This is a genomic window from Halioxenophilus aromaticivorans (genome assembly GCF_042850945.1).
Taxonomy (GTDB): domain Bacteria; phylum Pseudomonadota; class Gammaproteobacteria; order Pseudomonadales; family Cellvibrionaceae; genus Halioxenophilus; species Halioxenophilus aromaticivorans.
The window spans coordinates 227,957-284,061 of sequence record NZ_AP031496.1; the positions used below are offsets into that span (position 1 = coordinate 227,957).

Here is a 56,105-nt window from a genome sequence, read left to right on the forward strand (position 1 = left end):
CGTTTTAATGGCCCAGTTTGACGTTTACCTTAACCCAAGCCGAAACACCCGCAGCCTTTTTCCTTACATTGTTGATACTCAAAGTCCCATTATTTCGGATATTGCGACAAGAATTGTTGTCCCTCTTGGGAAGCAGCAAAACTTCAAAAGTGAAAGCATGAAAGGCTTAACCCCAGAAATAGAATACGATGGAGAAAAGCTGTTATTGCTCATACCTCAAATTGCATCCATTCCATCTAAAACATTAAACAAACCTATAGGTTCACTTAGCCATTTCCGAGACGAAATTATCGCCGCGTTGGATTTCGCTATCACGGGCATTTAACGACCGCAACAGGGGCAAACTTGGAGCGCCGGCGGAAAGTTTGTCCCTGCCTGGTTGCGCTTGTTATGTTTATCGTAGTTTAGTAGTAATGACATACGGGCATTTTGCGCCATAGAGGGCTTTTATGACTAGTTGATTAATATATTCATCTGTTGCCAAAAACCAAGCCGAGAAATGAGTATCGTCTTCTTTGGCGTTAATGGGTACTACATATTCATTCTTTGGCCCAAGAACTAGAAGTACCTGATAAAAATCACGCCCGTTGTGAACTTTGGGGACTTGGATACTAACAAGTTTCTCGTCCTCTTCTCTCGAATATGAAACCAAGAGAATCCCCTCTCCATCTTTTTCTTTTAGCTCGCCACACGAAACATCTAGTGCATTGCAATTGTATGAAAGGACCAGTGCTACAAATGTGATACAAATCTTTCTCATGGTTTAAACATAACGTCCCAACAAGCGGAGCAACGCGAAACGAGTCCAGCATTAATTGCGTTTTAGGCAATTAATGCGCGCTTGGTTGGTTTGTTATATTCTTGATTGACAGATATAAACATTTGTAAGCGCCAATCGAAGTCCGCGCTAGGCTAGGGTCATATTCCATGGAAGCAACGCTTCTATATCGTCAAGGCCATTCGCGTTCGGTAGATCTGTAAAAACACGTGATAGATAATCGTACACATTCAGGTCGTTCGCTTTAGCAGTCTCGATTAGGCTGTAGAGATTGGCGCTGGCTTTGGCTCCAGCCTGACTTTTGCTAAACAGCCAATTTTTTCTACCGATGGTAAAGGGACGTATTGCACGCTCCGCCGGATTATTATCGATAGGATAAATGCCGTCATCTAAGTAACTAACGAGTCGATGCCACTGGTTATCTAAGTATTTTAATGCCTTACCAAGTACTGAGGTCGGCACTACTGTGACTAGACTTTTGTTTTTCCAGGCTTTGAGCTTTTCTAGGATTGGTGCTGCCTCTCGTTGACGGGCTCTATAACGTTCGTTGGGCGGTTTTTCTTTAATCCGCTTCTCGATGGCGTACAGTTTTTGGATAAATGCTATAGCCTGATCAGCTTTGCCGGTTTTCATTTGCAGTTTCTGTGCTTCTACAAACTTTCTGCGAGCATGAGCCCAACAGCCTAGACGTTTGATATGGTAGGTTTCACAAGCTTTTTGGTACCACTCGTAACCATCGAGCATTACGGCTCCAGTTTGGTTTGTTAGTAGTTCCAGTGGCACAGCTTGCGAACGGCTGTCTCGGTAGTGATAAACAATGGCAGACTGCATATCGAAGGTTGCCATTAGCCATAGGTAACTTTTACTCTGCGCTGTTTTTCCTGGCTCGTCCAGGACTTGCAGAGTGGTTTCATCCATGTGGATTAAGGGCTGCTGCTGGACATGTTCGGTCAGTAAATTAATCAGTGGTTGTATCAGCTCTCCACATTTCACCATCCAGTTAGCGAGATTGGTGCGATCAAGGGTGATACCAGCGCGCTTAGACATTTCGCTTTGCCGGTACAGCGGCAGTGCATCAGCATACTTTTGTACTGCGACAAAGGCGAGCAAACCAGGGCTGGCGATACTTTTTTCAACAGGTTGCTTTGGTTTACTGGCAGTAACCACATGCTGTTCACAGCAAGGGCAAGCGTATTTCAATCGACGATGGAGAAGAACTTTAATCTGCGCAGGGATGATATCAAGCTGTTCGTGATCCTCACTACCAATCACCTTCAGAGCAGCACCGTCTTTGGGGCATATTTTCTCTGATTCAGCTAGATCGTGAATGATCTCCTCACGCGGTAAATCCGTTGGGATACTGACCCGGGGCTTGGCTTTTCTCTGGTGGCTGGCAACAGTGACTGTTTCGTTTGAAGCGCCTAGATCTTCTTCAAGCTCTAGCGCCTCAGCTTCGTTAAATAGACCAAGCTGATCGGGTGAAAGCTTTTCTGAAGAGACGCTAAACCGGCGACTGAGCAGAAGATCTATATGCTCTTGCAACAGCGAGTTTTTGACGCGGATTTGCGCTATCTGCTCCCGCAAGAGTTGGTTTTCTTTTTCGAGCTCATCGACACGGTTCATAGCCCATATTTTACTTGAGCTTAGACAACATCTCGATAGTAAATTGGAGAATGTGAGTTAATTTTGCTGACATCGAACCCTCTGAGCAGCCAACACCACTGTTCGTGGTTGAATGTAATAGTGTCACTGCGGCCCTGGCGTGGCCATTTAAACTTATCTTGCTCTAAGCGCTTTTGCCACAGAGCGAAGCCGGTCTGGTCCCAATACAGCACTTTTAACTGCCGCCGATTCTTATTGCAGAAGACAAATAGGCTAGGCTGGTTGATTGGTAGTGTCATCGACTCCGCAACTATTACCGATAAACCATTAATCGACTTCCTAAAGTCGACGGGTGCTCTATGCAGATAGATTGGGATGTCGCTACGCCATTCGATCATGCCAGTGCTCGAATTACTTCAGCGAGATAGGCTGGGTGAGTAGTCTGCGGCATGGTTATGGTAACCTTGCCCAAGGTGATTTCAACTGTACCGCCAGTTCTCGGTGAAGCCAAAACCACTTCAGTAAATGCCGGCCGATCGACGGCATCGTCCGCAATAAGTTTACTACGCTTTAAGCTGAAGTATTTTGGGTTGATGTCGCGCTGTTTACAAAATTCGGTTTGAGTTTGTCCGCTATTTTCAAATTCTACGATAAGAGCTTGCCACTGCTGGCGAGATAGACGAGCCATGATGAACCTCTGAAGTTGAGTTACTCGGAGGTTAATTGATGTTGGATGCTAACAATAGGGTGTGGTTGGTTAGGCGCTTACAAACATTTTATGGCTTTAGTTTCGGTAAGCCAAAATATTTTTTAAATACGAAAAACCATGGTATTACTAACAAATCGATAACCACACCAACGGAATTTGCAATCATGAGTTCCTCTGCAAAAGCACTTTCGGCACCTGACGACGTAATAGGTAAACCAACAAAAAGTACCCAAGTAGCTTTATAGAGTAACTGTATCAACAGTAATGGGATCATTTGAATTGGATAGGCGATACCAACTAATGCCAATATGGAAGCCACCGCATAGAAAGATATCCCTACACCCGTTAAAGGATCCCATGTTCCATCATGTGAAAACAGTCTTGGCCACCATGTGACTAATGTAATAAATGTGAGGAAGTAAAGTATCCTCATCAAACTAACACGAATTATGTGCAATTCAGACATGTTTAAATATCCTTGTGTTAACTATTACTTAGTCGAATTTTGTGAGAAGTCATAACGCCTTGCTAAACGGCAGCCGAAGCGCAGCGTAGGCTGTCCAGTGGAGGCGCGTTTTTTTGCGCCGGAACGATGTTTGAGCAACTTGTTATATTTTTGTGCTCATTAATTTATTACTACCTGAAAAACCAAACTTCTCATATAAACCATGTGCGTCATCCGTAGCTAGGAATTGAAACTTAGAATTCCAGCGTGGGTCGTTGGCTATAACCCCAAACATCCATTTACCTACACCTTTAGAACGGTGGTCAGGGTGAATAATTAGATCAGCAATATAAGCGACCGAAGCAAAGTCTGTTACTACCCGTGCAAAACCAACTTGACCGCCATTGAAAAAAAGTGAAAAGCAAATACTATTTTCTATGGAGGTTTTCATGGTTTCTAGGCTTCGCTCACTCGCCCAGTATGATGACCTTAGTAGTGACTCTACCATATCTAGTTGAATATCTTCTCGGTCATCACTTATACGATAATCTTCGTTTTCGTAGTACATAGTTTCCTTGAAATATAACGAGACTGTAGAAAAACTAAATCGGCAATCCCTGGTATTTCGTTACTACTTCTCATAGTCTCATCGACCCATTTTTAAACTGTTCTGTCGATATTTTATGTGATATCGCGTTCGTCGACTTGTTGTCGCTACGCCACTAGTTTATCGCCCCGTAGTTGGCGATTTTTTCAATATTATGGACTAAACAATATAGTTGCCATTGTCCCTGCACCTTTTGTTTGCCTCGAAGAGAGAATCGATTTAACCCTTTCTGGGTGCCTATGTTAGCAAACACCGGTTCTACTGTAGACATTCGATGCCCGTAAACTTGTTTTCCGTACCGACTATCCACTCGTCTTTGCATCCAAGCAGTTGGTGATTTTGAAGTGTTCACAGTGAAGGACACTTGTCTACCGTGGCCTTCTCTGGTGTCAGCGGAGGAGGGGTTGCGCATACATTCATGCTTTCTCACGCAGTTGCGGCAATCTGTCAACTTCCCTTCAAATGCGAGTTTCATTTTACCGTAGTCGTCTATCGATTCCGTATGTAACCACATTTGATTCCCTTCAGGGCAAATGCAGGTTTTATTTCGTTTGTTTAATTTAAACTCTGATGCCGGGATAACTTTCTTTACACCTTTTACGCTATCTTGGTGTCGCTTACCGTGATCGCTCTTCTGGCTTTTGAATTTTGGGTCGCGAGATCGGAAGGCGTTGTCTGGTACGTAGGCGTTTATCTCTTCCTCTTTCAGATAGGCATAATTAGCTTCGTTGGCAAACCCGGTATCAGCGGTGACAACGATTTGGTCTTCTATTAGACTACCGAATTCAGCACCAGCGTAACGCTGTTGAATCTTATCCAATACTGGCTTTAGTGTGTGGTGTTCTTGGCCTTCACCGAATGCTTGGGCATCGACAATGATTTGGTGCTTTTTGTCGACGGCAGCGACGCCGTTGTAGCCCTGTATTGTGCCTTTACTGGTAAGCATCTTAGCCGATTCATTGTCGGTGATATTGCTTTTTACTTCCTTTGGCCGTTTACCTTGCCCCATCCTTGGGGCTGCTGTCTTTAGGAATTGGTCGATTTTGCTAAAGTGTTTATCCAGCGTGCCGAGTGTTTTTTCGAGTTGATCCTTCCTATCACCTTCGCCTTTTCTACGCCGATCCAGACTCTTGTGTTCTTTCATGCAAGCTTTAATTTGTTGTTGAATCTTGTCCCGCTTACGCGCAAGCTCATCAAAGGTGCCAGAATGTTCTTTGGCGGCGTTAGAGGAGATCTTGCACCCATCAATAGCAATCAGTTCGTGGCCGATTAAACCTTCCTCATCGCACACCATCAGAATCTGAGTGAAGATATCTTCAATCGCGTCGGGATGGCTGCTAATGAAGCTGGCGATACTTGTAAAATGAGGAGTAGTGTCGCACGTGAGTGCCTTAAACATGATATTGTTTTGGCATTCCCACTCGATGTCTCGACTGGAGCGAACTCCTTTGTAGTAGGCGTAGAGTATAATTTTCAACAAAATAGAAGGGTTGTAAGCGGAGCGACCGCCAGTGTCGTTTTTATATTTACCGTAAAAGGCTGAGAGATCGAGCTTGTCTTCTATGAGGTGATGCAGGACAAACTCAAACGTACCAGGCCGAATCTGCTCTTCAAAATTGACTACAACCATGGTGTCTTGGTTGTAGTTAGGGGTTTTGAAATTAGGCATACAATAACTCCCTTTGGTGATACCCCATTTTAGCGAAAAACGACTGGTTTTTGGAGTTTTTCTACAGTCTCAACGCCCACAACAGGGGCCAAACGTAGTGGAGCCAATTTGCGGTAAAGTGAGCAAAGCGAACCGCAAATTGGCGGAGCGAAGTTTGGTCCCTTGCTTGTGCTTGTTAGCTGACGGGTTCAAGTTGAAGCGCTTCCTGATATTGAAGTTCAGGTATTTCTTTTACTGCAATATTGCCATTTGCAAATTTCTTTAATTTAGCGTCGTGGCTATACAATACTTCCGCATTACGTGTAATTGCGGTTGCAACAATCATACAATCTGCTTTCAATTCCTGTCTTGTTGCTTGCATTTCTTTTTGCAACTTCGCAACAAGACCGGATTCTTGTTTTTCTCGCCACAGGCGAGCAAACAATGCAGCAGCCTTCGCATCATATGATGGCAAATCAAAGCCGCTCTCCAACAGGTTAACCACCATAGCATGATGCATAGGTTCAATTGCTGTGAGAAGTTCACCGACAACAATTGATGGCACCATTATTGTGGTTTTATTAGACCTACACCATTCAATGAATGCTTTGGTTCGATGAATCATAACTTCTTGACCGTCTTCGGCACGCTCCCTAATGCCCCATATGAGTATATGAGTATCAACACAAACCAACTTCATTACTCATCACCTCCACCATTACGGAGATCGGTTACGAAGGCAGAAACATCCTTTATGCCAAAAAATGCATCTCCAACCATGTCCGAAAGCTCACCTAGAACTTTTGTTGGGTCAATGTTTGGAAATTCTTTTACGGTGTGAATTTTGAACTCGTCAAGCTCTAACGTTTTTGACTCCCACTTTGCAGTACCTTCAAATTTTGCCAACGAATACAGCTTGTGGCCCAATTCTTTAGCAATATCTTCTGGCACTTCACAATACAGCGTGCTGCCATCCATTAGCTCTATCATCGCTTTTGGCGTTTTACCACCAACACGAATAACCTTGCCCAAAATTTCGGTTTGCCCATAAATATACGTAGGGCTAGGTATTACCGTATTTGGTGAAATTATCGTGACTTCTTTGTTGCTACCAGAGCCTATAATTGCATCGCACGAATGGCGCTTAGAGAATGATGAAACTACCTTTAAGGAGTTCAAGCTCTGGGGTGTAAGCGATTCAAAATCACCGCGCTCTACTGCCTCAGCTGCTATCACGAAAGCTGATACGACCGCAGCCGCAAATGTGGTTTTGAATTTTAGACCGATGCTTTCATCTTCAATGGCATAGAATCCAACTATTATGTCTTCCTTCGAAAGTTCAGGGTTATGTTTTAACGCTTCAGCTATCGCCATCTCCTCAACAGACTCGAGGATCTCCGCAATTTCTCTTGACCTTATGAGCCCAGGCTTTATGCCTTCACCCCTCAATCTTATTTTTAATTCTTCGTCCATAATGAATCTCGATGATGGTATTCAGCTAACGCTACCAGCACAGGCCGGAGCTGTGTTGATTGGTTTGTGCCAGCGTAGCGATAAGGCACAAACCGAGCAACATAGCGGAGGTCCAGCCAGCTTGCTGGCGAGTGTGGCTGGAATTGTATGGTTGGAATAACACGATTTCCCTTCCTGTTATCTAAGCGATAAAGTGTGGCCCATGTCTGCGGCAACAGACATTCAGCACGGTAGCTCGATGGCTGAAAGGCACCGGTATTACCGAGTCCGTTAACAAGCCGGAGCGCCGTGCTGACCCTACTTTTAACTCGAACAGTCGAAGGGGCCACGAGCCCGAATGTAGCAAGGGTGAGTTATGAACACAACCTCTAGAGCGAACATCAAACAAGAACGAAATATTGGTATCGATGTGGGTAAAACTTTTCTCGATATTCACATTTTGGAGTGTGATCGTTATTGGCAAATTCACAACACAGAAAGTGACATTAAAAATCTTATTAAAACTTTACGGCGTTATAACTTAACCCGAATCGTTGTTGAGGCCACAGGTGGATATGAGCGATCGCTCGTTGAAGCTTTGGCAGACGCAGACATGCCGGTTGTCGTTGTTCAACCTATGAATATTCGGCAGTTCGCGAAGGCTCAAGGAGTGATGGCTAAAACGGATAAGATTGATGCTCGAATCATTGCTCAATTCAGTGCGATTATGAAGCCTGAGGTTAGAGCAATAAGTAGCAAAAAGGTACGGTACGTCAAGGACTTACTGGCGAGAAAGCGACAGTTGATCGAAGCTAGAACCCAAGAGCTTAATCGGCTTCACAAGTCAGTAAACAGATTAGAGAGATCGCACGCTAGACTAATTAAAGTTCTGGACAAAGAAATAGATTGGGTCAACGTTCGACTTACGAAAGCTGTGGCTGAGGTGACGGAATGGCAATCTACCTATGATCTCTTGTTGAGCGTTCCTGGTGTAGGTCCGGCGGTAGCGCATACGCTCTTAGGAGAGCTACCAGAACTTGGTTCATTGAGTAGCCGACAAGTCGGCGCGCTTTGCGGGTTAGCGCCCTACAATCGAGATAGTGGGAGCATGCGAGGCAAACGAAGAATCAAAGGTGGCCGAGCACCAATTAGAACCGTTTTGTATATGGCAATGATGAGTGCGATTCAATGTAATCCAATCATGAAAAACTTCTTCAACAAGTTGGTTGCATCAGGAAAGCACAAGAAGGTAGCGCTCACCGCCTGCATGCGAAAAATGATGACCATATTAAACGCCATGGTGCGTGATGGAAGTCGGTGGCAAGAGGCCTAATAAAGTAAGAATTGCTTGCGGTAGACTTGACTTGGAACCACAGTCGCTTGTTATATGTGGTGGCCAAGTTGCGCTACCTGCTGTTTAGTTTATGTGTAGCACAGCCAAAAGGTGCGGGCCACGGTTTTGAAATTTAGTGCGTCGTTTCGCGGGCTGCTGAGAACGAACGGGAAGAGGGTGTTGATTTGGTGCTTTACCTTCCGTTGGTGCCACGTAGCTGCCTTGCGATTTCTGCTTTGGTGCCTAGCCTAAGTTTACCACCCTGGATGGGTATTGCTACTTTGTTTGTGCAGTGCTGACCGCGCTAGGGGACTAAGGTGTCGCACGGATACTTTGCTGTGAATCACTGTGATGGTTCAGCTCATAACCCCCACAACCACCGTAGACTTATAACGCCTAGCTCACCGGAAAAATACGAGCAAAGCGAGTATTTTATCCGGTGCAGCTATTTGTTAGCTGTTTTTTTGTTGAATTTGATGACGGCATTTTCGTGCGCCTCGGCTATTAAAGGAAGTAAATCTTCAAACATGGATACGCTTGGGTTTAACACCTGAACCCAGGACATCCATCCGTAGATTGGGTGGGGCATGAGTTTATTTAACGCCGTGAAATCATGACCAGTATCAATGATGCCACCCTTAGGCGGTCTTTTAGGTTTACTGCCAAAGTGCTTTTCATAAGACTGTTTTGCGATCCCGATACTTAACCTAAATACACCATCACGATCTAGCTCGGATGCCTTGTCGTTATCACCGTTCTTTTCTTTCAGGGTGCAGAAGTATACGCCATTAGGTAGTGCCATACCGGGGTTGTAAAAGAATGAGGTTTCCCCCCAGCTTGCCTTGGGAACGACACCTTCAAAATCAGTTTTGATTCTTGCGACAATATCTTTTACTTGCACGAAATTTCCTCAAAACTGCTAACGCCAAACGACAGCGGCCGACCGGAGCAGAGCATTTTTTGTGGTAAAAGGAGCGAAGCGATACCACAAAAAAAGCGGAGCGTAGAGAGGTCCACGATTGCGACAGCAATCGGTGCTGATCGTGTTTGTTAAGTGTTGTAGGTATAAAAGTGCCACGTACTTTTGTTCGTATCAAGTGAATCGTAGAGTTTCTGTGCTTGCTCATTAGCTGGAGCGGTTACCCACTGCAATCTAAAGGCACCGCTTTCAGCAGCGAATTCACGGCAGCGTTCTATGAGCATTCTTGCAATACCAGTTCGGCGATGGGTCGGCAACGTGTACAAGTCGTTTAAAACGGCAACCTTGCTCGTAATAGTCGTTGCATGCGAGAAGTATACTGTAGCGAATCCGACTACATCACTATCTTTCCTGAAGAGAAATTGGCAACCTGAAGGACTGTGTTCACCGAATTGTGAAAGGAATTCAAAGTTCTTATCGTCGCTAATATTCGTTACTTTATAGAATTCCTGATACGCTCGAATTAACGGGAGTACCTCTGACAAGTTTTTTTTCGATACTGATTCTATCATTGGGACTATGAAGCCTCGTGACACTTAACGCTACCAGCACAGGCCGGAGCTGTGTTGATTGGTTTGTGCAAGCGTAGCGGTAAAGCACAAACCGAGCAACGCAGCGGAGGTCCAGCCAGCTTGCTGGCGAGTGTGCCTGGTATTGTTATATGTGGTGGCCAAGTTGCACTACCTGCTATTTTAAATATGCGTGGCACGTACAAAAGTGTGGGCCACGGTTGTACAGTTTGGTTTGCTGTTTCGCGGGCTGCTGAGAACGAACGGGAGGAGGGGGTGTGTTGCTGCTTTACCTTCCGTTGGTGCCACGTTGCTGCCTTCCGATTTCTGTTTTGATGCTGAGCCTAAGTTTACCACCCTTGTGATGTATTGCTACTTTAGCTTTACGCTGTAGGTGGTGCTGCGGAGCTTCTGCATTGCACTGATACTTTGTTGGGGTTCACTACAATGGTTCAGATTGCTTGCCTTAAAACCACCGTAGACTTATAACGCTACCAGCACAGGCCGGAGCTGTGTTGATTGGTTTGTGCCAGCGTAGCGTTAAGGCACAAACCGAGCAACGCAGCGAAGGTCCAGCCAGCTTGCTGGCGATTGTGCCTGGTATTGTTATTCGTCACATTCCATGCTCCGTAAAAAACGTGTCTATCTGACTCTGTATCGAGGCTGCAAGCTCTTCCGAGGGTGTTAGAAAATACAGGTCGGGGGCGTAAGGATCGTCCTTGAAGACCTGATATCTGAGAGGAATTTCAGAACCCTGATAATTTACCCGAAGATCTTTCCAGGCTTCCTGATCATAGGGTAGATTCTCCGAAAACTGATCTAGAGCAATGGCATCCAAGTTCAGGCCCAGCTCGTCATTTAGTTGCTGCAGGAACGGTAAAACGAGCTCGGAGTCGAATCCTGCAGAGGCTTCATGCATCTGTTGCGCGCTGGTGTTGCCAATTCCAAATATCGCGAAAACTGTTACCAAAAACTTCTTCATATTGCTCCTTAATTGAACGCTAGTGTGACGCATAACGCCGCCAACACAGGCGAGCAACTTGTTGCGAGTCCAGCGCCAGCTTGCTGGCGCGATTGTGGTTGGCATTGTTATTTGCCATTTGCCTAAATATTTTTTTGCATATTATGACCACTTACTCGATAACCAGCGCTCTCGTATAAAGCTCTAGCGGCTGAATTATGGCTAAAAACGTGGAGGCCCAAACTTTTTGCTCCCAATGTTGATACATATTTTTCGATAGCTTGAAGAGCAGATTTGCCATATCCCTTTCTACGATAGTTTTCATAAATTTCGACATTGTATATAAATGCTGGTTTAGTAGGCACAGCTTCTTCGACTTTTACCCATATATGACCGACTTTTTCATTACTTATGGTTTCTTTGATAATGAATATATAGTTCTCTTGGGTTTCTATTCCCTGAGGCAATAAAGAGTTATAGGAATTTCTTGCCCTCTCCAACGCATCAGACACATCCCAACGCCCAGAATCAATATTGGCTTGTGCATAGGCTGGTATAGCCATTTCAATGAAAGCTAAATACTCGTAATGATTCATTGACACTAATGATACTTGCATTTTTTCCGGGATCTCACCTATGACTTATAACGCCCGCATCAGTGGGCAACCGTAGTGGAGCCCGATTTGTGCAAAAATGACCGCAGGGAATGCACAAAACGGGCGGAGCGTAGGTTGCTCCACTGCATGCGATTGTTATATGATTGATGCCTATACACCATGCGCATTCCTTACCAGCAAGTATGTAGATAGGGGCAAGATCATGCAACAACTTTATAATTCCCAGGCCACTAAAAAGCCAACTAATGTTAGTATAAACAGTGACTTACTATCAAAAGCCAAGGCACTAAAAATCAACTTATCCGCTACTCTTGAATCCGCCCTAATTGAACTAGTTAGTAAGAAGCAGCGAGAGTTATGGCGCGAAGAGAACCGAGACACCATTGCTTCGTACAATCAGTTGGTAGAAGAACATGGCGCCTTCAGTGATGATCTGAGATCCTTTTAATGGCTCAATTCATCGCCTACAAAAATCCCAACAGCAGAACGAAAAAGCTCTACCCATTATTACTAGATATTCAGTCAAACCTTCTCGATGAGCTGAAAACCACTATAGTGATTCCCTTGAGCCCTTCTTCAATCTCTGGTTCGTCAGCTATTACCAAGCTTTGTCCACAAATTGATATTGAAGGGAAGCCTTACATTGCGATGACTCAGCAAATTGCCGGAGTTGAGAGATCAGTGCTTGGCAAAGAAGTTTATGACCTTTCAGGCTACCGCTCCGAAATTATCGCTGCTTTGGACTTCGTCATTTCGGGCATATAACGAGACCGTAGAAAAACTAAATCGGCAATCCCTGGTATTTCGTTACTACTTCTCATAGTCTCATCGACCCATTTTTAAACTGTTCTGTCGATATTTTATGTGATATCGCGTTCGTCGACTTGTTGTCGGTACAGCACTAGTTTATCGCCCCGTAGTTGGCGATTTTTTCAATATTATGGACTAAACAATACAGTTGCCATTGGCCCTGCACCTTTCGTTTCCCTCGAAGTGAGAAACGATCTAACCCCTTCTGGGTGCCTATGTTAGCAAATACCGGTTCTACTGTAGACATTCGATGCCCGTAAACTTGTTTTCCGTACCGGCTATCTACTCGCTTTTGCATCCAAGCAGTTGGTGATTTTGAAGTGTTCACAGTGAAGGACACTTGTCTACCGTGGCCTTCTCTGGTGTCAGCGGAGGAGGGGTTGCGCATACATTCATGCTTTCTCGCGCAAATTCGGCAGTCCGTCAGTTTTCCTTCAAAGAAGAGCTTCACTTTTCCAACGTCGTCTGTTGTTTCGTTGCGCAACCACATTTCGTTACCTTCAGGGCAAATGCAGGTTTTATTTCGTTTGTTTAATTTAAACTCTGATGCCGGGATAACTTTCTTTACACCTTTTACGCTATCTTGGTGTCGCTTACCGTGATCGCTCTTCTGGCTTTTGAATTTTGGGTCGCGAGATCGGAAGGCGTTGTCTGGTACGTAGGCGTTTATCTCTTCCTCTTTCAGATAGGCATAATTAGCTTCGTTGGCAAACCCGGTATCAGCGGTGACAACGATTTGGTCTTCTATTAGACTACCGAATTCAGCACCAGCGTAACGCTGTTGAATCTTATCCAATACTGGCTTTAGTGTGTGGTGTTCTTGGCCTTCACCGAATGCTTGGGCATCGACAATGATTTGGTGCTTTTTGTCGACGGCAGCGACGCCGTTGTAGCCCTGTATTGTGCCTTTACTGGTAAGCATCTTAGCCGATTCATTGTCGGTGATATTGCTTTTTACTTCCTTTGGCCGTTTACCTTGCCCCATCCTTGGGGCTGCTGTCTTTAGGAATTGGTCGATTTTGCTAAAGTGTTTATCCAGCGTGCCGAGTGTTTTTTCGAGTTGATCCTTCCTATCACCTTCGCCTTTTCTACGCCGATCCAGACTCTTGTGTTCTTTCATGCAAGCTTTAATTTGTTGTTGAATCTTGTCCCGCTTACGCGCAAGCTCATCAAAGGTGCCAGAATGTTCTTTGGCGGCGTTAGAGGAGATCTTGCACCCATCAATAGCAATCAGTTCGTGGCCGATTAAACCTTCCTCATCGCACACCATCAGAATCTGAGTGAAGATATCTTCAATCGCGTCGGGATGGCTGCTAATGAAGCTGGCGATACTTGTAAAATGAGGAGTAGTGTCGCACGTGAGTGCCTTAAACATGATATTGTTTTGGCATTCCCACTCGATGTCTCGACTGGAGCGAACTCCTTTGTAATAGGCGTAGAGTATAATTTTCAACAAAATAGAAGGGTTGTAAGCGGAGCGACCGCCAGTGTCGTTTTTATATTTGTCGTAAAAGGCTGAGAGATCGAGCTTGTCTTCTATGAGGTGATGCAGGACAAACTCAAACGTACCAGGCCGAATCTGCTCTTCAAAATTGACTACAACCATGGTGTCTTGGTTGTAGTTAGGGGTTTTGAAATTAGGCATACAATAACTCCCTTTGGTGATACCCCATTTTAGCGAAAAACGACTGGTTTTTGGAGTTTTTCTACAGTCTCAACGCCCAAAGCAGCGGCGGCGAAGCCGTCCAGCCACGGAGTGGCGCTGTTGCCTTTGTTTGTTAAGCATTTATTTCTGCCTGAGCTTTCTTGGATAGACTTGCAACTGCCTTACTAAAAGACCAACTTACCAACTCTTTAAGATACACAGAATCTATTGTATTTACATCTACGACAGTGACCCAATGGAACCTACGCATATACCTTGCCGGTTTTATTCCAGGCTGATCCGTTAGCTCGAGAAACCTGTCCGGAGTTACTCGAAAACTAAAGCGCCACTGTTCTGGCTCGCTAGTTTTGAAGTATGCGAAGTTTTTCCCTCTTATTTTATAAGAAAGTACATTTGCGGGATGACCGCTCTCCATTTCCATGGCTTCGGGAAAGGATCTACAATATTCTTTAACTTGTTCTACATCCATTACTAGTATTGCTTAACGCCAAGCTCACCTGTAGTTTTTGCGGAGAGAAATTGTGTAAAATGGAGCGCAGCGACATACACAATTGAGCGTAGCAAAAAATGTCAGGTGCAGCTTTTTGTTAGATTTTTCTTCGACAACGAACATTGACACCTTGCCCTGTTATGCGAAAGTCATAGTATTTGATTTCACATACCCCTGATTTAAGTAGTACATAGCCTTTAAAGGCTAAGGTACTACACCATGTTTTATCGAAGGATTCATAAGCTTTCGGCGTATTGCTTTCATCTTCTGGCATGAGCCATAAATTGCCTTCAAGAAGATACTTATTAAGCCCAACATTTTTCCGCTTTAAAACCTCTGCGCCATCACACCACATTTTATCGGTGTACTTCATTCCATTGATATGGAATGTCATAAAATATTCAATGTCAAAATCCAAAGTATTGCGGTCATCTAAAAGCCGCCAACCATATTGGTTTATTCCTCTTAAGTTTTCGGCAAGTCGTTTCTCTTCAGCTAGCAGCCTACTTAACCTGTTTCTGTCAATTCTATACATACTTGTGATGGCTACTGCCATAAATCTAACGCCAACAACACGGGACCAGCGCAGTGGAGCCAATTTGCGGTAGAGTGAACGAAGTGAACCGCAAATTGGAGGAGCGTAGCTGGTTCCCGTGCTTGTTTTTGTTATACGATTTGACTGACATCTTCTAGATCTACTTGTCGTGCTAGTTCTCGCTTATAGGTGATTAGTTCATCTTTTTCCATTACTCTGAGTTGACGGCCATAGAGCGAAACCAATTGGTACTTTTTAAAGTCGAGCTTCTTTTGGTACCATGAATTGGAAATTGAATCATATATTTTACATTCTTTATCACTACCTATTTCAACTATCTGATCTATATAGTTAAATTGCACATAGGTGAGATCCCACCTTTCACCGATATGGTGTGCAGGACCAAAAGTGACGTAGTCCTTCCCCATATCTGAAATTTGATTAATGAATTGATCTGGTACATACAGATCAATATCGGCTAACTGCCGTGTTGATCCATATGCTTGAGCTGCGAGACCGCCGCATATTAAATACGGGATATTACCTTTATCCAGGTAATCAATTATCCAGTCTAGAGCAGGTATTCTATGCATCGAAGTTCAAATATAGGTTTCGTATAACGCCGCCAACACAGGCGAGAAACTTGTTGTGAGTCCAGCACCAGCTTGCTGGTGCGATTGTGGTTGGCTTTGTTAGTGTTCTTGGTCAACATTAAGAGCAAGGATCTCAATTGCATTATTTACCTTAAATTTATCAGCTTTGCTAAGTTGACTGAATTTTTGACTGACGCCCACTGTATTAAAGTTTTGAGCTTTTGACTTGTTGCGTATGCCCAAGACTACCCAGTCAGCAGTGACTCCAAGCTCGCGTATCAAATTAGCTAAAACGTCCATATTTGGTTCGCGAGTTCCGTTTAAATAGTTTGAAATAGCCCCCTGGGTGATGCCCAACAGCTCAGCCATATCTTTTTGTGTTAGGTCAAGCTCTTTCATCCGCTCTCGGACTCTATCGTTCCAATTTTTGATGGCACAATCTCCTGAGAACACTAACGCCGCCATTATTTGCGGCTGCACAGCAGCCGTCAAATAGATGGCTTTGTTAGCTTTTTATTGAATACCTTAAAAATTCCGCTCTTAATTAAATTATTCTCTATTGAATAAATACAAAGCATTTCAACGCTACCAAGTCCCTCAGGAAAGTTACGTATAATTAATTCATGGTCTATGACTGTATCGTCGTATACTCTCCGCTCTATTATGCTTGCGTTTAAATCTGGTTCTAAGAAACGAGCTGCGATATTCTTTTGAATTTCTGCTCGGCCATTTGCCAAAATTTCGCCATCAATAGAGCGCTGCACTGCTTCGACGGCGTAGGTCGACGCCCATTCAGCGGCATCTTTCCTGTTGTATGCGGCTAGTTGCCTATCTACAACTTCGATTATTTTGTCGTTCACTTCTACCTCAGCTTTATTAAGCTAACGCTACCAGCACAGGCCGGAGCTGTGTTGATTGGTTTGTGCTAGCGTAGCGTTAAGGCACAAACCGAGCAACATAGCGGAGGTCCAGCCAGCTTGCTGGCGAGTGTGGCTGGAATTGTATGGTTGGAATAACACGATTTCCCTTCCTGTTATCTAAGCGATAAAGTGTGGCCCATGTCTGCGGCAACAGACATTCAGCACGGTAGCTCGATGGCTGAAAGGCACCGGTATTACCGAGTCCGTTAACAAGCCGGAGCGCCGTGCTGACCCTACTTTTAACTCGAACAGTCGAAGGGGCCACGAGCCCGAATGTAGCAAGGGTGAGTTATGAACACAACCTCTAGAGCGAACATCAAACAAGAACGAAATATTGGTATCGATGTGGGTAAAACTTTTCTCGATATTCACATTTTGGAGTGTGATCGTTATTGGCAAATTCACAACACAGAAAGTGACATTAAAAATCTTATTAAAACTTTACGGCGTTATAACTTAACCCGAATCGTTGTTGAGGCCACAGGTGGATATGAGCGATCGCTCGTTGAAGCTTTGGCAGACGCAGACATGCCGGTTGTCGTTGTTCAACCTATGAATATTCGGCAGTTCGCGAAGGCTCAAGGAGTGATGGCTAAAACGGATAAGATTGATGCTCGAATCATTGCTCAATTCAGTGCGATTATGAAGCCTGAGGTTAGAGCAATAAGTAGCAAAAAGGTACGGTACGTCAAGGACTTACTGGCGAGAAAGCGACAGTTGATCGAAGCTAGAACCCAAGAGCTTAATCGGCTTCACAAGTCAGTAAACAGATTAGAGAGATCGCACGCTAGACTAATTAAAGTTCTGGACAAAGAAATAGATTGGGTCAACGTTCGACTTACGAAAGCTGTGGCTGAGGTGACGGAATGGCAATCTACCTATGATCTCTTGTTGAGCGTTCCTGGTGTAGGTCCGGCGGTAGCGCATACGCTCTTAGGAGAGCTACCAGAACTTGGTTCATTGAGTAGCCGACAAGTCGGCGCGCTTTGCGGGTTAGCGCCCTACAATCGAGATAGTGGGAGCATGCGAGGCAAACGAAGAATCAAAGGTGGCCGAGCACCAATTAGAACCGTTTTGTATATGGCAATGATGAGTGCGATTCAATGTAATCCAATCATGAAAAACTTCTTCAACAAGTTGGTTGCATCAGGAAAGCACAAGAAGGTAGCGCTCACCGCCTGCATGCGAAAAATGATGACCATATTAAACGCCATGGTGCGTGATGGAAGTCGGTGGCAAGAGGCCTAATAAAGTAAGAATTGCTTGCGGTAGACTTGACTTGGAACCACAGTCGCTTGTTATATGTGGTGGCCATGTTGCTACTTGGTTTTTTGTTTATGTGTGGCACGGCCAAAAAATGTGGGCCACGGTTTTGAAAATTGGTGCTTTGTTTCGCGGGCTGCTGAGAACGAACGGGAGGAGGGTGTGTATTTACTGCTTTACCTTCCGTTGGTGCCGCGTTGCTGCCTTGCGATTTTTGTTTTGGCTCTGAGCCTAAGTTTACCACTATAGAGCTATATTGCTACTTTAGCTTTACGCTGTAGGTGGTGCTACTGAGCTACTGGATTGCGCTGATACTTAGGCGTGAATCACTGGGATGGTTCAGTTCGCTACTCCCAAACCACCGAAGACTTATAACGCCCGCAACATGGGCCGAGTGAAGCGAAGCGTAAGGAGGTCCAGCGCCACGAAGTGGTGCGACCATGGTTGCGATTGTTATACAAGCCACTTGTACAATACATAAGCGTCTACGAGCCCTTTTTTACTGTGATTGAAAGCGCATGGTAATGTACCTACAATTTGAAAATCTAGTTTTTCCCATAGCTGTAATGAGGGCAGATTGGTGCACACCACCAAATTAAATTGCATTGCTTTGTATCCAAGCTCAACAGCATATTTTAAAGAATGCGTTGCTAACCTGAAACCGACACCGCTACCCCTGGCGAATGGACTTACAACGTAGCCTGCGTTCGCGACGTGTGAGCCTAGCCCCATCTGGTTATTTTTGAGGTGGTAGCTTCCGATAACTTTACCATCATTAAGTGCTACGAACGTATGTGCGGGTTTCTCTATCCAGTAACAGCGAGCTTCTTCTTCACTCGTGTCAACATGATTGGGGAAGGTGTCACCTTCTTTGAAGACGCTTCGAAGTATTCCCCACACTTCATCCCAATCAGATTTCCGGTATTCTCTAATTTCCACTCTATTTGCTCTTAGGGGGTATAACGCCGCAAGCAAAGGCAAGCGTTAGCGAGTCCAGCACCGAAGGTGCGATTTTGCCTTGCTTTGTTACACGTTAACTTTGTACTTGAGATCATTGGCCTCATCACCTGTGATGCCCCTGAAGCCCCATTGATGTGGGGCTTGTTCCTTAATGGTTATTTCAACATCGATTGGGGACAACAAAAGCTGGTTTTCAAGTTGTTGAAAAAGAGACTTGATAAGTGCTTTTTGTGTCTCAGGTTTACGGCCGGCCATCATGTTTATTTCTATAACAGTGTATGCATCAGTTCTACCACCTGGGAAATAAAAGTCTTCTCTATCCAGTGGCACAAATCTGTGGGCACGTTTGTCTTCTGGCATGCCGAGAACAGACTGCATGCAGCCGTGAATTACATCAGAGAGTTTTGCCTTGATAGGATTTAGGTTTTCTTTGATCCCGTATACTACGATCATACTTGTTCCTTCATAGACGTGTAACGCCGCCATTTGCGGCAAATTTGGAGTGGAACGTTTTGCGCTAGCGTAGCTTTTAAGCGTAAAACGAGCCACGGAAAATTTGTCCAGCCAGCTTGCTGGCGATGCAAGATGGCCTTGTTATGCATGTTTGTTTACCCTCCATGGTGGGTTTAGACGATTTTCACCCGCCCAATACAATATGATTTTATTTCCTGCAGGATCGTGAAGGATTGCCTCACGCCAAAGATACTGCATATCCGTAGGGTCTTGATAAAATTTAAACCCTTTTTCTTTTAGAGAGGAAACCAATTTGTCAAGATTTTCATCTTCAAAGTATATGGCGCCACCGTTAGTAAATTTCTCAGTTTCCAGCGATAGAGAAAATGTGGCCCCTCCTTCAGGGCAGACGAATCGAGCGTAATGTGGAGTATCGACAATTTGCAAAAATCCCATTCTTCTGTAGAAATCCACTGATTCTTCCATCTCTGAGACAGGTAATGTCACTTGATTCATGTTCATTACTGAATCCTAGAGTTTGCATAACGCCCAAAGCAGCGGCGGCGAAGCCGTCCAGCCCGTAGGGCGATGCTGCCTTTGTTTGTTATGTGCTTAATCAATAGGATACAGCTCAAAATCGACGAACTGCTCCCATTTTTTAAACCAAACATAAAATAGAGACTCATCATTCGATTCCATCAACTGAAAGCAGATATTTTTTTCTGTGTTTACCCACGAGTTCAAATAGTACAAACCGTCTGGGAATTGACGACCCTTAGCGTTGTACACCTCGTAATTCTCTTCCATTAGACCAGGTTTGAAATTCTCAACAACCATGTACTTCTTCAAAACTTCTCCTTAGTAGCGCATAACGCCGGAGTTAAGTGGCGGCGCGTAGCGCCGTCCACTTGAACGACTTGTTAGCCCGGCTACTTATTGAAGAAATTGCCTCATTTTCCTGCCGCCAACCGGAACCAACCCGTTTTGTTTATAAAATGCCAACGTCCTTTCGAATTCAGGCAGAGGTGGCGTGCATAACTCGATGCACGACCATCCATTACTTAGGCCATACTCCCTAACCTTAGAAATCAAACTTTCGCCAACACCAAAAGACCTAAAATCAGGATCGACATAAAATTCAGGGATGATTCCTACTTTACCACCAGCATATAGAGCATATGATTCTGTGAAAGTGGACACAGCAATTGCCTTTGAAGATGAATAACCAATGATTGCGCCATATTTGCAATTATGGATCAACTCCCTACATCTCTTTATAGTCTCATTAACATCTATATTAAAATGTTTTGAATTAGTTCTTTTACTAATTTCTTCGGTCAACTTTATCACCATGATAGCCACATTATCAGCATCACTTTCATCCGCAATTTTAAATTTAATATCCATATCAGTTTCTTGTTAAGGCTAACGAGACTGTAGAAAAACTAAATCGGCAATCCCTGGTATTTCGTTACTACTTCTCATAGTCTCATCGACCCATTTTTAAACTGTTCTGTCGATATTTTATGTGATATCGCGTTCGTCGACTTGTTGTCGCTACGCCACTAGTTTATCGCCCCGTAGTTGGCGATTTTTTCAATATTATGGACTAAACAATATAGTTGCCATTGTCCCTGCACCTTTTGTTTGCCTCGAAGAGAGAATCGATTTAACCCTTTCTGGGTGCCTATGTTAGCAAACACCGGTTCTACTGTAGACATTCGATGCCCGTAAACTTGTTTTCCGTACCGACTATCCACTCGTCTTTGCATCCAAGCAGTTGGTGATTTTGAAGTGTTCACAGTGAAGGACACTTGTCTACCGTGGCCTTCTCTGGTGTCAGCGGAGGAGGGGTTGCGCATACATTCATGCTTTCTCACGCAGTTGCGGCAATCTGTCAACTTCCCTTCAAATGCGAGTTTCATTTTACCGTAGTCGTCTATCGATTCCGTATGTAACCACATTTGATTCCCTTCAGGGCAAATGCAGGTTTTATTTCGTTTGTTTAATTTAAACTCTGATGCCGGGATAACTTTCTTTACACCTTTTACGCTATCTTGGTGTCGCTTACCGTGATCGCTCTTCTGGCTTTTGAATTTTGGGTCGCGAGATCGGAAGGCGTTGTCTGGTACGTAGGCGTTTATCTCTTCCTCTTTCAGATAGGCATAATTAGCTTCGTTGGCAAACCCGGTATCAGCGGTGACAACGATTTGGTCTTCTATTAGACTACCGAATTCAGCACCAGCGTAACGCTGTTGAATCTTATCCAATACTGGCTTTAGTGTGTGGTGTTCTTGGCCTTCACCGAATGCTTGGGCATCGACAATGATTTGGTGCTTTTTGTCGACGGCAGCGACGCCGTTGTAGCCCTGTATTGTGCCTTTACTGGTAAGCATCTTAGCCGATTCATTGTCGGTGATATTGCTTTTTACTTCCTTTGGCCGTTTACCTTGCCCCATCCTTGGGGCTGCTGTCTTTAGGAATTGGTCGATTTTGCTAAAGTGTTTATCCAGCGTGCCGAGTGTTTTTTCGAGTTGATCCTTCCTATCACCTTCGCCTTTTCTACGCCGATCCAGACTCTTGTGTTCTTTCATGCAAGCTTTAATTTGTTGTTGAATCTTGTCCCGCTTACGCGCAAGCTCATCAAAGGTGCCAGAATGTTCTTTGGCGGCGTTAGAGGAGATCTTGCACCCATCAATAGCAATCAGTTCGTGGCCGATTAAACCTTCCTCATCGCACACCATCAGAATCTGAGTGAAGATATCTTCAATCGCGTCGGGATGGCTGCTAATGAAGCTGGCGATACTTGTAAAATGAGGAGTAGTGTCGCACGTGAGTGCCTTAAACATGATATTGTTTTGGCATTCCCACTCGATGTCTCGACTGGAGCGAACTCCTTTGTAGTAGGCGTAGAGTATAATTTTCAACAAAATAGAAGGGTTGTAAGCGGAGCGACCGCCAGTGTCGTTTTTATATTTACCGTAAAAGGCTGAGAGATCGAGCTTGTCTTCTATGAGGTGATGCAGGACAAACTCAAACGTACCAGGCCGAATCTGCTCTTCAAAATTGACTACAACCATGGTGTCTTGGTTGTAGTTAGGGGTTTTGAAATTAGGCATACAATAACTCCCTTTGGTGATACCCCATTTTAGCGAAAAACGACTGGTTTTTGGAGTTTTTCTACAGTCTCAACGCCGCCCACAGGGGCCGTAATGTAGGTGCTTGTTTTGTGCTAGCATAGCGAAAAAGCACAAAGCAAGCACCGGAATGGAGGTCCAGCCCGCATGCGGGCGAGCCTGATGGGCCTTGTTAGGCACCTGTATTCGATCCCAATACCATGTTATCGATAAAGAATTGGAGCTTTGGTGGAATAGTTACCCCACCCTTTGTAGATAAGTGAGGCGTCCAAGCCATGTTCATACCCATAACTACGCTTTCTCCTATGTACATGCCCCTGATTAAATGCTGCACTCCGAATTTGCGATTATTAAACAGATAGGCCGCACATCTAAACTCAATGTTTGAGATAGCTAGTTTGAACTTTTCTAGCTCTATAACGTTATTGTCAACATTGAAGAGGCGGGAAAAGTATTCTGCTTCCCCGTGCTCATACTCAAAGTATTCATCTGGAGACGGATAGCTTAGGTCAAACCCAAAACTTGCACCATTGTTAAAGTCCATGACCCCGAAAAGCACTCCATCTTCACCATCATGTGCGTGTGGGATTAGATTCCACACGTTGGAGTTGTAAGAAATAGATATCGGATGAAACCGAGATGACCACTGATTGTTTGCAAGTGTTCTCATTATTTTTTATGCCTAACGCCGCTATAAATTGCGGCTTTGGAGTTGATTGTTTTGTGGTAGCGCAGCGCTAAACCACAAAACAAGCGACGGAAAAGGCGTCAATTTGATAGCTTTGTTATATGCGATTTTGGATATGAATTTCAAGCTGTGCATTTGACCACGACTCTAATTCAAGAACAGCATTATAAGGGTCGCCTTCCAGTGCCAGAACCTCACTAATTGCTGGCTCTGTTTTTAGCCCGCTACGCTTGAGCTTACGAATTTGTTGTTTGAAAGACTCGCCACCTAACCGAGCTAAACGCTGCATTACCTGATAATGACGGAATGCTAATTGTTGCGTGACTGGAATAGGTGCTCCATAAATCTCAAAAAGAAAGCCTGAGACTTTAAACTGACCAATGACACACTCAGCATATACACTCAGGCTGTAAGAGTCATGATTCTGGAAGCTACTTGAAATTAGCGATGCAAAAGCGTTCTGTTGTTGATATTCGCAGACCACATCAATATCACTTTGGTCAGTATCGAATTCCACGAAAATAGTGCTAACTATATTCGGTGAATACGCCTCAAATACTTCTTTCACTCGAGATTGCAAAATCGCTTTTTCGGCTTTTTCTATTTTACTGGTCACGATGAGCCTCAAAGCATATAACGCCTGCCACAACGGCTTGGGTGAATTGGCGGCGTTTTTGCGTCTTTTTGCAAAAACGATGACAGTTTACCCAAGTCCGATTGATGGCACTTGTTAGGCTTAATTTCTTAGCCAAATATACCAATGATTGCCCCCATTAAAGCGAGCTCTACAACGCTATGCGCTGAATTTATTAAAGTTAATTTTGAAGGTGTACGTGCAAAACCATTGTAATAACCCAATGAGGTTACTGTAATTACAGTTGCAATGAACACACCAAATAATGCACCACTTAGAACACCAGATATGTCTAATGCGGAAATGAGCAAAGCAATAAGAATAGTTTTTGCCAGCCCAGAAACTAAGGATATGACAAATGCACCGCCAAGGCCTTCAGTATTATCTGCTTGCTCTTTAGTGAAACCTAAAGAATTAGCCCACGCTTTACCAAAAACTGCCCAATGGTACCAAACAAAGCCCAGTACATAACTTGTTATCGTAGCGATTGCTACTGCTATGTAGTTTATGTTCTGTAATCCTTCTAGAATATTCATATATTTCCCTATCTTGATTTTGATTGCCTAACGCTACCAGCACAGGCCGGAGCTGTGTTGATTGGTTTGTGCCAGCGTAGCGATTAGGCACAAACCGAGCAACGCAGCGGAGGTCCAGCCAGCTTGCTGGCGATTGTGCCTGGTTTTGTTATATGTGGTGGCCATATTGCTACCTGGTATTTTGTGTATGTGTGGCACGGATGAAAGGTGCGGGCCACGATTTTGCAATTTTGTGCTTTGTTTCGCGGGCTGCTGAGAGCGAACGGGAGGAGGGTGTGTCGTTGGTGCTTACCTTCCGTTGGTGCCACTTAGCCGCCTTGCGATTTTTCCTTTGGCGCTGAGGTTAAGTTTACCACTCTGGTGGGCTATTGCTACTTTGCTTGTGCAGCGCTGACCGCGCCAAGTGGCTAAGGTTTTGCACAGATACTTTGTTGGGATTCACTGCGATTATTCAGTTTGCCAGCCCTAAGACCACCGAAGACTTATAACGCTGCCATTTGCGGCAAATTTGGAGTGGAGCGGTTTGCGCTAGCGTAGCTTGAAAGCGCAAAACGAACCACGGAAAATTTGTCCAGCCAGCTTGCTGGCGATGCAAGATGGCTTTGTTATGTTTTACCATGACTTTGATTTGTTGGTCCTTTTTCTGGCCAAAGCAAAGCAACCAAGAGCCATTAGGATGCCGAAGCCAGTTTTTGGTTGGCCATTGTATGCACCTGCAACAGAAACTATAGCGATAAGTGCTCCGATAACGTAAGTCGTGGACGGCGAAAAGACGCCAGTTCCATTCTTCGTTTTGCCGAATAGTAAGGACAGCCCAGCTATACCAATAGGTACGCCTGCAACAGAACTAAGAATGACTACAACCAGTTCGCCGGTGAGCCATGCACTGAAAGCAAGAGCTATCGCAATAAGTACGCAGGTCAATCCGACTACTTTTCTCGAAGTTGGAGACACTTCTTCCGTTAAGTTATTAGGGCTCAGCATCTCGCTCCAGAAACATAACGCCCGGCACAGAGGCAGTTTTGGAGTGGAGCGGTTTGCGCGAATATGGCGAAGCCATGCGTAAACCGAGCCACGGAAAAGCTGTCCGCCTGCTGCCGCTTGTTACATTTATTTTTGACTATTTAGGTGAGAACTAATGAATGCTTGCATTTCTTTTTGTAGCATAGGTGTCAATGCCGCATTCGAAGCCTGCATTACTGCTTGCTGGCGTGCTAAAAGTAGCTGGTATGCAGGATCTTTTAGCAATTCGTATATCTGCATCAATTCCTCAGCTGTGTAGTGTTCTTTATATGCATCGACTTTAGCTTTCTTGTATTCAGGCGAGCTATACACCTTTTCAAGTAAAGCCAAAACATCTTTTTCAGGAATGTCTGCGCCCGGGATGACTCTTTTCAAGCTGGAGACTATGTTTTTTACTCGAGCTTGATAGTCTTGCTTCAGTGTGAAGTCCACAATCTTCTCTGCGAATTCAGTGTGGCTATCTGCAGATGTAATAGGACTTATGAGAAATATCACTAGTAATAGGTAAAGCCGCATTAAATCACTCCTTTAAAATGTAACGCTACCAGCACAGGCCGGAGCTGTGTTGATTGGTTTGTGCCAGCGTAGCGTTAAGGCACAAACCGAGCAACATAGCGGAGGTCCAGCCAGCTTGCTGGCGAGTGTGGCTGGAATTGTATGGTTGGAATAACACGATTTCCCTTCCTGTTATCTAAGCGATAAAGTGTGGCCCATGTCTGCGGCAACAGACATTCAGCACGGTAGCTCGATGGCTGAAAGGCACCGGTATTACCGAGTCCGTTAACAAGCCGGAGCGCCGTGCTGACCCTACTTTTAACTCGAACAGTCGAAGGGGCCACGAGCCCGAATGTAGCAAGGGTGAGTTATGAACACAACCTCTAGAGCGAACATCAAACAAGAACGAAATATTGGTATCGATGTGGGTAAAACTTTTCTCGATATTCACATTTTGGAGTGTGATCGTTATTGGCAAATTCACAACACAGAAAGTGACATTAAAAATCTTATTAAAACTTTACGGCGTTATAACTTAACCCGAATCGTTGTTGAGGCCACAGGTGGATATGAGCGATCGCTCGTTGAAGCTTTGGCAGACGCAGACATGCCGGTTGTCGTTGTTCAACCTATGAATATTCGGCAGTTCGCGAAGGCTCAAGGAGTGATGGCTAAAACGGATAAGATTGATGCTCGAATCATTGCTCAATTCAGTGCGATTATGAAGCCTGAGGTTAGAGCAATAAGTAGCAAAAAGGTACGGTACGTCAAGGACTTACTGGCGAGAAAGCGACAGTTGATCGAAGCTAGAACCCAAGAGCTTAATCGGCTTCACAAGTCAGTAAACAGATTAGAGAGATCGCACGCTAGACTAATTAAAGTTCTGGACAAAGAAATAGATTGGGTCAACGTTCGACTTACGAAAGCTGTGGCTGAGGTGACGGAATGGCAATCTACCTATGATCTCTTGTTGAGCGTTCCTGGTGTAGGTCCGGCGGTAGCGCATACGCTCTTAGGAGAGCTACCAGAACTTGGTTCATTGAGTAGCCGACAAGTCGGCGCGCTTTGCGGGTTAGCGCCCTACAATCGAGATAGTGGGAGCATGCGAGGCAAACGAAGAATCAAAGGTGGCCGAGCACCAATTAGAACCGTTTTGTATATGGCAATGATGAGTGCGATTCAATGTAATCCAATCATGAAAAACTTCTTCAACAAGTTGGTTGCATCAGGAAAGCACAAGAAGGTAGCGCTCACCGCCTGCATGCGAAAAATGATGACCATATTAAACGCCATGGTGCGTGATGGAAGTCGGTGGCAAGAGGCCTAATAAAGTAAGAATTGCTTGCGGTAGACTTGACTTGGAACCACAGTCGCTTGTTATATGTGGTGGCCATGTTGCTACCTGGTTTTTTGTTTATGTGTGGCACGGCCAAAAAATGCGGGCCACAGTTTTGAAAATTGGTGCTTTGTTTCGCGGGCTGCTGAGAACGAACGGGAGGAGGGTGTGTATTTGCCGCTTTACCTTCCGTTGGTGCCACGTTGCTGCCTTGCGATTTGTCTTTTGGCGTTGAGCTTAAGTTTACCATTGTGGCGGTGTATTACTACTTTGATTGTGCAGTGTTGACCGAGCCACGGGGTTGAAGTGTTGCACGGATACTTTGCTGAGTTTCACTGCGATGGTTCAGATTGCCAGCCTGAAAACCACCGTGGACTTATAACGCTCGCATTTGCGGCTGGTTTGGAGCGAAGCGGAAAACCAGTCCGACAAGATGCGCTTGTTAAATTTAGAAACCCTCTGGATGCGACGATAACCATTCACGGTGCTGCTTCTTTAATAGATCTCTTTCCTGTGGTGATGGCAAAACGATGTCTGCGCCACCATCATAGGGATGAAAAACGATGCGTTTACTGGGACAGATAATCATAATATTACCCACCTCATCGTTTGCCACCATACGAAAGAGGCTATTCAGCTCACTACCAGTAAACTCGACCTCTGACACATGAAGATGCCAATAGGATTCGTAATCGTCGTCATCTTCGTGTTGCACTAGCGTACACCATGGCTCACTGCCTGAAAATAGCTTTAAGGTTTCTGGTTGAGGCTGCGACGGTACGCTTTTCTCAGAGTACTCTGGTAATACAACGAAAACTTTTTTTCTATTACCGCACAACTCTTTCAGAACGATATTGTGCCTACGCAAGACCTCTAAATACTCATCTTCATTTTCTGGGTATCGCTTCGACTCAGGTAAAGAATGAAAGCGTACCCATCGGCTTTTAAACTCATGTTTGAGGTTATGAGCTTCAGGAGCGAAATTATCGAATTCACTATTCCAGAATCTGGCAAGTTCTTCAATCATGGTGAAATTTAACGCTACCAGCACAGGCCGGAGCTGTGTTGGTTGGTTTGTGCCAGCGTAGCGTTAAGGCACAAACCGAGCAACGCAGCGGAGGTCCAGCCAGCTTGCTGGCGAGTGTGCCTGGTATTGTTATATGTGGTGGCCATATTGCTACCTGCTGTTTTGTTTGACGTGGCACGGACAAAAAGCGCGGGCCACGGTTTTGCTGTTTTGTGCTTTGTTTCGCGGGCTGCCGAGAGCGAACGGGAGGAGGGTGTGATTGCTGCTTTACCTTCCGTTGGTGCCACTTTGCTGCCTTGCGATTTGTCCTTTGGCGCTGAGCCTAAGTTTACCACCCTGGTGGAGTATTGCTACTTTGGTTGTACAGTGTTGACCAGCGCTTCTGGGCTAGGGTATTGCACGGATGCTTTGCTGGGATTTACTGCGATAGTTCAGCCTACAATCCCAAAAACCACCGAAGACTTATAACGCTACCAGCACAGGCCGGAGCTGTGTTGATTGGTTTGTGCCAGCGTAGCGGTAGGGCACAAACCAAGCAACGCAGCGGAGGTCCAGCCAGCTTGCTGGCGATTGTGCCTGGTTTTGTTATATGTGGTGGCCATATTGCTACCTGGTATTTTGTGTATGTGTGGCACGGATAAAAGGTGCGGGCCACAGTATTACAGTTTGGTTTGCTGCTTCGCGGGCTGCTGAGAGCGAACGGGAGGGGTGTGTATTTACTGCTTTACCTTCCGTTGGTACCACTTAGCTGCCTTGCGATTCGTCCTCTGGCGTTGAGCCTAAGTTTACCACCCTAGACGCCTATTGCTACTTTGGCTGTGCGGTGTTGGCAGTGCTACAGAGCTACGGCATTGCACTGATGCTTAGCTATGAATCATTGCGATGGTTCAGTAAACCAACCCGAAAACCACCGTAGACTTATAACGCTACCAGCACAGGCCGGAGCTGTGTTGTTTGGTTTGTGCCAGCGTAGCGATTAGGCACAAACCGAGCAACGCAGCGGAGGTCCAGCCAGCTTGCTGGCGATTGTGCCTGGTTTTGTTATATGTGGTGGCCATATTGCTACCTGGTATTTTGTGTATGTGTGGCACGGATGAAAGGTGCGGGCCACGGTTTTGCAATTTTGTGCTTTGTTTCGCGGGCTGCTGAGAGTGAACGGGAGGAGGGTGTGTCGTTGGTGCTTACCTTCCGTTGGTGCCGCTTAGCCGCCTTGCGATTTTTCCTTTGGCGCTGAGGTTAAGTTTACCACTCTGGTGGGCTATTGCTACTTTGCTTGTGCAGCGCTGACCGCGCCAAGTGGCTAAGGTTTTGCACAGATACTTTGTTGGGATTCACTGCGATTATTCAGTTTGCCAGCCCTAAGACCACCGTAGACTTATAACGCTACCAGCACAGGCCGGAGCTGTGTTGGTTGGTTTGTGCCAGCGTAGCGTAAAGGCACAAACCGAGCAACGCAGCGGAGGTCCAGCCAGCTTGCTGGCGAATGTGCCTGGTATTGTTATATGTGGTGCCCAAGTTGCGTTACCTGCAGTTTAGTTTATGCCTGGCACGTACAAAAGTGCGAGCCACGGTTTTAAAGTTTGGATTGCTGTTTCGCGGGCTGCTGAGAACGAACGGGAGGAGGGCGTGTGTTTGATGCTTTACCTTCCGTTGGTGCCACGATGCTGCCTTGCGATTTTTGTTTTGGCTCTGAGCCTAAGTTTACCACTATAGAGCTATATTGCTACTTTGGCTGTGCATTGTTGACCGCGCCAAGGGGCTCAGGTATTGCACGGATACTTAGCTGTGAATCACTGCGATGGTTCAGATTGCCAACCCTAAAACCACCGTAGACTTATAACGCCGCCATTTGCGGCAAATTTGGAGTGGAACGTTTTGCGCTAGCGTAGCGTGAAAGCGCTAAACGAGCCACGGAAAATTTGTCCAGCCAGCTTGCTGGCGATGCAAGATGGCCTTGTTATGTTTAATTGGTAGAATAAAGAGAAATTTCATGCATTGCACTGTATGGTAATACAGATAGGCTTGCAAAACTTTTTGACTTAAAGGCATCGCATATTCCAGTTTCGAGACTAGCATTTTTGTATTGTGATTTTACTGGCTTACAACTCTCTACTTTCCCTTGATCATTTATTTTTATTTCAAATATAGTTTTCCCAGATATATTTGGATCAGCTTTCAGAGCTTTGTTGTATAGCATGAAAATCTTGCCTTTTAAGCTGCTAGCGACACTTTTAAACTCTTTCTCTACTGTGCTTTCTGCAGTTACATTAGTACAATTAAATGCAGCTAGTAACAAGACTATTTTCAATAAACTCTTCATTTTGCTCTCTTAAACATAACGCCCTGCTAAGCGGCCGGAGTGCAGTTGGCGCTTTTTGTGGTACTCGCCACAAAAAGCGCCGACGGAACGGAGGTCAGCTTGAGCAGCTTGTTATATTTCATTTCGACGATTTAATTTCTTTCAGGATTTCTTCGTGATAAGGCTGGGTGGCACAAGCATTCATAGAATTGTAGGCCGCCTTATCACCACTATTTGTGGCGAAGACAATATACCTTTGCCCACTCTCTAAATAGGGATCTACGCAATAGCACCCATCACCTGCAAAGACCGTAATGATGTTTTCCTCATTGCCTTTTATAAGCTCCTCAATTTTGAAAGTGGCTACCTTTGAACCACACTGCTTACCATGTTCGGTAGTCCAGCAAATGCCAGCTTCCTCTTTAATGGGCTTCCGTTCAATCACGGAGCCAACAAACACTATGTCCGCATGTTTGAGATAGAATTTCGTGCTGTTGCACTAAACTTCCATAGCTTGACTGCTCAATGACCAGATAAGAGAAAATACTAAAAAAATATATTTCACCATGACTCTCCAAAAATATAACGCTACCAGCACAGGCCGGAGCTGTGTTGATTGGTTTGTGATAGCGTAGCGTTAAGGCACAAACCGAGCAACGCAGCAGAGGTCCAGCCAGCTTGCTGGCGATTGTGCCTGGTATTGTTATGTTTAAAGTACATTAGTCGACCACCCTGAGGAATCAAACAATACAAACTCTCCATTATTGTTTAAAGACTCCATTAATTTTGTTCCACAATATGGACAATGAGTAACCTCAGCTACAAGAGACCACATTAACTCTCCAACCTCTTCAAGGTAGTGATTGTTTTCAAGATCTTCCTCTGTAGCTTCTCTTGAAAAAGTAACCTGCCATGTAAACTCCTCATGAAATGTATCTCGGCTAAATTCAACACGGATTCCAACGGGTTGATTTCTACATTCATGGACGCTGTATTTACCCATAAAGAGCTACTCGCATGATCGAAACATAACGCTACCAGCACAGGCCGTAGCTGTGTTGATTGGTTTGTGCCAGCGTAGCGATAAGGCACAAACCGAGCAACGCAGCGGAGGTCCAGCTAGCTTGCTGGCGATTGTGCCTGGTATTGTTATGCGTGTATTGGATCATTTTACAGTTACCCAGGCAATTAGAGAAAAACCAACTAATAACAGGCTTATAAAGGTTATTGCACTAATTTTAAATGCCTTTTCACTCACGATGATGTTATGACACAGAAAATTTACCCTCTCATCTTTGAGGCTGGATAGGCTACCCACTTTGATTTCGGACACTAGGCTTTTGCTACCAACTCGTGCCGCAGATATTAACATTGTATTTAAGTAAAGGTATTCGGGAGGCAAGTTTGCACCGACCTCTCGCAACCGTGCCTGTAGCTTGGCAATATTGACAAAGAACACGAAATACGATGAAAACATGCAAATAACAGCGGTGATAATTGGGATAAATAGAATCATCGTTGATTACGTATAACGCCGCCATAAATTGCGGCTTTGGAGTTGATTGTTTTGTAGTAGCGTAGCGTTAAGCCACAAACCAAACTACGGAAAAGCCGTCAGTTTGATGGCTTTGTTATGCACCGGAAGCCATGCCCAAGCGAACTACATACCAACCCGCCAGAGCAGCAATAATTGCTAGACCAGAAAAAATTACGTTTGACGCGTGGTACCAAGGCAACCTCACGAGCTCATCATCTAGACCAGCTAAGCCAAACTGAGGATAGTAGGCTTGGATAGCTGGACGTACCACGTAAGCAAGCGTAAATATGTAGCTAATCGCCATTGTTGACAAGAAAAGCAGTATAAATGGCCAAGCATCGATCTCATTTTTCTTTATCAGGGGCAGTGCGATTGTGAATAACCCGCTTACAAAAACAAAATAACCTATGCTTTGCATTACATCGCTAAGAAGCTCCTTGTTTCTAATTATTCTGATCATAATCATCCTTTGCATAACGCCAACAACACGGGACCAGCGCAGTGGAGCCAATTTGCGGTAGAGTGAGCGAAGTGAACCGCAAATTGGAGGAGCGTAGCTGGTTCCCGTGCTTGTTTTTGTTATACGATTTGACTGACATCTTCTAGATCTACTTGTCGTGCTAGTTTTCGCTTATAGGTGATTAGTTCATCTTTTTCCATTACTCTGAGTTGACGGCCATAGAGCGAAACCAATTGGTACTTTTTAAAGTCGAGCTTCTTTTGGTACCATGAATTGGAAATTGAATCATATATTTTACATTCTTTATCACTACCTATTTCAACTATCTGATCTATATAGTTAAATTGCACATAGGTGAGATCCCACCTTTCACCGATATGGTGTGCAGGACCAAAAGTGACGTAGTCCTTCCCCATATCTGAAATTTGATTAATGAATTGATCTGGTACATACAGATCAATATCGGCTAACTGCCGTGTTGATCCATATGCTTGAGCTGCGAGACCGCCGCATATTAAATACGGGATATTACCTTTATCCAGGTAATCAATTATCCAGTCTAGAGCAGGTATTCTATGCATCGAAGTTCAAATATAGGTTTCGTATATCGCCTCAAACACCGGCTTGGTGAAGTTGGCGGATTTTTTGCGCAAGCGAAAAAGGTGACAGCTTTACCAAGTCCGCGTGCTTTGACTTGTTAGAGCCTTTTTGCATGTCACTTTGCCTTCTTGATTTTTTCTTTTTCACACTTAATACAGCCAGAAATCAAGCTCTCTTTAACTGAGTAATAATATGGAATCCATATATTCATTTGGTTAGTTTCGATCATATCATAAGCTAAAGGGGTAGCCATGACATTACCCTCATCATCTTTCAGTTCGTAAGTAAGTATATCTGGAAGATCAAGGCCGTCCGGGTTGTAGATGTAAACAACCTGCGGTTGTCTTTTATATGCCTCTTCGTCTTCGGGCAAGTTGTACGCTATGTTGGTTGCTTTAACCCAGTTAATAGGTTCTGATTTGAGACACCAATTTACAATTATTTCTAGTGATTCGGCAGGTATTTTCTTGGCGTAATCGCCATGTTTCTCACATTTTTCTACTTCAGCAAAACTACCTAACGTAAACTGATATGATGCCTCTTCGGTTACAAGAGGTAGGCGGAAATACGACCCAAGGTTGGCAGGTGAGACATTGGCGGAACGCAGTAGCTCAAGTAATATGGTTTGAAATTGATAAAGGTTTAGCTGCTGCCTATCAGGAAAACCTCGCAGAGAAACCTTTTGTAATGACTGAATATCAACATTGGTAATTGCTCTACTACCATCTTCTTCACCAAATATGAAAAAGCCTAGGTCTAATATAAATATGGCATTGGGATAAACGGATTTTGGATTCTCTTTAGAGAATTCTTTAATTTCCTTAACGATATCTTCCCACTTCATATCACTACAATATGCAAAAAGCAGTGCGAATTTATTGTTGGGATTATTTGAACTGTCCTTCAGCTTCTTGAAAGACTCTAGATTCTTAAACCCCGACTTTAGTTCTTTTTTTGTTAGATTGGATTTTACTTGAATAACCCCGTATACACTTTCAATGGGGTAGACTTCATAAACATCTTGACGCTTCATTAGAGTTATTAATTCTTCTGAATCATATATAGCTATATCTATTTCATTGCTAATATGACCTGTTTCAGAAGCGACCCTTACACTAAGATCAGATACAGCATATTTCTTGGGTAGATAGCCCGAATCAGTTAAAAAACTTCGTAGGAGCGTTTCTCTAGCATTTCCTAGATCTCTCGGGTGCTTAATATCTTTAGTCCGCTCATAATCAACAATCATTTGAGCCTGGTGATAATTAAACTCACGCTCGACCCCATGAAACTCACGATCTTTATTTCTTAAAGCAATAGCTCTTTCGGCTGTTTCAACCAGAGACTTTCTTAAATCTACCTCTTTTTCTTCAAAGCTGGGCTCTTTGCTCATTAAAACTTCTCAAATTTGATAAATTACGATGGGGCTCTAACGCCTGTAGCACCTGCACAAACTGTGGTGGCGCCGTTGTGTTATAAGCGCAGCGTACACATGAGGTGCCGCCGCAGTTTGTGTCTGGTGCCTACAATTGTTAGGTGCCATACCGGTTGAGCATATAGGAGAAGTAATCTTTTTCCTCTCTATTGGGAGAAAATAGACTGCTAACCATGATTGAGTACAGTACCATGTAGGTTTCATCGATGTTTTTTGCGTAAAAAGTGGTCCAGTCCGTACCGCTTCGATTGTCAGTAACTTGAAGATGAACTCGATTTCTCAATGATCTTAGCGTTTCAAGTTTTTCATACATTAATTTGCTTTTACCCAATAGCTTCTTCGAGTTAGCACACTTAATCATCGAGTCGAACGTCATGTGTTTTTGAATCTTTGTGTCCAGTTTTTTATATATAACAGTATCAATTCGAACATCTTCTCCATTCAGTTTTTCCTGATTGCCTTTGAATACATCTTTTTCAGCCCACTCTGTTGTTTTGTAGTTGTCCGTTCGAATAAGTATAAAATGAAGTATCGATTCTATAATGCTGGTGCCAATCAAAACTATCGTTTTGATCGACTGAGTATATAAAACTGAACTTAACTTAATATCTTGTACAACCCGATCTTGAAATTGTAGATATTGCAAGTTGTAAGCAAGATCTTTCTTTAACTGTGTCACATGAACATATCCATGACCTTGCTCAATATATTTACCTAAATACGTTTCGAGCTTGTTAATTGAGACTGGATACCAAGTTCCTCTATCTTCTCCAAACAAAGTAAGTTTAGTCATGAGATCACCTAACATTTTAATAGATGACGGATGTCCGAATATTCCATGTCCATATTTCTAGAGATGGCTGTCACTCACTTACCTCCCAGGCCCCGCCAGTTCTACTCTGCCTCGCTGATCCCAAATAAAAAGTGTGACAACTGTCATATATCCGCAAATCCGTCAAATTCCATAACTGGTTGAAATACTTAACAATTATCACCATCTAGTAACGATAATACAAAATAGTGTACCAGATGTCGCGTTTTGCAGGGATGACTTGTTTTGATTTTGGCTTTATGCTGGTTATACATACAGCTTTGGAGGTGTTGTCATGGAGGATATACCTAAGCCCATTCCGGCCAAACCGGTGCGATTTATGGATCAGGTTAGGTTGGCGATTCGGCGTCGGGGGTTGGCTTATAAAACGGAGCAAACCTACTGTCATTGGATTTTACGGTTTATTCGGTTTCATGGCCGCAAGCATCCTAAAGATCTAACCATTAAAGATGTCGAGACCTTTTTGGAGGATCTGGCGATTGGGCAAACCGTGTCAATAAACACGCAAAAAACAGCGCTCAACGCACTATCTTTTTTATACAATAAATTTTTACAGCGCCCTTTGGGGGAGTTGGATTTTGCTCATACCCAGCGCGCTCGTACTTTGCCTACCGTGTTTTCTCATACGGAGGCAACCGCAGTTATTCAACAGTTAGAGCCGTTGCATAGGTTAATGGTTTCGTTAATGTATGGTTCTGGATTGCGGGTGATGGAGGCGGTTCGGCTGCGGGTGCAGGATATTGACTTTGCCAATAATTGCATCATTGTGCGTGAATCTAAAGGTATGCGCTGGCGTAGAACTTTGTTACCCACTTCGCTGGTTGATCTATTAAAACAACAGGTTGCATTTGTACTGGTGCAGCACAAAAAGGATTTAGCCATGGGCTATGGCGCTGTATATTTACCGAATGCGTTAGCGCGTAAATGTCCCAGCGCTCCTAAGGAGCCAGGTTGGCAATATTTATTCCCCGCACCCAGTTTCTCGCTGGATCCGCGCTCGGGCATTCGTCGGCGTCATCATTTGCACGAGCGGCAAATACAGCGTGCGGTAAAAAAACCATTAATAAAGCAATGATTTTTAAGAAAGCAGGGTGCCACACGTTCCGGCATTCCTTTGCCACCAACCTATTGAAAATGGGTGCGGATATTCGTTCTATTCAAGAGATGTTGGGCCATAAAGATATAAGCACAACGCAGATTTATACCCATGTGGTTGGTGCTCACGAGCGTGGTGTGGTTAGCCCTTTGGACGGCGGCGAGGTAAGAGAGCCATTACCGGCTTATGCTTTGCCTACGGGTTAAAGGCCTGGGTTCGCTTTGCCGTGGGATGCGATTACGGCGCCCCCAGCTGGGGGGCGCCTAGCTGGGGGCGCCTAGCTGGAGGGTTTTTGCTGAGGACGCTCTAGTCCAATAACTCTGCGCGGCTATCGCACCTGGGCCATAGGGTGGTGGGGCAATCAGCTGCCCGGTGTGGCGTTAACTCAAACTGCCCAGTATTAGCCACTGCTGATCCTAAAAAGGCGCGGGTTGTTGTTTCTGATTCATCCGCTGGCTGGTATATTCAAACCTTATCACAAGTTTTTAGCGCACCTTAAAGTGTGAAACGGATTCTGATAGGGCAAACGGATGATTTCTTGCTGGTACCAAATCGGGGTATCACAAGCTGCAAGGTTGGCTTGTTGCTTGTACTCGGTATTATTATTCACCCTCGTATTGGCGTTGCCCGTGTCTGCCGTTAGGGCGGCAGATTTCCGTGTTGCCGTCACCAACGATTCTGAATTAGTCACTCAAGGCAGGTTATTGTTGTTTTTTAGCCAGCAAGATGAGGGCGAGCCGCGTTTATACGATTATTATCCCACCGCATCCAACAGCCGAATTTTCGCCACTAATGTAGAGCGCTGGGCCGTGGGTGAAAAACGCAAATTCAGTGATGAATTTTCCGGTTACCCGGTTGCTGCATTGGAGCAGCTCCCGGCCGGTACCTGGCGGGTGCAAGCTTTGTTAGATCACAATGTGTTTTCCGCCGATCTCAACAGCGATGGCAATCTGTACAGTGATGTAGTGATCTTGCAGGTGCCGGAGAAGGGCAAGTTGGATTTAACCTTGGCGTTAAAGAACCAAGTGCAGGCTGAGCCGTTACCCGAATCTTCCGAGCTGATTAAATACGTTGAGTTTAAAAGCGAGGTATTGTCTAACTTTTGGCAGCGTGATGTTTCACTCAAGGCAGCCGTGTTATTGCCTAATAGTTACCAAACCCGAGTTAACCAGTTTTACCCGGTTATTTTTCAAATCGGCGGCTTCCGCCAGCGCTATACCCGGGTGCAAGAATTATTTGAAGACAAAGACTTTAAAAACTATTGGTATTCGCCAGAGGCACCACAGGCCATTGTTGTATTTTTAGATGGTGAGGCACCCTTTGGTGATTCTTACCAATTAAACAGTAAAAATAATGGCCCCTACGGTGATGCTACGTGGCAAGAGCTTTTGCCTTATTTACAACAAACGTTTCGCATAGAGCAAGATGGCGATGGCTTTTTTACCACCGGCTGTTCGACTGGTGGCTGGGTGAGTTTGGCGTTGCAAATTTATCAGCCGGAGCTATTTAACGGGGCTTGGTCGTTCAGCGCAGACCCAGTAGATTTCAGCGCCTTCCAGCTGGTGGATATTTATAAAGACGCCAATGCGTTTGTTAGCGAACACGGGCCGCTGCGGCCCTCTGCTCGAGAGCAAGACGGCGAGGTGGTATTCACCATCAAAGATGAGGCGGCCATGGAGAGCGCCTTGGCCATTGATGGTAACTTTGTGCGCTCGTCGGGCCAGTGGGGCGCTTGGATGGCGTTGTTTAGTCCGCGCGGCAGCGATGGCTTGCCTATGCCTTTGTGGGATGGTGAGGGTGTTATTAATCGCGAGCTTGCCAATACCTGGCGCCAGTGGGATTTACGCTGGTATCTTGAAACCAACTGGCGCAATGTTGGCCCAGCGCTGGCGGGCAAGTTGCACCTCTACATGGGCGAGATGGACGACTACTATCTCAACAACGCCATGCGCCGGTTTGAAGATATGCTTACTGCGCGTACCAACCCGGAGTCTGATGCCAAGTTTCACTGGCAGCCACGTGGTGGCCACTGTGATTCAAGCGCCGGTGAGATGCTGCAAACTGTTCTGCCCCAGGCGCTAGAGCGCTGGCAGGCGGCTAAGCAATAGGGTATTCCTCTGGTACCGGTAGCTCGGTGCTGTCTTTGTAGCGTCGCATTACAAAGCTCGATTGCACCCCGGTAACGCCTTCTAGCCGGGTTAACTTGCCCAGCAAAAACTGCTGGTAGGTGTCCATATCTTTTACCACTACCTTGAGCACAAAGTCCGCCGCCTGACCGGTTATCAGGTAGCATTCCTGTACTTCTGGGTAGTTGGCCACTTCGGCTTCAAAGTGCTCAAACCGGTCCGGCGTGTGCCGGTCCATACTGATGTGAATCAACGCGGTTAGGCTAAGCCCCAGGGCTTTTGGGTCCAGTAGCGTTACCGTTCGGCCAATAACGCCGGCGTCTTTAAGTGCTTTAACCCGTCGCGCGCATGGTGAGGGCGATAGCCCTATGCGTTCAGCCAAATCCAAATTGCTGAGGCTGCCGTCTTTTTGTAGCTCCTGTAGGATCTTGCGGTCAATGCGGTCTAGCTGCATGTTAAGGGCTCTTATGGTGTAAAAAAGCTTACTATAGCTTGGGCGGGGCGATAAAATCTACAAATAGGAATATTTGTGGTTTAAATAATCAATTTTTAGGGTGATTCTCGCTAACTTTAGTGAGAAACGCCCGCTGATCTTCACTATACTGTGCAACATTCCTGGTACAGAGCCACAAGCCACTACCGGGGCCCAGCCCAGAGTCACCAAAAGTGTCAACTGGGCTGGTTTAATTCTGTCTAATGGCACAGTACCCCCAGCAGCCTGTGTGCAGGATGAAATCCAACGAGCCTAATACCCCTAAAAGAGTTTCTCATGAGCAGTTCCAGCCCAGCGTTTAACCACAAAAAGTATCGCCGTAGCCCTGTGATCAACAAGCCAAACCGTCGGTGGCCATCCCAGGTTATTGAATCCGCGCCACGTTGGTGTTCGGTAGATCTACGCGATGGTAACCAAGCGCTAATCGAGCCCATGACGGTGGCTCAAAAACAGCGCCTGTGGAAACTGCTGGTGAAAGTTGGTTTTAAAGAGATCGAAATAGGCTTTCCTTCGGCCTCCCAGCCAGACTACGACTTCTGCCGTTGGTTGATCGAAGAAAACCAAATCCCGGATGACGTGACTATTCAGGTGTTGGTGCAAGCCCGAGAAGCCTTGATTGAGCGCACCTTCGAGGCCTTAAAAGGTGCCAAGCAAGCTATTGTGCATGTGTACAATTCCACTTCACCGGTTCAGCGCGAAAAGGTGTTTGGCATGGAGCGCGAAGGCATTATCGAAATTGCTCGCAACGGCGCCCAATTGTTGGCCGATCATGCCGCCAAACACACGGGCTGTAAGTTCTCCTTTGAGTATTCACCGGAGAGCTTCTCCAGCACCGAAATTGATTTCGCCATAGAAATTTGTAACGCCGTGATTGATGTTTGGCGGCCCACAGTGGATAACAAAGCCATCTTTAATTTGCCGGCTACGGTGGAATGCGCCACACCCAATGTGTTTGCAGACCAGGTAGAAACCTTCTGCGATGGCATCAACAACCGAGAGGCCATTGTGGTGAGTGTGCATACGCACAACGATCGCGGCAGTGCTGTAGCCGCCGGCGAGCTGGCCTTAATGGCTGGGGCAGATCGCGTAGAAGGCACCTTGATGGGTAACGGTGAGCGCACTGGTAATATGGATATCGTTACCATGGGCATGAACATGTATAGCCAGGGTATCGACCCCAGGTTGGATTTTGCCAACGCCGAAGAAATTGTGCGTGTGGTCAGCGAATGCACGCAAATAGAGGTGCATCCTCGTCACCCTTGGGTGGGCGATTTGGTATATACCGCGTTCTCCGGCAGCCACCAAGATGCCATCCGCAAGTGTTTGTCTCAGCAAACCGAAGGCAGCCATTGGGATGTGGCCTATTTACCTATCGATCCACGCGATATTGGCCGGGATTACCAGTCCGTAATCCGGGTTAACAGCCAGTCGGGTAAAGGTGGTGTGGCGTACATCCTAGAGCAAGAGTACGGCATGGCCATGCCACGTTGGTTGCAAATTGAAGCCAGCCGCGTGGTTCAAGCACAGGCCGAGAAGCAATCCACTGAGGTGAGCTCGCAACAAATTTACGACATCGTAAAAGCCGCGTTTATGGATTCCGAGGGTGGCTACCAGTTAGCGGCTTACTCATTGGATCGCAATAACGATAGTGAAGCCATTACTGCGTCTTTGGAAGGGCCTAAGGGCAGTAAAACCATTGCCGGCCAGGGCGATGGTGCGCTGTCAGCGTTTTGCCATGCGTTGCAAGATAGCCTGGGCATCGAATTAGAAATTGTGCACTACGATCAGCACGCCATAGGCCAGGGCACCGATGCTGCCGCCATGGCTTTTGTGCAGCTTAAAATTAATGGCGAGCGCTACAACGGCATAAGCCAAAACAACGATGTGTTAAGCGCGAACCTAAACGCAATTTTAGTGTGCGTTAACCAAGCGGTAAGCGCGGGACTTAGTTTAACTGCCTAGGTTTAATGCCCCAGGTTTAATGGCCCAGGTCAAACGCCCCACACCACGCTGGTACACTAAAGCCCCGCAAAAAGCCGGGGCTTTTTTACGTCTGCTCGTTACGCTTTTTTATGCGTCTACTTTTTCGTTATTTTCCAACAAAAGCACGAGGTTATTGGCCGCACACATCCCGGAAGCCTGCGGCTAAAAACGGCACCATTAATTCGTAAGCGGTGTCAAAGTCGGTGGAGTGGCACTGGTTATTACTGAGGCGGTCTATGCGCCCGGTTTGCGCCAAGGTTAACGCTAATGCGCCAGACATATACTGGTAGCACCAGTGAATTTTTTCGTCATCGGCTTTGGGGAGTGCTATTTTTAAACCGTCGATCAATTCGTTAACGCGCTTATCAAAAACCTTGGCCAGTAGCTCTTTGTTCCAAACCGGTGAGGTCATCACGTAGGCCAGCAGTGATAAATAATGGCGCCAGCCGGCATCGCCGGTTTTTTGCGCCATTTTAAGCGGCAGCAAAAACGCTTCTATAATTTGTTCTAAGCTTAAGGTTTTGCCCTCGTAACTTTGCAGTACCTCGCGGCGGGTATCACTGAGCAGTTGCGCTCGCCGATCGAATACCGCACGGAACAAATCCAGCTTTTTGCCAAAATGATAATTGGCCAGGGCTACGTCTACCTCTGCGGCAGAAGCAATCTGCCGGATGGAGACACCATCGTAGCCGTGTAGGGCGAACAGTTCTTCGGCAACATCCAAAATCCGATCTTTTTTATTGGTTTCGTTAGGGTTCTTGGGCATAAACGTTGGGCCATTGTTGCCTGGGAAAGGAACCTGCAACCACAGCAGATGCGGCTCGTTGTGGCGTTGGCTTGGCAGTGTAATTGGCTTGTCTTGTAAATTCAACAGTTGTTGAATATAGTGGGTTCATCAAACTCCCGTGCGAATAACGATAATGACTCCAGAAATTTTTAAGTACGGCATCTGCGCCGTTTACATCCTCGTGATTTATTGGTTGTCTTGGATTGGCATGCGCCGCACCAAAGATATTCGCGGGTTTTCCATCGGCAATAAGGACATGAGCCCGGTATTAATTGGGGTTACCTTCGCAGCCTCGGTGGCCTCCACCGCCACCTTTGTTATCAACCCTGGTTTTGTTTACGTGCATGGCTTGTCTGCTTTTTTGCATTACGGTGTGGCCGCAAGCCTGGGCATACTGTGTGCGCTGCTAGTGTTAACCCGTGGCTTTCTACGGTTGGGTAGCCAGCACCAAGCGCTCACCATCCCAGACTGGATCTATCACCGGTTTCAGCACCGTGGTTTCAGTTTGTTTTTCGCCTTTATCAATTTGTTATCCATTACCTTTGTGGTGTTGATCTTAGTCGGCTGCAGCTTGTTGATGGTGGGGTTGTTCCCGGTGGGGCAAAAAACCGCCCTAGTCATTGTGCTGGTGTTTGTGTTTTCCTATGTGCTAATGGGCGGTACCTACGCCCACGCCTACACCAACACCTTGCAAGGCATAATGATGCTGTTGATAGCTGTGGCGTTGTTCGTGCAAGGGTTGGGCTATTTTAGTGATGGCTTTATGCCGGCGCTGCAGTCGGCGGGCGAGAACTACGCCAAAATATTTAACCCAGACAGCAATTTGTATTTTAGTTTCTTCTCGGTGTTTGTGTCCGGGTTTGTGGTGACCTTTGCTCTGATGCTGCAACCCCACATTTTAACTAAGGTGTTGTATTTAAAAGAAGAAAAAGACATTAACACCTTTATAACCGTGGCTGTGGTGGTGGGCTTTTGTTTTTCGTTAATGCTTGCCGTGGGTTTCTACGCCCGCTTGGCTGGTTTAGATATCCCGGCCCAGGATACCGTGGTACGCGATTATTTACTGCATCAGTTTGGCCAATCGGTGTGGGGTCAATACTTCCTAACGTTCGTGTTTATAACGCTTTTGGCAGCGGGCATGAGTACCCTTGATGGTATTTTGGTATCCCTGTCTGCCATGGTGGTTAAGGATATTGTTGTACCGCTTACCGGCGACCACAGCCGGGGCTTGGCGATGTCGCGGTGGGTGTTGGTTGGCGTGGGTGTTGTTGGTGGTGCCTTGGCTTGGCAGCCACCGGCGTTGATCGGCTTGTTTGCGCAAAAAGGCGTTTACGGGTTGGCCGCGGCGTCCTTTGTACCCTTGCTGTTTGGTGTGGTGTGGCGAGGCAAATTGCCTTTGTGGCTAATGTTCTCCGCTGCGGTGCTGGCCTTGGCGGCACACCTGTTGCTCAACATGGCGTTTGGCGTTGTCAATCCTGCCGTATCTGCCAGTTATGCCATTTTGCTTTCCGCTGGCTACACCCTGGTGGCTTTGGCGGCATTACGGGGCAAGTGATAGCTTTCTAAGAGCACAAAATAACGGCCAATGCTTGACGGCTCAACAAATGTTGAATTAATCTTGTTTTATTCAACGGGTGTTGAATTGTATGCCGGCAGTTAACCGTGGCGCGTGTACCCAAGCCCATGCTTATATCTGTCATTAGAGTAGAGAATAAAAAGTTTAAAATAGGGTGCTAGCAGTAATCACGTGTCTTGTGGTTACATTAATGGTTGGTACTACCTATCGATATAAAAAAGAACACTGAATATTCAGCTAACAACGACACCCAAAAAGCAAAAATGCAGTCTGTCACAAAACAAAAAATACAAAAATCGTAACACCGCTTAGCACATTCAATTTACATCGGACCAATAGGTGTTCTGTGCCATCGCCGCAGTCTCATCCGCCTTTTGCCGTGCGTGCATAGATTTCCGTTAGTAACCGCTCGTGTAATAACAAACTTATAAAAACTCAAAGCAGGTTTCGCCATGAAATTATCTCACATCACTTATCCATTACCGCTGGCTTCTGTTTTGGTCTTGAGCAGTACCTTAGTGCACGCTCAGGGGCCTATGGAAGAAATGATCGTAACCGCGCAAAAGCGCGAGCAATCGCTGCAAGATGTACCGGTGGCCATTACCGCCTTTAACGCCGATGCCTTAAAAGATCAGGGCATTAGCGACATTACCGAATTACAAAAATCCTCGCCCAATACCACCTTGCAAACCAGCCGGGGCACAAATTCCACCATTACGGCCTATATCCGTGGTGTTGGCCAGGCAGACCCGCTGTGGGGCTTTGAGCCCGGCGTAGGCTTATACGTGGATGATGTCTATTATGCGCGGCCCCAGGCCGGTGTTTTGGATGTGTACGATGTGGATCGCATCGAAGTATTACGCGGCCCCCAGGGTACGCTCTACGGTAAAAATACCATTGGTGGTGCCATTAAATACGTCACCAAACGTTTAACCGGCGAGCCGGAATTTTCGGTTAACGCCACCGTGGGTAGCTACAACCAGCGCGATATTGTTTTAAGCGGCGAGTTACCCATCACCGAGCAGTTAGCCGTGGGTGGCAGCATTGCCAGTCTACAGCGCGATGGTTTTGGTGAGTTTTTATTAAACGGCGATGATAACTACAACAAAGATATTATGGCTGGCCGTATTAGCGTGGAATTTACCGCCAGCGATGCGCTGTGGTTTCGGTTTGCGGCGGATATGACCCAAGATGACTCCAACGCCAAGGGCGGCCACCGATTATTACCCAGTGTGTTAGTGCCCACCGAAGTCGCTCCCAGTGATGTTTACGACACTTGGGCGGACATGGACACCGATAACGAAGTAGAAAGTTCCGGTGCTTCATTTACAGTAAATTGGGATGTCAACGACGCCCTGGCGTTTAAATCCATCACCGCCTATCGTGAGGGCGAAACCACCACCAACATCGATTTTGATAATACGTCTTTCTCATCACTGCATGTGCCGGCCATCTATGAAGATGATCAATTTACGCAAGAGTTTCAGCTCAATTACGACAGCGACAAGTTTCATTTGGTGAGCGGTATTTATTATTACGAGGGTACCGCATCCGGTGCTTTTGATGTGTTGCTGGGCGCGTTTGATAACCCCGATTTACTCGCCGATGGCAGTAACGTTGTGGGTAATTTTAACGCGGTTACCGCCGGCGATGTGGATACCACCAGCCTTGCGGTATACGCCCACGCCACCTACGACTTTAATGAAAAAGTATCCGCCACTCTGGGCGCGCGCTACACCAAAGATGACAAAGACGCCTCGGTGTACAAGGCGCTGCTGTATGTTGATGGCACGTCATCGTGGTTGGGCGGCACGGATTTACTCACCCTTGGCGTTAATACCGATTATTCCAACGACGACAGTTGGAGCGAATTTTCTCCCCGCGTGAGTGTGGATTATCGCTTCACCGATGAAGTCATGGCTTATGCCAGCTTTAGCCACGGTTTTAAAAGCGGTGGCTTTGATATGCGCGGCGACGCCGCTGCCAACCCCGAAACCGTCAACGGTTACGATCCAGAAACCGTGGATACCTTTGAGGTGGGTGTTAAAACCGAGTTGTTTGATAACCGGCTGCGTTTAAATGCTGCCTTATTCCATACCGATTACGACGATCTTCAGGTGACGGTGCAATCCGCCACCCCAGACGGCACTAACTTTGTAAGTGCTGTGTTAAACGCCGGTAAAGCCGAAGTGCAGGGCGCGGAACTGGAACTGATGGCCGATCTTGGTGCGGGTTTCGGCCTGCAGGCAGCCTTTGGCTACACCGATGCGGATTTCACTGAAGTGATTACGCAAACTGCCGATGGCCCGGTGGATGTATCAGACGATTGGGAGTTTGAATTTACGCCGGAGCTGAGCGGCTTTATTGCGCTTAATTACAATATGTCGTTGGCCAGCAGTGGCGATCTCAACTGGATATTGTCCGCCTCCCACAAAAGTGAAACACGTATTTTCCCGCAGGTGGAATCCCTGGTGGATGAAGACGCCTACACCTTGGTGGATGCCAGTGTGGTATGGCGCGACGGCAGCGACCACTGGAGTGTCGGCTTACACGGCAAAAATCTCACCGATAAAGAATATCGCGTCGGCGGTTACAATTTTTATGGGCTCGGGTTAGAAAATTCAGTGGTTGGTTATTACGGTAATCCACGCACTGTGGCACTATCGGTAAATTACAACTTCTAGAGAGCGTTTTGCGGTGCCGGTTTTTGTTGTTCTGTGTTTGCTGTTTATTGTAGTAAGTGCCCTGCCTACGACGGTTAACGCCGGGCAGTGGCAGAAAGAAGAAATCGCCAGTATGCCCACCCAGCTGTATGTGCCGTCCACGGCGCCTCAGTTGGCCGGCAAGCGGGCGTTAATGGTCAGCCTTGGCGGTTGTGGCCAACAGGCAAAGGGCAACACGGAGTTTCAGCAGCAGAGTAACTGGCAGCAAACCGCCGACGATTACGGCCTGGTGTTGGCCCTGCCCAATGCGCCGGATGGCGGCGTGTTAGCCTACGGTTGCTGGGATTATTACGGTGCGCAACACAGCCGAGATAACCGCCACAACGATAATCTGTTAGCGCTGGTGAGCGATTTGCTACAGCGCGAATCCCTTAACATCGATAGCAATCAGGTTTATCTGTCGGGGTTGTCCTCCGGTGGCGCGATGGTCAATGTGTTAATGTGCTTAGCGCCGGATGTGTTTGCCGGCGGTGGCAACGCTGCGGGCCCTGCTTTGGGCACCTCGGCGCTGCAAACCTTGCAGGTTGCCACGGATACGCAGTCGGTCACCGAGGCCTGCTTGGCGTTGGCCGGGGATAAGCGAGAATTTTTAAATACCCAAGTGATGTCGGTAGTGTGGGGCAGCGAGGATGCCATCGCCAACCCCGGTTACGCCGAGGTTATCGCACAGTCCTTTGTCAGTTTGTACGGCGCCGATGCCAGTAACGTGGCCAATCCCATCACGGGCATTCAATTTAATGCCCAAGAAACTCGCTGGGGTGACGAGCAGGGGCCTCGGGTATCGCTGACCATGATCCACGGCTTGGGCCACGCCTGGCCCGCTGGTGGCGGCTCTGGCGCCAGCGCTTTTATGGATAACCAATCCATCAATTATCCGGCGTTGCTTGCTCGGTTTCTGTTTGCCAACAATCGCCGTGTGCACAATCTAAATCCATCGCCCAGCCCAGTGGTGATGCTGCCGCCCTCAGTGCGCACTAATCCGCGCGATTAAGCGTTTTGGTAAACAGCTTAAAGGCCTTGTTGGCGCGGGTTTTTGTGCACACCTTAACCGCTGGGTGGTCGCCGGCCATTTCAGTAATGCCAAAGGTGGCTGGGTCGTAGTGCTTGCGCGGTTGGCTGGTAACGGTGGTTGTAGGAATGGTTTTATCGGCCCATACCAGTGCGGCGGAATCTTCTGTTAGGTCGGCTTGCGCCACCTCGCTAAAGCGCACTGCCACGGGCGTCATCGGCCCTTTGCAAAACGATGGCTCCACCGCCACGATGGCGGCCAGAACATCCCAAAAGTAGTATTCCCCCGAATCGATAAACCAATCGTTATCGTCCAGCACCTTATCCCAAAATTCCGCCGCCGGTGTGCTTACGTTTTGCTTAAAGTCTTTTGCAAACTCGGTGGTGACTTTGACTTGATTGGTCACATCTAAACCGACCACCTCAATGGGCAAGCCGGAGGCAAAAACGGTTTCGGCCGCCAGGGCATCCACGAAAATATTCCATTCCGCCCGCGTGTTGGGGTGGCCATCGGTAAAGCCGGGCACAATGATGTTGCCCGGGGCTTCGAAGCTACCGCCCATAATCACCAATCGTTTTACTTTGGGTTTGTCTGCAGGGTATTTCTCCAGCCATTGAGCGATGTTGGTTAGGCTGCCCGTGGCAACCACCACCACCCGTTGCCGGGCTGCAGACAGGGTTTGGTGCAGCAATTCAACGGCGTGCTGCTGGCTGACCGGGCGTTGGGACGGGGGCAGTGCCACGCCGGAGAGGGTATCCGCTTGTTGCCGCCAGGGTTCCGGAAAGGCGAAGAAGCCGTCCAGTGGGTAGTCGTCGCCGCAGGCCACGGCCACATCCTTTTGCGGCGTTAGGTCGAGCAGGGCGGGAATGTTTTTCATGGCCGGTGGGCAGCGAGTTTCGCCTACGCCGTTGGCCAGCACGGCCAGCAGGTCAACCTCGGGGTGTTTGCCCAAGAACAGCAAGGCAGACCAATCGTCGATGGCGACGTCGGTGTCAAAAATAACGGCCGTGGCAAAACTGCGGTTGCCCCAGCCAATAAGTGCCGCGCAGGCCAAAACGATAGTCAGGGTTTTCACAGGTCGTGTCCTCTTATACAAGCTGGGGTAAACCGGGGTAGGGCGGGGCCATAATCCAGGCGGATTTACAGTGTACGACGAGTAAAAGCGTGCCAACAGTAATGAGAAGGGAGAGTAAACAATGTGAAACGGCGGTTAAGCCGTTTCAGAACAAAACCGCATCAATAGATAGCGATGAGCACCCAGGCCGAGGCCGAGAGTAATATAGACAGGAATACTGCAGCGGAGCCGGCGTCTTTGGCTCTTCCAGACAATTCGTTGTGTTCCACACCCACGCGGTCGACGATGGCCTCAATGCCGGTGTTGAGTAGCTCCACAATCATCACAAACACCACGCTGCCAATCAGCATCAGATATTCAATGGCGGTTTTGGCGACGAGGGTGGATAGCGGTATGGCCAACAAAAAGGCGTACACTTCAAAGCGGAAGGCTTGCTCATGCAGCAGCGCGGCTCGCAGGCCTTTGTAGGAATAATACGTGGATTTACTCAAGCGCTGGAGCGGGCTTACCGGGCGCTTTTCTCCGTATATCTGCTCGGATGACTTAGAGTTCATCGAATTCGTTCTCTTACCGGCGATGGGGTTGGGCAATCGTTGGATTACCAAGTCTGTGGTTGTGGCCTCAACCGTTGAGCCTTTGAGTATAGCTGCTCTATGTGTCGAACAGCTGAAGGTTTAGCACTTACGGAATAAATTTTACCGCACTGGTGTCTGGATCTCGGCTTAAGCTGGCTTGGTTTAGTTGCTCAAGGTAGGTTTGCCACAGGCGCGCTTGGTCGCCACACAGTGTGTGCAGAAACGCCCAAGAATACAAGCCGGTGTCGTGGCCATCGTCAAAATGGATGCGCAGTGCGTAGTTGCCCTGAGGCTCAAGTTTTAGGATTTTAACGTGTTGTTTGCCGGCTTGTAGCACCGCTTGGTCTGGGCCGTGGCCGCGTACTTCCGCTGAAGGGGAATGCACTCGCAGAAATTCTGCGCTTAAATGGTAGCTGGTGTTGTTGTACACCAGCTCCAAGGTTTGCGATTGCTTGTGGAATTTAATCGCTTGCGGGTTCATGGTGGGGCCTTACAGAATATATCGGCTGAGGTCTTCGTTCTGCGCCAATTCGCCCAACTGCTGTTCCACGAAAGCGGCATCAATAGTAAAGGTTTGCTCACCGTTTCCGGCATTGTAAGACACATTCTCCAGCAGGCGTTCCATCACTGTGTACAGGCGGCGAGCGCCGATATTCTCGGTGGATTCGTTCACCTGATAAGCGGTTTCTGCCAGTTTAGAAATTCCGTCTTCGGTAAAGTTGAGTGTTACGCCTTCGGTGGCCATCAGCGCTGTGTGCTGCTCGGTTAGCGAGGCATTTGGCTCGGTGAGAATGCGCTCAAAATCCTTCGGTGTAAGTGCCTGCAGCTCCACTCTAATAGGCAGGCGACCTTGCAGCTCGGGGATTAAATCCGCAGGCTTTGCTAGGTGGAAAGCACCAGAGGTAATAAACAAAATGTGATCGGTTTTAATCATGCCGTGCTTGGTGCTAACGGTGCAGCCTTCAATCAGCGGTAATAAGTCGCGCTGTACCCCTTCGCGGGAGACGTCCGCGCCGCTGTTACCTTCGCGCTTGGCCACCTTGTCGATTTCATCAATAAACACGATGCCATTTTGCTCGGCGGCTTCAATGGCCTTGGCCTTGGTTTCTTCTTCGTTGATTAACTTGCCGGCTTCTTCATCGGCTAATTGTTTCATGGCCTGCTTGATGGTGAGCTTGGCTTTTTGGCTGCGATTTTGGTTCATGTTAGAAAACATGTTTTGCAGCTGGCTGGTCATCTCTTCCATGCCCGGCGGCGCCATAATTTCAACGCCCACTTTAGTGGCGGCAACATCGATTTCGATTTCCTTGTCGTCCAGTTCGCCCTGGCGTAATTTTTTACGGAAAATCTGCCGGGTGGCGGAATCGGTTTTGGATTCTTCGCCTTCATTGCCACGGGCCGGTGTCAGTAGTGCATCCAACACGCGCTCTTCGGCGGCGTCTTGGGCGCGGTGTTTGACCTTTTCTTTTTCCTGCTCGCGGTGCATCTTGATCGACATATCCACCAGATCGCGAATGATGGAATCTACATCGCGGCCAACATAGCCCACCTCGGTAAACTTAGTGGCCTCTACTTTCATAAATGGTGCATTGGCCAATTTGGCTAGGCGGCGGGCAATTTCGGTTTTGCCAACACCGGTGGGGCCAATCATTAAAATATTTTTTGGGGTGATTTCGTTGCGCAAATCGTCGGACAGCTGCATCCGGCGCCAGCGGTTGCGCAGGGCGATGGCCACGGCGCGTTTGGCGTCCTGTTGGCCCACGATATGACGATCGAGTTCGTGAACAATTTCACTGGGGGTCATGCTGGACATAATAACGAGTCCTTAAAATTCTAGGCTTTCAATCACGTGGTTGTGATTGGTGTATACGCAGATATCGCCGGCGATGGTGAGGCCCTGTTTAACGATGTCTTCGGCGCTCATGTCGGTGTTATCCAACAGTGCACGGGCGGCCGACTGGGCAAAGGCGCCACCGCTGCCAATGGCGATTAGGTCGTTTTCGGGCTGAATGACATCGCCGTTACCGGTGATAATGAGTGAGGCCTCGGCGTTGGCCACCGCCAGCAGTGCTTCTAGGCGGCGCAGGGCGCGGTCGGTGCGCCAGTCTTTGGCCAGTTCTACTGCGGCTCGGGTCAGTTGGCCGCCGTAGGACTCGAGCTTAGCTTCAAAGCGCTCAAATAGCGTGAAGGCGTCGGCGGTGCCACCGGCAAAGCCGGCCAGCACTTGGTCTTTGTACAAGCGGCGAACCTTGCGCGCATTGCCTTTCATAATGGTATTACCCAGAGAAACCTGGCCATCGCCACCTATGACGACGGTGTTGCCTCTGCGCACGGATAAAATCGTAGTGCCTCTGTATTGCTCCACGTGAGTTCCTTTATTTAATAGGATGGGAAGGCTGAGCACTACACTGTGGGGGCGCGGGCTTGGCTTTTCAAGCGCGGCGCCGCGCTTGGGCGGAGGGAGTTACCCGGCTTCTTTGGCGCGCTTTAACAGCAGTGGGTTGATGTCGTTGGAGACCAAAATACTGCGTGCTTTGGCCATGCGCGAGCGGCTTTCAAACGGGCCTACCATCACCCGGTACCACACCTGTTGGTTATCCGAGCCCAGGGACTCCTCCACATTGGCGTTGAGGTTGAGCAAGATCAGCTCGGCTCGCATGCGATTGGCATCGCTGCTGTTTTTAAACGACCCTGCCTGCAATACGTAGAGCGTAGTATTGGCCGGTTCATTAGCTGCCGTGGCTGGGTCTGGCTCTGGTACCTCTACGGTGGATTCTTTTAGCAGTCGATAAAACTGCAGCCGCGTTGCTGAAGGTTGCTCTTGCTCGGTTTCGTCGTTGGCCGGAGGTTGAGCTTCCATTACGGTGGTCTCTGAAACCACAATTTTAGGCTGTTGAGAGGGTGTCAGGCCGTTTAAATGCAGCAAAAACATCACAAAAGCACCAACTAAGATGCCTGTGGCTAGCCACAGCCAAACCGGAACCGAAGACTTTGCTTTGCGCTGATTGGGCCGACGATTACGGCGTTTGGGGGTGTTGGCGGGCTTCTTTTTGGCAAAATCTCGAGACATGGGTTACGGCAAGTGACGTTCAGCTGCGGGTTTGATCGGTTAGCAATCTCTAGTTTAGCAGGGCCGATTGAAACTAGCTTGAGAAAGTTTTAGTCATCGCCGGTGGGATGTTTTGTATTAATACGCTGCACAAGAAAATCGATAAACGTGCGGGTTTTTGCTGGGATAAAGTCGGCTTTAGGGTAGAGCGCGTAAATTTCGCTGGGGGGCAGGGTCCAGTCGCTTAGCACCGGCGTGAGCTGCCCCTTGGCCACCGCCCCCAGGCATAGGAAGTCGGCCAAAATAGCGATGCCCAGGCCGGCGATGGCTGCATCGAGCAATACCGAAGCGTCGTCACAGATCAGGTAGGGTGAAACCGCAACACGGGATTTGTTCTTGCCTTTATAAAGCGACCAAACTCGCCCAGCGCTGAGGTGTGAAAAATGCAGACATTGATGCTGCTGCAAATCTTGGGGTGAGTTGGGTTGCCCCAATTGGGCGAGGTATTTCGGGGCTGCCACCAGTCGCCGCCGATTGTTGTCCAGTTTGCGGCCGACTAAGGTTGAATCTTCTAAATCGCCAATGCGCACTGCTACATCGATATTCTGTTCGACCAAATCTACGTAGCGATCGCTGCACCGTAACTCCACATTTACCTTGGGCTGAGCCCGCATAAATTCCGGTAGTAGCGGTGACAGCACCGTGCGCGCATAGCTGCTGGGTGCAGCCACAACAAGAGTGCCCGTTGCGGCGCCCTCGGATTCTTGCAGTTGATCGTCGCCATCTTGCAACAGTGCCAATACCTGCACGCAATGTTGATGGTAGCGCCGGCCCTGTTCGGTGAGATTTACCTGGCGGGTGGTGCGCCGTAACAGTTGGATACCGAGTTCTTGCTCGAGCTTTTTTACTCGTCGGCTAAGGGTGGATGAAGTGAGATGCAGCCGCTTGGCGGCTTCGGCAAAGTTGAGCGTGTCGGCAACGGCGACAAAGGCGGCCAACAGCACAAATCGGTCACCACTAATCAAACTTCTATTGTTGCGCATGGTGCAATAGTATCTCTTAAATTGCGTTGTTGTAAGTTGTATATCGTAATAATAATCTTGGTTGAGCTATTAAACCAAATTAGGGATTGTCGATGTTCAACCGCAAAGTCTTACTGTACCTGCTACTACTGTCAGCGGTCGTGTCAGCGGAGCCAGACGTCAAACCAGTGGCGAAGCCGCTGCTCACTTTGCCGGCAGAGTTTGGCTACCCCAACGGGCTGGCCTATTTGCCCAACGGTGATTTGATAGTGGGGTCGGTTACCAAGCCTAGCTTGCTGCGTGTGAATGCTCAGGGCGAAATTATTTCAACGATAGATATTGGCCCATCATTGTGGGCCGGTACTGCGCTACGCTTCGATACCAGCACTAACCTATTGTGGGTGGCATCGCCGGATTTTTTGGGTAAGCAAGGGTTGAAGCGCCGCCATCGGATCGGGGTGGTAGACATCGCTCGGGGCAAGGTAATAACCGCCATCGATATGCCCGACAAGGGCTTTGGCAATGACATCGCCTTGGACGGCCAGGGGGGTGCCTACGTAACCGACTCATCATCGGGTAGGATTTATCACCTCTCAGATCACACGGCGGCAATGGTCGAAGTGGCGGATTTAGGCCCAGTGCCCAGAGGCGCTATTGGCCCGGCCGGCATTGCCCTGTCGCCCAGCCAGGCTCCGGCCGCATCCCTGTTGGTGGGCCATTACAGTACCGGCCAATTGCAGAAGGTTGATTTAGCCGAGGCCAACCGAGTTGAGTCCTTGCTATTGTCCAGGCCGTTGGATAATCCGGACGGCATGGTTTGGGCCAAAGCCGATCAGCTGTATTTGGCAGAAGGCGCTGTAGAATCGGGTGAGGGCAAGCTGTCTCGGTTGGATCTAAACACCCATCCGGTGCAGGTTGAAACGCTGGTATCCGATGTAAATATGCCGGTTAATCTCTCTATTTGGCAGGGTCAGCTGGCCTTTTCGGAAGCTGGAATCCGCCACGCCATGCTGCCCAATAGCAACCTAGCCAAGCCCAAAACATTTCAAATATTCCGCCTGGCCATTGAGCCCAATCCATCCCCGGTATCGACGCTGGCGATACTACCGCCGCATTGGTATCCAGAAAGCCTGGCTGAGGACCACCAGGGGCGGGTTTATATCAGCAGCGCCACGGAATCGGCTATCGCCCTGTTTGATCCGGCCACCGGGCAGGTAAGTGAGTTTGTGGCCGACCCTGGCTTGGGGCTGAATTCAGTGCAGGGGTTGTACGTGGATAACCAAGCCGGCCTGCTGTATGCCTGCACCGCAGAGCTGGGGCTGCATAAGCTGCCTGGTTTTAATTCGTCGTTGCTGGCGTTCAATCTAAACGATAGCAGTTTAGCCGGGCGCTGGCCGATACCCGGCGGTGGTTTGTGCAACGACATTGATGCCATTGATGATTCATCGTTGCTAGTCACGGACACCACTGGCCACCGTATTCTGCAGTTCGATTCCGCTACTCAAAACTACACAGTGTGGTCCGCAGACGAATTGTTCCATCAGGGTGACTTGGGATTGAACGGAATCGCCTATTCCGACCAAGATCAAGCCGTGTACGTTACCTTGTTTCAGGCCGGTAAACTGATCAAGGTGGCTGTTGATGAGAAGGGCGAGGCGGGCGCAGTCAGCGAGATACAGCTGCCATCGCCATTGAACGGGCCAGATGCGGTGCGGGTATTGGGCCCTAATCAAGTGTTGGTATTTGAAAATGGTGTACCCCACGGCGATGGGGGAGGGCTAACCGGTATCGCTATTGATGGCGCAGTGGGCCGTCCTGTGAGGATGTTGTCGAGTGACGCTAACCCGCCCAGTGGACTGGTGGCTAATGGTGCAGTGTTATACGTGGAATCCTACTTCGGTGATCTTTTCGGTGCTTCTAAAGCCAATGAAAACCGTGTTTTTAGTCTGAAGCGAATGGCGCTACCCGTGGGTTTTTAGCAGTAAACAAAAAAACCGGGCGAACCCAAGCCGTTTACCTTAAGTGGTGCTGGCTTGGGTGACAAGGCCGACGAAAGCGCTATACTACTGGATATCCAGACAGTATGGCGCTTTTTTTATGGGTTCGATATCTGGCCAGCAGCAACATCCCCGCATCCCTCTTCCAGTGGCTGGCATTCAGGTCAATGGGTGCCGCAATCCGACATGTGAAAGCTTTTTGGCACTGACTCCTGTCAAAAATTCTGATGGAGCAGTTGAAGTTAGCCTCGGCGCTTACGAGAAAGGGAGTGGTCTCTTTCAAGTGTCCGGAACCGGTAAAGGAACCTCATCGATTTTCTGTTTAAAGTGCCGTGAGAAAAAGCGCGATGGACTTGAGGTTGGCGCAATTTCTACCTCACTGAAAAGCAATCAGGCTGTGGTTGAAGAGTTAAACCGAATTTCACGTCATTTAGATCCAAAGATGCCTTCTTGTCCAAATGCCGACTGTGATAGCAATATAGGTAACGTCGCCGGATCAGTCAAAAGAAATGGCCGAACGGCATCCGGCAATCAGCGCCTGAAATGTGGGGTTTGCGGCAAAGGTTTTACATCGCGCCCAAAAACCCGGAAGCATTCCAAGCCTCACATTGACATCCAGATACTTAAGCTTCTCGTTAGCAAGGTTCCTATTCGCAGAATCGCGTTCCTCTGTGACATATCCACGAAAACTGTTTACGACAAGATTCGGTTCCTCTATCGGCAGTGTCAGGAATTTTCAGCCGGTAGAGAAAGGGATCTTGAGAACAGAGCGTTCAGGAGAATGTATTTTTGCACGGATCGTCAAGTTGTGGTGAGCAACTGGACCAAGCGAGAGGACAAACGAAATTGCGATATCTACGGGATTGCTACAGCGTGCAAGGATACCGGTTACGTATTTGCCTTTAACTTTAATTTCGACGGCAGTGTCGATGCAGAAGAAATTGAGAAGGACGCTGAGGCGATTGGCGAATATGAAACCCCTCGACACCACCGAAAGTACGCCCGTGTATGGCTACGGCAAGAGTTCAATGAGTATTTGAAAGGGCTCCCTTCGAAACAGGACCTCCCAGTTGGAGGAAGCTTGAAGGATGAGGTCCAAATAAGGACTCTTGCCGACCAGAAATTGAATCTAAGTGACTCATCGGAACACTTTGACCGCACCAATATTCTTCCGCCCAAAGGTGTGCTGATTCACAATGAGTACACGATGATGGCACATTTCTTT

General features: G+C 47.1%; 64 protein-coding genes (2 of these 64 running past the window's edge). 17 read left to right on the plus strand and 47 right to left on the minus strand.

What is annotated here, in order from left to right:
* On the plus strand, positions 1-8 hold the end of the coding sequence (locus ACGHM3_RS01080) for a type II toxin-antitoxin system CcdA family antitoxin (protein WP_345415939.1). Its footprint begins 238 nt before the window's first position; only the last 8 of its 246 coding nucleotides appear in the window; its start codon lies beyond the left edge, outside the window; its stop codon occupies positions 6-8.
* Positions 8-325, plus strand: a complete 318-nt coding sequence (locus ACGHM3_RS01085; RefSeq protein ID WP_345415936.1) for a CcdB family protein — start codon at positions 8-10, stop codon at positions 323-325. The genes ACGHM3_RS01080 and ACGHM3_RS01085 overlap by 1 nt, the downstream gene beginning before the upstream one ends.
* 69 nt (positions 326-394) lie before the next feature.
* Here the strand turns inward: ACGHM3_RS01085 and ACGHM3_RS01090 are convergent, their stop codons facing one another.
* The 9 genes from ACGHM3_RS01090 to ACGHM3_RS01130 all read right to left on the minus strand — a co-directional run bounded on the left by ACGHM3_RS01090 (position 395) and on the right by ACGHM3_RS01130 (position 7,262).
* Positions 395-760 carry a hypothetical protein gene (locus ACGHM3_RS01090; RefSeq protein WP_390517739.1) on the minus strand — a complete coding sequence of 122 codons (366 nt, stop codon included), beginning with the start codon at positions 758-760 and terminating at the stop codon, positions 395-397.
* A gap of 147 nt (positions 761-907) precedes the next feature.
* Positions 908-2,401: an IS66 family transposase gene (gene tnpC / locus ACGHM3_RS01095; protein WP_345415933.1), complete on the minus strand. Its 1,494-nt coding sequence runs from the start codon at positions 2,399-2,401 to the stop codon at positions 908-910.
* A 20-nt stretch (positions 2,402-2,421) separates the two neighbouring features.
* On the minus strand, positions 2,422-2,778 hold the full coding sequence (tnpB, locus tag ACGHM3_RS01100; RefSeq protein WP_390517740.1) for an IS66 family insertion sequence element accessory protein TnpB: 357 nt from the start codon (positions 2,776-2,778) through the stop codon (positions 2,422-2,424).
* On the minus strand, positions 2,775-3,068 hold the full coding sequence (tnpA, locus tag ACGHM3_RS01105; protein ID WP_345415930.1) for an IS66 family insertion sequence element accessory protein TnpA: 294 nt from the start codon (positions 3,066-3,068) through the stop codon (positions 2,775-2,777). Before tnpA ends, tnpB begins: the two co-directional genes overlap by 4 nt.
* An 88-nt stretch (positions 3,069-3,156) precedes the next feature.
* Entirely contained in the window at positions 3,157-3,555 is a 399-nt protein-coding gene (locus tag ACGHM3_RS01110; protein ID WP_345415927.1) for a hypothetical protein, read from the minus strand.
* Positions 3,556-3,697: 142 nt separating this feature from the next.
* The gene (locus ACGHM3_RS01115) at positions 3,698-4,102 is read right to left on the minus strand and encodes a GNAT family N-acetyltransferase (RefSeq protein WP_390517741.1); all 405 of its coding nucleotides are present in this window, start codon (positions 4,100-4,102) and stop codon (positions 3,698-3,700) included.
* Positions 4,103-4,256: 154 nt separating this feature from the next.
* Positions 4,257-5,810: an IS1182 family transposase gene (locus ACGHM3_RS01120; protein ID WP_390517742.1), complete on the minus strand. Its 1,554-nt coding sequence runs from the start codon at positions 5,808-5,810 to the stop codon at positions 4,257-4,259.
* Between the two features lie 175 nt (positions 5,811-5,985).
* Positions 5,986-6,489, minus strand: a complete 504-nt coding sequence (locus ACGHM3_RS01125; protein WP_345426176.1) for a PIN domain-containing protein — start codon at positions 6,487-6,489, stop codon at positions 5,986-5,988.
* Entirely contained in the window at positions 6,489-7,262 is a 774-nt protein-coding gene (locus ACGHM3_RS01130; RefSeq protein WP_345426174.1) for a hypothetical protein, read from the minus strand. The genes ACGHM3_RS01125 and ACGHM3_RS01130 overlap by 1 nt, the downstream gene beginning before the upstream one ends.
* A 355-nt stretch (positions 7,263-7,617) precedes the next feature.
* On the opposite strand from ACGHM3_RS01130, the gene ACGHM3_RS01135 reads away from it, so the two are divergent.
* Positions 7,618-8,574: an IS110 family transposase gene (locus ACGHM3_RS01135; RefSeq protein ID WP_390517743.1), complete on the plus strand. Its 957-nt coding sequence runs from the start codon at positions 7,618-7,620 to the stop codon at positions 8,572-8,574.
* Positions 8,575-9,019: 445 nt separating this feature from the next.
* Here ACGHM3_RS01135 and ACGHM3_RS01140 read toward each other — a convergent pair whose 3' ends face one another.
* The 4 genes from ACGHM3_RS01140 to ACGHM3_RS01155 form a co-directional block, all read right to left on the minus strand.
* The gene (locus ACGHM3_RS01140; protein WP_345421191.1) at positions 9,020-9,475 is read right to left on the minus strand and encodes a DUF6194 family protein; all 456 of its coding nucleotides are present in this window, start codon (positions 9,473-9,475) and stop codon (positions 9,020-9,022) included.
* Positions 9,476-9,624: 149 nt separating this feature from the next.
* Positions 9,625-10,065 (minus strand): GNAT family N-acetyltransferase, encoded by a 441-nt coding sequence (locus ACGHM3_RS01145; RefSeq protein WP_345421188.1) that lies wholly within the window; start codon positions 10,063-10,065, stop codon positions 9,625-9,627.
* A gap of 610 nt (positions 10,066-10,675) precedes the next feature.
* Positions 10,676-11,149: a hypothetical protein gene (locus ACGHM3_RS01150; RefSeq protein ID WP_390517744.1), complete on the minus strand. Its 474-nt coding sequence runs from the start codon at positions 11,147-11,149 to the stop codon at positions 10,676-10,678.
* 17 nt (positions 11,150-11,166) lie between these two features.
* The gene (locus ACGHM3_RS01155; protein ID WP_345421182.1) at positions 11,167-11,640 is read right to left on the minus strand and encodes a GNAT family N-acetyltransferase; all 474 of its coding nucleotides are present in this window, start codon (positions 11,638-11,640) and stop codon (positions 11,167-11,169) included.
* Positions 11,641-11,842: 202 nt separating this feature from the next.
* On the opposite strand from ACGHM3_RS01155, the gene ACGHM3_RS01160 reads away from it, so the two are divergent.
* Both ACGHM3_RS01160 and ACGHM3_RS01165 read left to right on the plus strand, forming a co-directional pair.
* The gene (locus tag ACGHM3_RS01160) at positions 11,843-12,088 is read left to right on the plus strand and encodes a type II toxin-antitoxin system CcdA family antitoxin (protein ID WP_345421177.1); all 246 of its coding nucleotides are present in this window, start codon (positions 11,843-11,845) and stop codon (positions 12,086-12,088) included.
* The gene (locus tag ACGHM3_RS01165; RefSeq protein WP_345421171.1) at positions 12,088-12,405 is read left to right on the plus strand and encodes a CcdB family protein; all 318 of its coding nucleotides are present in this window, start codon (positions 12,088-12,090) and stop codon (positions 12,403-12,405) included. The genes ACGHM3_RS01160 and ACGHM3_RS01165 overlap by 1 nt, the downstream gene beginning before the upstream one ends.
* A gap of 136 nt (positions 12,406-12,541) precedes the next feature.
* Here ACGHM3_RS01165 and ACGHM3_RS01170 read toward each other — a convergent pair whose 3' ends face one another.
* The 6 genes from ACGHM3_RS01170 to ACGHM3_RS01195 form a co-directional block, all read right to left on the minus strand.
* Positions 12,542-14,095 carry an IS1182 family transposase gene (locus tag ACGHM3_RS01170; protein WP_390517745.1) on the minus strand — a complete coding sequence of 518 codons (1,554 nt, stop codon included), beginning with the start codon at positions 14,093-14,095 and terminating at the stop codon, positions 12,542-12,544.
* Between the two features lie 133 nt (positions 14,096-14,228).
* A complete protein-coding gene (locus tag ACGHM3_RS01175) occupies positions 14,229-14,585 on the minus strand; it encodes an MmcQ/YjbR family DNA-binding protein (RefSeq protein ID WP_345420389.1) in 357 nt (118 codons plus the stop codon).
* 118 nt (positions 14,586-14,703) lie between these two features.
* A complete protein-coding gene (locus tag ACGHM3_RS01180; protein WP_345420392.1) occupies positions 14,704-15,162 on the minus strand; it encodes a hypothetical protein in 459 nt (152 codons plus the stop codon).
* A gap of 110 nt (positions 15,163-15,272) precedes the next feature.
* The gene (locus tag ACGHM3_RS01185; RefSeq protein ID WP_390517746.1) at positions 15,273-15,734 is read right to left on the minus strand and encodes a nucleotidyltransferase domain-containing protein; all 462 of its coding nucleotides are present in this window, start codon (positions 15,732-15,734) and stop codon (positions 15,273-15,275) included.
* 99 nt (positions 15,735-15,833) lie between these two features.
* Positions 15,834-16,199, minus strand: a complete 366-nt coding sequence (locus ACGHM3_RS01190) for a helix-turn-helix transcriptional regulator (RefSeq protein ID WP_345422137.1) — start codon at positions 16,197-16,199, stop codon at positions 15,834-15,836.
* 23 nt (positions 16,200-16,222) lie between these two features.
* Positions 16,223-16,594, minus strand: coding sequence for a hypothetical protein (locus ACGHM3_RS01195; RefSeq protein WP_345422134.1), 372 nt, complete (start codon positions 16,592-16,594; stop codon positions 16,223-16,225).
* 351 nt (positions 16,595-16,945) lie between these two features.
* Here ACGHM3_RS01195 and ACGHM3_RS01200 point away from each other — a divergent pair, with 351 nt between their 5' ends.
* Positions 16,946-17,902 carry an IS110 family transposase gene (locus ACGHM3_RS01200; protein ID WP_390517743.1) on the plus strand — a complete coding sequence of 319 codons (957 nt, stop codon included), beginning with the start codon at positions 16,946-16,948 and terminating at the stop codon, positions 17,900-17,902.
* 468 nt (positions 17,903-18,370) lie between these two features.
* Here the strand turns inward: ACGHM3_RS01200 and ACGHM3_RS01205 are convergent, their stop codons facing one another.
* The 11 genes from ACGHM3_RS01205 to ACGHM3_RS01255 all read right to left on the minus strand — a co-directional run bounded on the left by ACGHM3_RS01205 (position 18,371) and on the right by ACGHM3_RS01255 (position 25,780).
* The gene (locus ACGHM3_RS01205; protein WP_345426167.1) at positions 18,371-18,856 is read right to left on the minus strand and encodes a GNAT family N-acetyltransferase; all 486 of its coding nucleotides are present in this window, start codon (positions 18,854-18,856) and stop codon (positions 18,371-18,373) included.
* A gap of 87 nt (positions 18,857-18,943) precedes the next feature.
* Positions 18,944-19,330: a tautomerase family protein gene (locus ACGHM3_RS01210; RefSeq protein WP_156873705.1), complete on the minus strand. Its 387-nt coding sequence runs from the start codon at positions 19,328-19,330 to the stop codon at positions 18,944-18,946.
* Between the two features lie 141 nt (positions 19,331-19,471).
* Positions 19,472-19,852, minus strand: coding sequence for a VOC family protein (locus tag ACGHM3_RS01215; RefSeq protein ID WP_390517747.1), 381 nt, complete (start codon positions 19,850-19,852; stop codon positions 19,472-19,474).
* A 90-nt stretch (positions 19,853-19,942) separates the two neighbouring features.
* Complete coding sequence (locus ACGHM3_RS01220) at positions 19,943-20,179, minus strand: DUF3303 family protein (RefSeq protein WP_345421200.1); 237 nt, start codon at positions 20,177-20,179, stop codon at positions 19,943-19,945.
* Positions 20,180-20,263: 84 nt separating this feature from the next.
* Complete coding sequence (locus tag ACGHM3_RS01225; protein WP_345421197.1) at positions 20,264-20,737, minus strand: GNAT family N-acetyltransferase; 474 nt, start codon at positions 20,735-20,737, stop codon at positions 20,264-20,266.
* 158 nt (positions 20,738-20,895) lie between these two features.
* Entirely contained in the window at positions 20,896-22,449 is a 1,554-nt protein-coding gene (locus tag ACGHM3_RS01230; protein WP_390517742.1) for an IS1182 family transposase, read from the minus strand.
* A gap of 190 nt (positions 22,450-22,639) precedes the next feature.
* Positions 22,640-23,137 (minus strand): hypothetical protein, encoded by a 498-nt coding sequence (locus ACGHM3_RS01235; protein WP_345426188.1) that lies wholly within the window; start codon positions 23,135-23,137, stop codon positions 22,640-22,642.
* Positions 23,138-23,252: 115 nt separating this feature from the next.
* Positions 23,253-23,771 (minus strand): DUF4269 domain-containing protein, encoded by a 519-nt coding sequence (locus tag ACGHM3_RS01240; RefSeq protein WP_345426186.1) that lies wholly within the window; start codon positions 23,769-23,771, stop codon positions 23,253-23,255.
* Positions 23,772-23,899: 128 nt separating this feature from the next.
* Positions 23,900-24,325: a DUF1761 domain-containing protein gene (locus ACGHM3_RS01245; protein WP_345426184.1), complete on the minus strand. Its 426-nt coding sequence runs from the start codon at positions 24,323-24,325 to the stop codon at positions 23,900-23,902.
* Between the two features lie 612 nt (positions 24,326-24,937).
* The gene (locus tag ACGHM3_RS01250; RefSeq protein WP_345426148.1) at positions 24,938-25,309 is read right to left on the minus strand and encodes a hypothetical protein; all 372 of its coding nucleotides are present in this window, start codon (positions 25,307-25,309) and stop codon (positions 24,938-24,940) included.
* Positions 25,310-25,435: 126 nt separating this feature from the next.
* Complete coding sequence (locus ACGHM3_RS01255) at positions 25,436-25,780, minus strand: hypothetical protein (RefSeq protein WP_345426146.1); 345 nt, start codon at positions 25,778-25,780, stop codon at positions 25,436-25,438.
* 433 nt (positions 25,781-26,213) lie between these two features.
* Between ACGHM3_RS01255 and ACGHM3_RS01260 the strand changes: the two genes are divergently transcribed.
* The gene (locus ACGHM3_RS01260; protein ID WP_390517743.1) at positions 26,214-27,170 is read left to right on the plus strand and encodes an IS110 family transposase; all 957 of its coding nucleotides are present in this window, start codon (positions 26,214-26,216) and stop codon (positions 27,168-27,170) included.
* 457 nt (positions 27,171-27,627) lie between these two features.
* Here the strand turns inward: ACGHM3_RS01260 and ACGHM3_RS01265 are convergent, their stop codons facing one another.
* The 4 genes from ACGHM3_RS01265 to ACGHM3_RS01280 all read right to left on the minus strand — a co-directional run bounded on the left by ACGHM3_RS01265 (position 27,628) and on the right by ACGHM3_RS01280 (position 31,508).
* Complete coding sequence (locus ACGHM3_RS01265) at positions 27,628-28,206, minus strand: hypothetical protein (RefSeq protein ID WP_345422078.1); 579 nt, start codon at positions 28,204-28,206, stop codon at positions 27,628-27,630.
* 1,963 nt (positions 28,207-30,169) lie between these two features.
* The gene (locus tag ACGHM3_RS01270) at positions 30,170-30,526 is read right to left on the minus strand and encodes an AgmX/PglI C-terminal domain-containing protein (protein WP_345421944.1); all 357 of its coding nucleotides are present in this window, start codon (positions 30,524-30,526) and stop codon (positions 30,170-30,172) included.
* 118 nt (positions 30,527-30,644) lie between these two features.
* Entirely contained in the window at positions 30,645-30,965 is a 321-nt protein-coding gene (locus ACGHM3_RS01275) for a hypothetical protein (protein ID WP_390517748.1), read from the minus strand.
* Between the two features lie 249 nt (positions 30,966-31,214).
* Complete coding sequence (locus ACGHM3_RS01280) at positions 31,215-31,508, minus strand: hypothetical protein (protein ID WP_345421950.1); 294 nt, start codon at positions 31,506-31,508, stop codon at positions 31,215-31,217.
* Positions 31,509-31,560: 52 nt separating this feature from the next.
* On the opposite strand from ACGHM3_RS01280, the gene ACGHM3_RS01285 reads away from it, so the two are divergent.
* Positions 31,561-31,776, plus strand: coding sequence for a hypothetical protein (locus ACGHM3_RS01285; protein ID WP_345421953.1), 216 nt, complete (start codon positions 31,561-31,563; stop codon positions 31,774-31,776).
* Between the two features lie 360 nt (positions 31,777-32,136).
* On the opposite strand, the gene ACGHM3_RS01290 is transcribed toward ACGHM3_RS01285, so the two are convergent.
* From ACGHM3_RS01290 to ACGHM3_RS01305, 4 genes are all read right to left on the minus strand, one after another.
* Entirely contained in the window at positions 32,137-32,502 is a 366-nt protein-coding gene (locus tag ACGHM3_RS01290) for a hypothetical protein (protein ID WP_345421955.1), read from the minus strand.
* Positions 32,503-32,621: 119 nt separating this feature from the next.
* Positions 32,622-33,083: a hypothetical protein gene (locus ACGHM3_RS01295; RefSeq protein WP_390517749.1), complete on the minus strand. Its 462-nt coding sequence runs from the start codon at positions 33,081-33,083 to the stop codon at positions 32,622-32,624.
* Positions 33,084-33,217: 134 nt separating this feature from the next.
* The gene (locus ACGHM3_RS01300; RefSeq protein ID WP_345422131.1) at positions 33,218-34,495 is read right to left on the minus strand and encodes a DUF6602 domain-containing protein; all 1,278 of its coding nucleotides are present in this window, start codon (positions 34,493-34,495) and stop codon (positions 33,218-33,220) included.
* Positions 34,496-34,634: 139 nt separating this feature from the next.
* On the minus strand, positions 34,635-35,330 hold the full coding sequence (locus ACGHM3_RS01305; protein ID WP_345422128.1) for a hypothetical protein: 696 nt from the start codon (positions 35,328-35,330) through the stop codon (positions 34,635-34,637).
* A 313-nt stretch (positions 35,331-35,643) separates the two neighbouring features.
* Here ACGHM3_RS01305 and ACGHM3_RS01310 point away from each other — a divergent pair, with 313 nt between their 5' ends.
* From ACGHM3_RS01310 to ACGHM3_RS01320, 3 genes are all read left to right on the plus strand, one after another.
* Positions 35,644-36,444 (plus strand): integron integrase, encoded by an 801-nt coding sequence (locus ACGHM3_RS01310; protein WP_345422125.1) that lies wholly within the window; start codon positions 35,644-35,646, stop codon positions 36,442-36,444.
* Positions 36,441-36,671, plus strand: coding sequence for a tyrosine-type recombinase/integrase (locus tag ACGHM3_RS01315; protein WP_345422122.1), 231 nt, complete (start codon positions 36,441-36,443; stop codon positions 36,669-36,671). The genes ACGHM3_RS01310 and ACGHM3_RS01315 overlap by 4 nt, the downstream gene beginning before the upstream one ends.
* A gap of 423 nt (positions 36,672-37,094) precedes the next feature.
* Positions 37,095-38,573, plus strand: coding sequence for an alpha/beta hydrolase-fold protein (locus ACGHM3_RS01320; protein ID WP_345422120.1), 1,479 nt, complete (start codon positions 37,095-37,097; stop codon positions 38,571-38,573).
* Here ACGHM3_RS01320 and ACGHM3_RS01325 read toward each other — a convergent pair.
* Entirely contained in the window at positions 38,563-39,045 is a 483-nt protein-coding gene (locus ACGHM3_RS01325; protein ID WP_345422118.1) for an Lrp/AsnC family transcriptional regulator, read from the minus strand. The genes ACGHM3_RS01320 and ACGHM3_RS01325 overlap by 11 nt on opposite strands.
* Before the next feature lie 315 nt (positions 39,046-39,360).
* Between ACGHM3_RS01325 and leuA the strand changes: the two genes are divergently transcribed.
* Complete coding sequence (gene leuA, locus ACGHM3_RS01330) at positions 39,361-41,046, plus strand: 2-isopropylmalate synthase (RefSeq protein WP_345422115.1); 1,686 nt, start codon at positions 39,361-39,363, stop codon at positions 41,044-41,046.
* Between the two features lie 151 nt (positions 41,047-41,197).
* Here leuA and ACGHM3_RS01335 read toward each other — a convergent pair whose 3' ends face one another.
* The gene (locus ACGHM3_RS01335; RefSeq protein WP_390517750.1) at positions 41,198-41,938 is read right to left on the minus strand and encodes a TetR/AcrR family transcriptional regulator; all 741 of its coding nucleotides are present in this window, start codon (positions 41,936-41,938) and stop codon (positions 41,198-41,200) included.
* 49 nt (positions 41,939-41,987) lie between these two features.
* Here ACGHM3_RS01335 and ACGHM3_RS01340 point away from each other — a divergent pair, with 49 nt between their 5' ends.
* The 3 genes from ACGHM3_RS01340 (at position 41,988) to ACGHM3_RS01350 (ending at position 47,144) form a co-directional block, all read left to right on the plus strand.
* Positions 41,988-43,409 carry a sodium:solute symporter family transporter gene (locus ACGHM3_RS01340; RefSeq protein ID WP_345422110.1) on the plus strand — a complete coding sequence of 474 codons (1,422 nt, stop codon included), beginning with the start codon at positions 41,988-41,990 and terminating at the stop codon, positions 43,407-43,409.
* Between the two features lie 473 nt (positions 43,410-43,882).
* Positions 43,883-46,114 carry a TonB-dependent receptor gene (locus ACGHM3_RS01345; protein ID WP_345422109.1) on the plus strand — a complete coding sequence of 744 codons (2,232 nt, stop codon included), beginning with the start codon at positions 43,883-43,885 and terminating at the stop codon, positions 46,112-46,114.
* Between the two features lie 13 nt (positions 46,115-46,127).
* Positions 46,128-47,144 (plus strand): PHB depolymerase family esterase, encoded by a 1,017-nt coding sequence (locus ACGHM3_RS01350; protein ID WP_345422106.1) that lies wholly within the window; start codon positions 46,128-46,130, stop codon positions 47,142-47,144.
* Here ACGHM3_RS01350 and ACGHM3_RS01355 read toward each other — a convergent pair.
* From ACGHM3_RS01355 to ACGHM3_RS01385, 7 genes are all read right to left on the minus strand, one after another.
* Positions 47,128-48,237 carry a nucleoside hydrolase gene (locus tag ACGHM3_RS01355; RefSeq protein WP_345422103.1) on the minus strand — a complete coding sequence of 370 codons (1,110 nt, stop codon included), beginning with the start codon at positions 48,235-48,237 and terminating at the stop codon, positions 47,128-47,130. The genes ACGHM3_RS01350 and ACGHM3_RS01355 overlap by 17 nt on opposite strands.
* 161 nt (positions 48,238-48,398) lie before the next feature.
* Positions 48,399-48,791: a diacylglycerol kinase gene (locus tag ACGHM3_RS01360; RefSeq protein WP_345422100.1), complete on the minus strand. Its 393-nt coding sequence runs from the start codon at positions 48,789-48,791 to the stop codon at positions 48,399-48,401.
* A gap of 127 nt (positions 48,792-48,918) precedes the next feature.
* On the minus strand, positions 48,919-49,293 hold the full coding sequence (locus ACGHM3_RS01365) for a DUF971 domain-containing protein (RefSeq protein WP_345422096.1): 375 nt from the start codon (positions 49,291-49,293) through the stop codon (positions 48,919-48,921).
* Positions 49,294-49,302: 9 nt separating this feature from the next.
* On the minus strand, positions 49,303-50,625 hold the full coding sequence (gene hslU / locus ACGHM3_RS01370; protein WP_345422093.1) for an ATP-dependent protease ATPase subunit HslU: 1,323 nt from the start codon (positions 50,623-50,625) through the stop codon (positions 49,303-49,305).
* Between the two features lie 12 nt (positions 50,626-50,637).
* Complete coding sequence (gene hslV / locus ACGHM3_RS01375; RefSeq protein WP_345422090.1) at positions 50,638-51,177, minus strand: ATP-dependent protease subunit HslV; 540 nt, start codon at positions 51,175-51,177, stop codon at positions 50,638-50,640.
* A gap of 99 nt (positions 51,178-51,276) precedes the next feature.
* On the minus strand, positions 51,277-51,882 hold the full coding sequence (locus ACGHM3_RS01380) for an SPOR domain-containing protein (RefSeq protein WP_345422087.1): 606 nt from the start codon (positions 51,880-51,882) through the stop codon (positions 51,277-51,279).
* Positions 51,883-51,971: 89 nt separating this feature from the next.
* Positions 51,972-52,904 carry a LysR family transcriptional regulator gene (locus ACGHM3_RS01385; protein WP_345422084.1) on the minus strand — a complete coding sequence of 311 codons (933 nt, stop codon included), beginning with the start codon at positions 52,902-52,904 and terminating at the stop codon, positions 51,972-51,974.
* Positions 52,905-52,996: 92 nt separating this feature from the next.
* Between ACGHM3_RS01385 and ACGHM3_RS01390 the strand changes: the two genes are divergently transcribed.
* Together ACGHM3_RS01390 and ACGHM3_RS01395 are read left to right on the plus strand one after the other, a co-directional pair.
* On the plus strand, positions 52,997-54,862 hold the full coding sequence (locus ACGHM3_RS01390; RefSeq protein WP_345422081.1) for a hypothetical protein: 1,866 nt from the start codon (positions 52,997-52,999) through the stop codon (positions 54,860-54,862).
* Positions 54,863-54,980: 118 nt separating this feature from the next.
* A protein-coding gene (locus ACGHM3_RS01395; protein WP_342630632.1) for a hypothetical protein crosses the window boundary here: on the plus strand, positions 54,981-56,105 show its 5' portion. The gene runs 702 nt beyond the window's last position; 1,125 of the gene's 1,827 nt are visible here — the first part of the coding sequence; the start codon lies at positions 54,981-54,983; the stop codon falls past the right edge of the window.

Coding starts and splice junctions, on each gene's coding strand:
- ACGHM3_RS01085 (WP_345415936.1), top strand. CDS start 8: ATGGCCCAGTTTGACGTTTACCTTAACCCAAGCCGAAACACCCGCAGC.
- ACGHM3_RS01090 (WP_390517739.1), bottom strand. CDS start 760: ATGAGAAAGATTTGTATCACATTTGTAGCACTGGTCCTTTCATACAAT.
- tnpC (WP_345415933.1), bottom strand. CDS start 2,401: ATGAACCGTGTCGATGAGCTCGAAAAAGAAAACCAACTCTTGCGGGAG.
- tnpB (WP_390517740.1), bottom strand. CDS start 2,778: ATGATCGAATGGCGTAGCGACATCCCAATCTATCTGCATAGAGCACCC.
- tnpA (WP_345415930.1), bottom strand. CDS start 3,068: ATGGCTCGTCTATCTCGCCAGCAGTGGCAAGCTCTTATCGTAGAATTT.
- ACGHM3_RS01110 (WP_345415927.1), bottom strand. CDS start 3,555: ATGTCTGAATTGCACATAATTCGTGTTAGTTTGATGAGGATACTTTAC.
- ACGHM3_RS01115 (WP_390517741.1), bottom strand. CDS start 4,102: ATGTACTACGAAAACGAAGATTATCGTATAAGTGATGACCGAGAAGAT.
- ACGHM3_RS01120 (WP_390517742.1), bottom strand. CDS start 5,810: ATGCCTAATTTCAAAACCCCTAACTACAACCAAGACACCATGGTTGTA.
- ACGHM3_RS01125 (WP_345426176.1), bottom strand. CDS start 6,489: ATGAAGTTGGTTTGTGTTGATACTCATATACTCATATGGGGCATTAGG.
- ACGHM3_RS01130 (WP_345426174.1), bottom strand. CDS start 7,262: ATGGACGAAGAATTAAAAATAAGATTGAGGGGTGAAGGCATAAAGCCT.
- ACGHM3_RS01135 (WP_390517743.1), top strand. CDS start 7,618: ATGAACACAACCTCTAGAGCGAACATCAAACAAGAACGAAATATTGGT.
- ACGHM3_RS01145 (WP_345421188.1), bottom strand. CDS start 10,065: ATGATAGAATCAGTATCGAAAAAAAACTTGTCAGAGGTACTCCCGTTA.
- ACGHM3_RS01150 (WP_390517744.1), bottom strand. CDS start 11,149: ATGCCAACCACAATCGCGCCAGCAAGCTGGCGCTGGACTCGCAACAAG.
- ACGHM3_RS01155 (WP_345421182.1), bottom strand. CDS start 11,640: ATGCAAGTATCATTAGTGTCAATGAATCATTACGAGTATTTAGCTTTC.
- ACGHM3_RS01160 (WP_345421177.1), top strand. CDS start 11,843: ATGCAACAACTTTATAATTCCCAGGCCACTAAAAAGCCAACTAATGTT.
- ACGHM3_RS01165 (WP_345421171.1), top strand. CDS start 12,088: ATGGCTCAATTCATCGCCTACAAAAATCCCAACAGCAGAACGAAAAAG.
- ACGHM3_RS01170 (WP_390517745.1), bottom strand. CDS start 14,095: ATGCCTAATTTCAAAACCCCTAACTACAACCAAGACACCATGGTTGTA.
- ACGHM3_RS01175 (WP_345420389.1), bottom strand. CDS start 14,585: ATGGATGTAGAACAAGTTAAAGAATATTGTAGATCCTTTCCCGAAGCC.
- ACGHM3_RS01180 (WP_345420392.1), bottom strand. CDS start 15,162: ATGGCAGTAGCCATCACAAGTATGTATAGAATTGACAGAAACAGGTTA.
- ACGHM3_RS01185 (WP_390517746.1), bottom strand. CDS start 15,734: ATGCATAGAATACCTGCTCTAGACTGGATAATTGATTACCTGGATAAA.
- ACGHM3_RS01190 (WP_345422137.1), bottom strand. CDS start 16,199: ATGGCGGCGTTAGTGTTCTCAGGAGATTGTGCCATCAAAAATTGGAAC.
- ACGHM3_RS01200 (WP_390517743.1), top strand. CDS start 16,946: ATGAACACAACCTCTAGAGCGAACATCAAACAAGAACGAAATATTGGT.
- ACGHM3_RS01210 (WP_156873705.1), bottom strand. CDS start 19,330: ATGATCGTAGTATACGGGATCAAAGAAAACCTAAATCCTATCAAGGCA.
- ACGHM3_RS01215 (WP_390517747.1), bottom strand. CDS start 19,852: ATGAACATGAATCAAGTGACATTACCTGTCTCAGAGATGGAAGAATCA.
- ACGHM3_RS01225 (WP_345421197.1), bottom strand. CDS start 20,737: ATGGATATTAAATTTAAAATTGCGGATGAAAGTGATGCTGATAATGTG.
- ACGHM3_RS01230 (WP_390517742.1), bottom strand. CDS start 22,449: ATGCCTAATTTCAAAACCCCTAACTACAACCAAGACACCATGGTTGTA.
- ACGHM3_RS01235 (WP_345426188.1), bottom strand. CDS start 23,137: ATGAGAACACTTGCAAACAATCAGTGGTCATCTCGGTTTCATCCGATA.
- ACGHM3_RS01245 (WP_345426184.1), bottom strand. CDS start 24,325: ATGAATATTCTAGAAGGATTACAGAACATAAACTACATAGCAGTAGCA.
- ACGHM3_RS01250 (WP_345426148.1), bottom strand. CDS start 25,309: ATGCTGAGCCCTAATAACTTAACGGAAGAAGTGTCTCCAACTTCGAGA.
- ACGHM3_RS01260 (WP_390517743.1), top strand. CDS start 26,214: ATGAACACAACCTCTAGAGCGAACATCAAACAAGAACGAAATATTGGT.
- ACGHM3_RS01265 (WP_345422078.1), bottom strand. CDS start 28,206: ATGATTGAAGAACTTGCCAGATTCTGGAATAGTGAATTCGATAATTTC.
- ACGHM3_RS01270 (WP_345421944.1), bottom strand. CDS start 30,526: ATGAAGAGTTTATTGAAAATAGTCTTGTTACTAGCTGCATTTAATTGT.
- ACGHM3_RS01280 (WP_345421950.1), bottom strand. CDS start 31,508: ATGGGTAAATACAGCGTCCATGAATGTAGAAATCAACCCGTTGGAATC.
- ACGHM3_RS01290 (WP_345421955.1), bottom strand. CDS start 32,502: ATGATCAGAATAATTAGAAACAAGGAGCTTCTTAGCGATGTAATGCAA.
- ACGHM3_RS01295 (WP_390517749.1), bottom strand. CDS start 33,083: ATGCATAGAATACCTGCTCTAGACTGGATAATTGATTACCTGGATAAA.
- ACGHM3_RS01300 (WP_345422131.1), bottom strand. CDS start 34,495: ATGAGCAAAGAGCCCAGCTTTGAAGAAAAAGAGGTAGATTTAAGAAAG.
- ACGHM3_RS01305 (WP_345422128.1), bottom strand. CDS start 35,330: ATGACTAAACTTACTTTGTTTGGAGAAGATAGAGGAACTTGGTATCCA.
- ACGHM3_RS01310 (WP_345422125.1), top strand. CDS start 35,644: ATGGAGGATATACCTAAGCCCATTCCGGCCAAACCGGTGCGATTTATG.
- ACGHM3_RS01315 (WP_345422122.1), top strand. CDS start 36,441: ATGATTTTTAAGAAAGCAGGGTGCCACACGTTCCGGCATTCCTTTGCC.
- ACGHM3_RS01325 (WP_345422118.1), bottom strand. CDS start 39,045: ATGCAGCTAGACCGCATTGACCGCAAGATCCTACAGGAGCTACAAAAA.
- leuA (WP_345422115.1), top strand. CDS start 39,361: ATGAGCAGTTCCAGCCCAGCGTTTAACCACAAAAAGTATCGCCGTAGC.
- ACGHM3_RS01340 (WP_345422110.1), top strand. CDS start 41,988: ATGACTCCAGAAATTTTTAAGTACGGCATCTGCGCCGTTTACATCCTC.
- ACGHM3_RS01345 (WP_345422109.1), top strand. CDS start 43,883: ATGAAATTATCTCACATCACTTATCCATTACCGCTGGCTTCTGTTTTG.
- ACGHM3_RS01360 (WP_345422100.1), bottom strand. CDS start 48,791: ATGAACTCTAAGTCATCCGAGCAGATATACGGAGAAAAGCGCCCGGTA.
- ACGHM3_RS01365 (WP_345422096.1), bottom strand. CDS start 49,293: ATGAACCCGCAAGCGATTAAATTCCACAAGCAATCGCAAACCTTGGAG.
- hslU (WP_345422093.1), bottom strand. CDS start 50,625: ATGTCCAGCATGACCCCCAGTGAAATTGTTCACGAACTCGATCGTCAT.
- ACGHM3_RS01380 (WP_345422087.1), bottom strand. CDS start 51,882: ATGTCTCGAGATTTTGCCAAAAAGAAGCCCGCCAACACCCCCAAACGC.
- ACGHM3_RS01385 (WP_345422084.1), bottom strand. CDS start 52,904: ATGCGCAACAATAGAAGTTTGATTAGTGGTGACCGATTTGTGCTGTTG.
- ACGHM3_RS01390 (WP_345422081.1), top strand. CDS start 52,997: ATGTTCAACCGCAAAGTCTTACTGTACCTGCTACTACTGTCAGCGGTC.